Here is a 48238-nt window from a genome sequence, read left to right as displayed (position 1 = left end):
CTAATTTTCAGCGCGCCCCCCTCGTTCGGATCGCCGATCGCAGTTCGAAATATCGAACAAAGAATTCCGGGAATCGCAACGCCGCGCCCCGGAAAGGAGCCGCATGTATCCCCCGCCGCGCTCATCCCTTCTCACCCGCACAGTGATCCGCGCCCTCGCCCTGGCGACCGCGGCGACCGCAGCCCTCCTCTTCGCCCAGCCGCAGGCTGAAGAAGGAGGAAGAGCGACCACCCTCGACACCGCCCCCGTGGCCGCCTCCACCCGCCAGATCCCGGTCCCCGCCGCCCCCATGGGCTGGGCCTCCTGGAACAGTTTCGCGGCGGTGATCGACAACAACGTGATCAAGAACCAGGTCGATGCGCTCGTAGCCTCCGGGCTGCCGCAGGCCGGCTACAACTACGTCAACATCGACGAGGGCTGGTGGCAGGGCACCCGGGACGGTGCCGGGAACATCACGGTCGACGAGTCCGAGTGGCCCGGCGGTATGAAGGCCATCGCCGACTACATCCACAGCAAGGGCCTCAAGGCCGGCATCTACACCGACGCGGGCAAGGACGGCTGCGGCTTCTACTTCCCGACCGGCCGCCCCGCCGCCCCGGGCAGCGGCAGCGAGGGCCACTACGCGCAGGACATGCTCCAGTTCTCCCAATGGGGCTTCGACTTCGTCAAGGTCGACTGGTGCGGCGGCGACAAGGAGGGCCTCGACCCGAAGACGACGTACCAGGCCATCAGCAACGCCATCGCGACCGCCACGGCCACGACCGGCCGCCCGATGACCCTGTCGCTGTGCAACTGGGGCCGCATGAACCCGTGGAACTGGGCGCCGGGACAGGGGGCGATGTGGCGGACCAACGACGACATCATCCTGTTCGGCAACAAGCCGTCCATGACCAACCTGCTGACCAACTACGACCGGAACGTGCACCCCACCGCCCAGCACACCGGCTACTACAACGACCCGGACATGCTGATGATCGGCATGGACGGCTTCACCGCCGCCCAGAACCGCACCCACATGGCCCTGTGGGCCATCTCCGGCGCACCGCTCCTCGCGGGCAACAACCTCGCCACGATGACGACCGAGACGGCGGACATCCTCAAGAACCCCGAGGTCGTCGCCGTCGACCAGGACCCGCGCGGCCTCCAGGGCGCAAAGGTCGCCGAGGACACCACGGGCGCACAGGTGTACGGGAAGGTGCTGTCCGGCACCGGCAAGCGTGCCGTCGTACTCCTCAACCGCACCTCCTCCGCCCAGAACATCACCGTCCGCTGGGCCGACCTCGGTCTGACGAACGCGTCAGCGACCGTCCGTGACCTGTGGAGCCGCCAGAACGTCGGCTCGTTCGCCACCGGCTACACCACGAGCGTCCCGGCCGGCGGCTCGGTCCTGCTCACGGTCACCGGCGGTACTGAGGCCCCGAGCAGCGCGTACGAGCCCGGCCCCGGCACGAGCTACACCGGCGTGAGCGCGGCGAACACGGGTATCGCGGTCGCCGACTTCACGTACACCAACAACACGAGCGCGGCCCGTACGGCGACCCTGAAGGTCAACGGCCAGACGGCGACCACGGTGTCCTTCCCGCCGACCGGCCCGACCCCGGGCACGATCTCCGTCCAGGTCGCCCTGGCCAAGGGTGCCGCCAACACGCTCACCGTCACGAACGGCCCGGCCCTGGGCACACTGACCGTCGAGCCGGTCCCGGGCACGAACGGCAGCCTGGTCACCGGCAAGCAGTCCGGCCGCTGCCTGGACCTCTTCGACAGCACGATCACCAACGGCACCCAGGCCGAGCTGTGGGACTGCAACGGCGGCTCCAACCAGTCCTGGACGTACACCTCCCGCAAGGAACTCGTGGTGTACGGCAACAAGTGCCTGGACGCCTGGAACAGCGGCACGACCAACGGTACGAAGGTCACCATCTGGGACTGCCACGGCGGCAACAACCAGAAGTGGAACGTCAACGCCGACGGCACGATCACCAACGTCAACGCGGGCCTCTGCCTGGACGCGCTGAACGCGGCCACGGCCAACGGCACGAAGATGATCCTGTGGACCTGCGGCACGGGCGACAACCAGAAGTGGACCGTCGGCTAGCCCCACGGCCACCACTCGGCCCCGCAGCCCGGCCCGCGTCCAGGACTAGGACGCGTGCCGGGCTGCTGCCGTACCACCCCCGCCGCGCACCTCAAGGCCGTCCAGCAGTTCGGCCGTGGCCGACGCGATGACATCGACGGCGTGTTCGAAAACCTCGCGGTTGTGGGCGGCCGGCGCCCGGAAGCCGGAGACCTTGCGGACGTACTGGAGCGCGGCGGCCCTGATCTCGTCCTCGGTGGCCTCTTCGGGGATTACGGGTGGGCGAAGGGTCTTGATGCTGCGGCACATGACTCCAGTCTCGCGCGTACGGGGTGATCCGCGCCGCTCGCATGCCGAATGCCCAATACCGAATGCCGAATGCCGAAAGGCACGTGCCCCGCGCCCGTCCCGGCTGCGATCATGCTCCGCGAAGCGGCCACCTGTCAGGGGCCGACCGAGGAGAGGTTCGAACAGACATGCCGACGAATACAGCGACGGGCACACCCGCAGACCTACGCCAGGACCCGCTCACCATTGCCGTACTGGGCCCCGGCGGCGTCGGCGGCCTCCTCGCCGCCCTGCTCTCCCGCGCCGGCCACCGCGTGCTCTGCCTGGCCGGTGACGACACCGCGCGGACGCTCCGCGAGGGCGGAATCCGCGTCCGCAGCGCCCAGTTCGGCGAGTTCACGGCGACGGTGGACGCGGCACCCGAGCTGCCGGAGGCATCCGGCCCCGCCGAAGCCGTCGACGCGGTCCTTGTCACCGTCAAGCACACGAACCTCGACGCGGCCCTGGAGCGTCTCCCGGCGAAGTCGCTGGGCGACGACGCCCTGGTCGTACCGTTCCTGAACGGCGTCGAACACCCGGCCGCACTGCGCGCCCGCTACGGCGCCGACCGCGTCGCCCCGGCCGTGATCCGCGTCGAGTCGACCCGTACGGCACCCGGCGTGATCGAACACGCGAGCCCCTTCGTGGAGATCGACCTGGCCGGCGACCCGGTCCCGCGCGAGCGTCTCGACGCACTCGCCGCCGCCTTCACGGCCGCCGGACCGGCCACCCGCGTACTGCCGGACGAGGCGGCGGCGCTGTGGGCGAAGATGTCGTTCCTCGCCCCCTTCGCCCTGCTGACCACCCTGTACGGCCTCCCGCTGGGCGAGGTCCGCACCCGCCACCGCGACGAGCTGACCGCCCTGGTCGAGGAGACGGCGGCGGTGAGCCTGGCCTGCGGCGGCCCGGCGGATCCCGCCCAGGCCCTGGCCCGCTACGACACCTTCCCCCCGGCCATGCGGTCGTCGATGCAGCGCGACGCCGAGGCGGGCCGCCCGCTGGAGCTGGACGCGATCGGCGGAGCCCTGCTGCGGGCGGCCGAACGGCACGGCGTGGAGGTGCCGGTGGCCGCACGGGTGGTGCGGGAGCTGGCGGCCCGGGGCCGCTGACCGTGCGCTGTGGCCCGGCCGTCGGGGCCGGGCCACCCGTTCGTGTGAAGCGGAAGAGGAAGTACCGGAAGAACTCGCATCATAAAATCGAACAGGCGTACCATTACCGCGTGGCGACGACCTATGACTTCCCGAGTGACCTCCTGGCCGGCCAGGAGGAGCTGCATCAGGTCCGGGCCGAGCTGTCCGCACTGCTGAAGCGGCTCCCCTGGTCGGTCGAGCCGCTGGACGGATTCAGTGACACCGGCGGCTGGCGCAAGGTGGAGCGCCCCGCGTCACCTGGCTGGACGGCCGACGAACAGGCCGAGGTGGAGAAACTGCGCCGACGGGAACACGAGCTGGCTGTGTTCGTGAGCGGTCACCGCTACTGGGCCGAGGTCACCGGACCGGACCGGGTGGACGCGCGTACGCGGCTCAAACACGCGCACGGAGAAAGCGACAAGGACACAGACGAAGCCTGAAGCCCGCGCGTCCGGGGCCCGGCCTCAGGAAGTGGACGTGGGCGTGATGCGGAATCCTTCCCGCACTCGGTCGAAGACCGGCCGGAAGGTGTCCCACTGTTCATCGGGCGCCGAGAGGTAGATGTCGTACTCCCGGCCGCCCTCCTGGCCGAAGCCGAGCTCGATGCCGTGGAAGACCCGCGCCCGGCCCTTGAAGGTGAACTCCCAGATGGCGGCCTTCTGGCCCTGGTACGTCGTCCGCTGCATGTACAGCCTGCGGTACTTGTCCCCGGGGTAGTTGTCCTTCGTGTTCGTCTCGATCTGCGTGAGGTGGGTGAAGGGATCGCCCGCAGGGTCCACGATGCCGATCTCGATTCCGGCCAGCTTGGTCTCGTCGACGTAGCTGGCCGCGCCGGACGTCCGCTTGCTCAGTGTCCAGCCGTCCGGCACCGGGAAGGCGACGCCGAGCTTCCCCTCCGTGACCAGGTGGTAGCCCTCGGGGACCGGCGCGGGCGTGAACGTCGAGGTGGGGCTCGTCTCCGAGCCGGTGCTCTGGGTGCCCTTGCCCGACGAGTTCGCGTAATAGACGCTGCCCGCCGTCCCCCCGGCGATCAGTATCACCGCGACCGCGCTCCAGAGGAGCGTACGGGCGCCCTGCCCGGCTCGGGACTCCGGACGGCTTCCGCGCCTGCCTCCGGGCTGCGGAGGGACCGGGGGGACCGCCGTTTCGGCTGCGAGCCCCCGCCGGGTGCTGCCGGTGTCACCGGTCCTCTTCCGATGGCCGCCGGTTTCACCGGTACCTCTCCGGCTGCTGCCGGTGTCACCAGTGCTCCTCCGGCTGCTGCCGGTGTCGCCGGCATCCTGGAAACGCTCCGGTATCGACAGCGGAACGGACGCCGTCCACGAGCGGGGCTCGGTGTCCTCGGACACCGACCGCAGCATGAACTCCGTCTCCTGCGCCGAGGGCCGGTCGGCCGGGTCCTTGGCGAGCAGTGCCGCGATCAACTGCTCCAGGGGACCGGCCTGCTTCATCGGATCCGGCGGGGAGGTGACGATGGCGTACGCCGTCTCCATCGGTGTGAGCCTGCGGAACGGCGGCTGCCCCTCCACCGCCTGGTAGAGGGTCGCGCCGAGCGCCCAGAGGTCGGAGGCGGGGCCGGGGGTCCCGCCCTGGATGCGCTCGGGGGCCATGTAGTCGATGGAGCCGACTATCTCGCCGGTCTTGGTCAGGGTGCTGGTGCCGGTCGCGGTGGCGATGCCGAAGTCGGTGAGGACGACCCGGCCGCCCTCGGTCAGCAGGACGTTGCCCGGCTTGACGTCACGGTGGAGTACGCCGGCCTCGTGGGCGGCCTTGAGCGCGCCGACCATGCCCCGGCCGACGCGGGCGGCCTCCTCGGGGGAAACGGTTCCGCCGCTCTTGATCAGGGCGCCGAGGGTGGTGGAGGGCACGTACTCCATGACGATGCACGGCAGCCCGTCGTCCTCGACGACGTCATGGACGACGACCACGTTCGGATGGGCGATCCGGGCCGCGCTCTGCGCCTCACGGCGGGTGCGCTCGTACATCACGTCGAGTTCGGCGTCGGCGTGCCGCAGGTCCTCGTGCAGGCGCTTGAGCGCCACGCTGCGGTTGAGCATCTCGTCGGCGGCCAGCCAGACCGTGCCCATGCCACCGCGGCCGATCTGCTCGGTAAGCCGGTACCGCCCGGCGATGAGCCGTCCCTCGTCCGACACGTCCGACCTCTCTGATCCCACCGGTACGGGCACTCACGATATCCGGCATGAACACGGGGGTGATCCGAACGTCGCGCACACCACACCCCCGGCGAGGAAGTGGGGGAAATGGCCGCGATGTGGACCCGGTCATGGAAACGGCCCCCTGCCCGATCATGGGCGGGAGGCCGAACCACGTGCTCACCTGCGATCGTTCCTGGTGGGCGCGGACGGTTTCGAACCGCCGACATCCGCCTTGTAAGACGAGAGGCTTTACTCTGGCCCACTCCGGGTGGCTCCAGTCACTCCGGAGTGGGCTGGTCAGTAGGGGTGCCAGCTCCGGTCCACCCCAGCTAATCCGGCCCACTTCGGGACCTCCGCTCACGCAGCGCTCACGCAATCGTGGGGTCCCGGACCGGCCCTGAACTGGGCTGATCCATTGTCTCGCAGACGGTTCGGGGCACGCAATGGCCAAGGAGTCAGTCGTCGAAGACGCCTGCCCCTTGCAGATCCCGCAGGAGTCTCAGAGAGTTCGCGCCTTGCAAGTCGACCGTGACGGTGACCTGCCAGCCTTCACCCTCCACTGCTGTCGGCTCCAGCTTGAAGGCGTGGTTGGCGGTGACGAGCGTCGCTGTCAGAGCACCGATCTGATGCAGGTCGATGGTCCCGCTCTGGAGCTGCGCGGTACCGGAGAGGTTGATGCTGGAACCCATGGTGACCTCCTTGAGGCGGCCCCGAGTGGGGTCAGTGTGCGCCTCGCCGCAGCGGTCCGCACGTGGAGCGGCCCGCTGCTGGCCCGAAGGGATATCGATCATGGCATCCCTCCACGCCACCGGGCCTCGCTCTGCCAGCCTGATCGGGTGTCACTCACAGAGGAGCCCACCATGTCTTCGTGCCCCCGCTTGGACGGCCAGTTGGCCAACCCATCCAAGGGTGGTGGCTGGGGTGTCAGGTGACCTTGAGCAAGACCCGGAAATCATCCGAGTGGTTCGCCCCGGCGACTTCGACAAGGCGCTGGAGGCGGCCAAAGGTGCCTGGGCTCTCAACTACGGCGTACTGCTGAGGACCGTGCTCGTGCGTGACAGCCTCGAAGAGGACAGCCTCGTCGAACGGTACGAGGTTGTCGTGCTGGAGCGGCCTCCACTTGTCGAAGGCGAATCGGAGGACGACACCTGGAAGGTCGAGTGGTAGCCGAGTGAAAGCTCTGGTCGGACGTCTGGACGTGTGAGTCGCACGTCCAGCTCGCGGCAGACATGGAGCGGCCCCGGCCGGGAGACGCGCTCCGGCCGGGGCCTGGTCCCGCCCGCCCTCAGGTGTTCACGGGGTGCGGGGCGGGCGGTTCAGGGCTGGGTGTCCTTCTCCCGGTGGGCCCATATGCGGGTCATGATGCGCAGGGCGTCCGGGTCGATCCGGTCGACGAGGTCGGCATGCTCACGGTGCGCCCAGATGCTGCGGCCGGGCCCGGAGTTGCCGTGCTCGTAGGCGACCTCGACCGCGTCCTCGGGGTCCAGGATCAGACCGTCGCAGTGGCGGCACACATGCAGGGTCGCGGTCATGACCAGCTGTTGCCGGACGTGTCGGCGGGAGAGTGGCGCCCGTTGTAACTGTCGAGGTGACGGCCGCTGTGGTGCGGCGGACGGGTGCAGCGGCCGGCCCCGGCCGGATTGCCCAGCCAGCAGTAGCCGGCCGCGCGCCCGGCCTCCAGCGACTTCCGTGCGTCCTCCGGCGGCGCCTGCTGCCCGGTCATCGGTACCTCCGGGCGATCTGGTTCAGGGTGCGGCCCGTGTCGCAGCGCAGGCCGTCCGTGGCGCACTGCCCGCATCCGGGCGCGTGCTTGTGCAGGGCTTTTAGGGCGGCGGCCTGGACGTCGCGGCGGCAGGCTCGGGGGAACCACCGCAGGGGCTGTCCGCCGCGCTGCGTGGTGCGTTCGCCGAGGTCGACGGCTGTCTCCGTGTTCAGGGTCTCGCCGCCCCAGATGCAGGCGGTACCGCGGATCTGCCGCTCGGACAGTCCGCTCAAAGGTGGTAGCGGGAGCACTTCCTGCTCTTCAGCGGTTGATGGTGAGGCTGTAACTTGCCTCATGTCGACGCTCCTTCACGGTGTCGGCCGCATCCCGGGGCCGTTCGCGCGGTCGCCGGGATTTCTCATGTCTGCCGACGCTAGGAGCGCGTACACCGCCACCGCCAGGAATGTGCACGGATGTACACGTGACTTATTTGCCGTCTTGACCAGCTAAGGACTGTGCAAGACGGTGGTGTACATCTCTGAACACAAAACGTGCAGGAGGCGGTCATGGCCCTACAGTTCATCGGGATCGACCCGACCACGGGCACAGGTGAAAGCCCCACGGTGTGGGTCGACGACAGCACGAACGAACTGGTCATCCAAGGCTGGAAGCCAGGCCCTGAGCTCGAAGAAGAGTGCGCTGTTTTCGAAGTTCCCGGGCATGCGGCAGGGATCCCCGAGCATGAGGCAGTTGTCCGTATCCCGGCCCGCATGGTGCCGATCTTGAGGAAGGCGTGCGATGCCGCAGAACGTGCCCAGCTTCGATGAACTCCTGGACGGAGCCCAGCACTCCGCCGTGCACCTGGAAATGCGCGACTCTTACGGAGTTGCCGGTGAGGCCGACGACTTCGCCCGCTGGAAGAGCACCGGGGAGCGCGACACCGACCCCCACTCGCCCTACTGGGGTCCGTGGGTAGCGCTCATCCACCGCACGGTCGCCCGCGGCGTGACCGTGCGCCGCGCCCGTATCGTCTCCGAGCCGGTGAGCGACTACATCCGATACGAGCACGCGAGCACCGTCGTGAACGTGGAGGCTGGCGAACAGGTGAGGTGGCTGCCGCGCCGTCAGGCCAGCGACATCGCGCTGCCGGGCAACGACTTCTGGCTGATCGATGGCCGCCTGATCCGGTGGAACCACTTCACCGGTGAAGGCGCCTCTGGTGGCGGCGAGATCAGCGAGGAACCCGCTGCGGCCAAGCTGTGCGCCGACGCCTTCGAGGCGGTGTGGGAACGCGCCGTTCCCCACGACAAGTACAAGATCAGCTAACGCGAAAGTGACCAGGCCATCTCATGCCCCTCTCCCCGTCCTCGTCGGCACAGGCCGCCCGCGAAGCCGTCGCCGGGCGTCTAAAAGAACTACGTGCCGACGCGGGGATCACTGGGCCTGAGCTGGCTGGGCGCTGCGGCTGGTCCCACCCGAAGACGTACCGGATCGAGGGCGCCCGCACCCCGCCCTCGGCCGACGACATCCGCCGCTGGTGCGAAGCGTGTGGCGCCACCGGCCAAGCCGACGACATCATCGCCCAGTCCCGCAACGCCGAATCCATGTACATGGAGTGGCGGAGGAAGGTCCGCACCGGGCTGAAGCAGTTGCAGAACAGCTACGTCCCCCTGTTCAAGTCGACGCAGCTGTTCCGGATCTACTCGCCGACCCTCGTCCCCGGTCTGCTGCAGACCGAGGGGTACGCGGCCGGCCTGCTGTCGTCGATCGCCGAGTTCCGGGAGATCCCCGACGATGTCGCCGAGGCTGTGGCCGCCCGGCTGGAACGCTCTCGGGTCCTGCACGAGCCGGGCCACCGGTTCTCAATGGTCATCGAGGAGCCGGTGCTCTACTACCAGTTGGGCGACGCGGACGCCATGGCTGCCCAACTCGGCTACCTGCTGACCGCGGGGGCCCTGCCAGCGGTATCGCTGGGTGTCATCCCGAGTGCGACCCCACGACGGCGGATGTGGCCGCAGGAGTTGTTCCACGTATACGACGAGGCGCTCGTCTCGGTCGAGCTGCTGTCGGCGCGGGTGCAGGTAACTCAGCCGTCGGAGATCGCCATGTACGTGAAGGCGTTCGAGCAGATGCGCAGCATGGCCGTGTACGGGCCGGAAGCGAGAGCCCTGATCGTGAAGGCCATCGACGCCCTGAACTGACCCTGGACGCACGAAAGCGGCCCCGCCCTCCGAAGAGAGCGGGGCCGCAGTCATCTGGCGAACAGGGCGACAGCGCCCGTCGCGGCGCCGGCGAGTCCGGCGAGGACACCGATCGTGGGCATCGGCCAGCGGGCGCGTTCCAGGGTGCGGATCCTGAGCTCATGGTCTTGGACATCCGAGCGGATGTCCTTCGCCTCGTCGATGAAGCCGTCCACCTTGGACTCGATGCGGCCGACCGTCTGAGCCAGGTCCCTCACCTCCTGATACATCTGAGCAGTGGAGATGTACACCCCGGGGTCCGGGGTGCTCACGCCTTGCCCTGCGGGTCTCTGTTGGGCACCGCCCAGGTGAAGCCGAGTGCGGCGAGGACAGCCGCCACGGCGGTCAGTCCTTCCTGGGTGGTGATGGTGCTGTCGGCCAGGGCGGTGGCGAGCGAGGCTGCGCCCGCGGCCAGTCCGGACGTGACTGCCTTCGCGTACTTCGACACCTTCATGGTCAGTTCCCTTCGGTGAGTGCGTCGCCGAGCCGGTCCAGCGCGGCGTTGGCGCCTGCCTCGGCGGCGGCCTGGACCTGTTCGGCGGTGATCCCGCCCGCGTTGCCCACCACAGCGGCGAGCGCGGTCACCGCGCCCTGCAACGCACCGATCTGCGCGGTGGTCGCGGCATACTTCGCGTCGCCGTAGCGCAGGAACGTCCCTGCCGTCCGCGCCGGGTTCGTGCCCTCAGCTGCGGTCGGCGAGTCGAGCAGGTACGCCCAGTTCTCCTTCGCCGACGCCTTGGCGATCTTGCTGATTTCCGCATCGGTCAGCGGCACGTCGTCCTCCTCGGTGGTGCCCTTGGCCAGGGCGAGCAGTCGGTTGAAATCCAGGGCGCCGGGGTCGCCGTGGTCGTTCTCCGGGACATGCATGTGGCCGCACACGCCAGCGAACGCGTTCCACTCGGCGAACGTGAACCGCGAGTCCGTCGCCCCGTATGAACTCGGGTATGCGGGCCACGCCTTCGGGCCCGCCAGCGGTACGCCGTGCTGCGCGTTCATCCACCGCAGGAACACCACCAGCTCGGCGAGCGCCCAGTCCGGGGCCTCCGGCCAGAAGATGTGCGGCTTGGTGCCCCACTCGCGGTGCGTGACGGGATCACACGTGCCGACCAGCTCGACCTGGCAGACGTTCAGGGTGTTCGTCGCCACGCCACCCGGCTTGTTCACCAGCGCCCGCGACGACGTCTCAATGTCGAAATGCTGGAACCAGCGCAGCTTCTTCGCCGCCAGATCAGGGACCGCCGTCAGGTTCGGCGCCGACCCGCCACCCCCGTAGTCGGGCAGCGCGCGACCCTCCGTGGTGTGCAGGACAACGACGTTCACCTCCATCGCGTCGCCACCGAACGTGTCCTGATACCAGGCGGCCAGGCTCGCGCCTGGATACCGCTGAGGTCCGGTCTTCACGAGCCCTCCAGAGCATGAGAAAACCCCGGCTTGCTGGCTCCGGGGCGGAATGGGTCGAGATGGGTCAGGAGAACTCTGGCTGCGGGTCGAGCAGGGCCGCGGAGACGAGCGTCATGTGCTGTCCGCACAGGCCGCACTCGATGACGACAATGCCGCCGTTGGAGTAGCAGGGGTTCACCGTGAACTCCTGACCGTTGTTGGCGCAGGCCTCGTTGTCGTCGCGGGCGACGACGGAGTACCACAGCGCGGGCTCGAAGACAGGTGCGGGGGCGGGCGTGCTCACAGGCCGATCACCATCCAGTTCACGAAGGTTTGCGTGGTGTTGGTGCGGGTGGCCCACACGGTCAGGCCCGACGAGGTGACCGAGGTGGCGCTCGTGCCGGTGACCTGTGATCCGGGGCTGGTGGTGGTGGCCACGGCGTAGCCGAGGAATGTGGTGCCCTTGACGCTGAGGCCGGTGACGGCCACCGAGGTGGGGGTGTTCGCGGCGGACGGTGTGATGGCGGCCTGGCCGAAGGCGAAACTTCCCGCGGTCAGGATTCCGGTGACGTCGAGGCCGCACTCGCCGCCGTTCTCGCTCTGCAGGTAGGCGTAGGGCGTCTGGCCCAGGAAGACCGATTCCAGCCTGAGCAGGGCCTGGTGGTCGGTTGCGGCGACCGCGCCTGAGGTCAGGGTGAGGTCGGAGTACTGGTATGCGTCGCTGTCGTAGTAGACGCGGCCCGGCACCTGGACGAGGCCGTTCTCAACGGGCCGGAACGCGAGTTCTCCGGAGCCGAGGTAGGACGAGATGTTGAGGGGGCTCTGCAGGCCGCGGGTCCACAGGCCACCCGCGCCGCTGTCGTCGGGGGCGAGCTCGGCCAGCAGGACCGTGCCGTCCGCCGAGTACAGGCGGATGTTGCTCGCCGTCGCCGACCCGAGACGGCGGGCGGCCCTCAGCTCCTTCACCTCCCGTTCCAGGGTGACGAGGCGGCGGGCGAGGCTGGTTGCGTCGGCGGGCAGCTGGTCGAGCTGTCGGGGCATCAGCTCTCCTCCACAAGGATCGGCCGGACGCGGTCGGCGCCGGCGTCCAGTTCCCAGGACCAGCAGCGGGCCGTCATGTCGGCGCCGGCGGGGTGGCGGGGCGAGGTCTCGACGGCCAGGTGGATGCTGTCGCCCAGCCCCCAGTCCTGGCCCAGGCGCGGGGCTCGGGAAGCGACCGCCTCGACGGACCACACCTGGGCTCCCTGCGCCATCAGCGCCAGGGACCGGGCGGCGTGCGCCTCCAACTGGTCGGGGTCCGTCACGCCCGTCGCGGGGGTGAACCGGTATTCCCAGCGCGGCCAGCCGTTCGCGATCAGCACGGTCGCCACGTGCGGCGACGAGGTGAGACGCGAGATTCCCTCGCCCTCGCCGCGCGCGACGACGACGGTGGCGCCCTTGCCCGCCTCGTAGGACTCGGCGAGCGTGTAGGCGGCGACGCAGCCCGGGAAGTCGAATGTGCACGAGGTCGCCGTGTGCAGGCCGACCGAGGGCCGGACCCGCAGGGGGAATTCGAAGCCGTTGTGGGCGGCGTTCCAGGTGACGTCGATGGTCCACTCGGGGCCGCCGTCCATGCCCATGAGTTCCTGGAGGCAGGACAGGATCGTTTTGTCGTCGCCGTCCTGGGTCAGGTAGTCCAGCGTCACCCCGGTGGCGGGGGCGTCGATGACCAGCGGCGGGCCGTCGGTAAGCGCGGGGGTGACGAGCGCGGTGACGACGGCGGCCTGGTCGGCTCCGATGAGGGTCTGGGTGCCGGGGTAGCGGCCGTCCAAATACCGTTCCAGGGTGGCGGCGCCGAGCTGCACGCTCTGGCCGCTGCCTCCTTCCCTCGACACGACGGCGCCGGCCCACAGCGGGGTGTCGGTGGCGGTGTCGACGGCGACCAGCAGCGTGGCACCCGGGGCGGTAGCCTCCGCCCACCCCCTCGGGGCACCGGGCAGGGTGAGGGTCGCTTGCAGGGTGGTGAGGTCGCCGAGCCTGCGGGACAGGGCTCCGGACGGGGTGAGGGCGGGCAGGTCCTCGATGATCCCGCCGGTCTGTAGATCGCAGCCGAACCAGGCCAGGGTGACGGCGCTCATCCGGCGATCGGCTCCACGATGAGCTGTCCGTCGGACACGCGGGTCACCGAGCCGATCGTGCCGGCTGCGGACACCTGGTAGACCGGCGTGATCGTGAGGGAGGCGCCCGGAGTCAGCCCGGACAGGACGTACACCCGGCTCGCGTACGTGCGGGCTCCGATCGTGGTCACCGAGTTCTTCTCGGAGGCGCCCATGGTGGACGCGCCGGTGGCCCGCCACGATGCCCATGCCGTCGCGCTGCCGGAGACGGTGTTCGCGACGGCCGCGCCGATCGTCACCCGCACCTGTCCCGAGGGCGGCACAGTCACCGTCACGGGCGGCCACTGACCGGCGGTGAAGTCGACGAAACTACCCGTCGTGAACGAGCCCGGCATGCTGATCTGGTCGGACGCAGACACGGCCAGGGGTGACACGGTCTGCCACGCGGTGCCGTTCCAGCGGCGCAGGTTGCTGCCGTCGTCGTAGTACTGGCCGGTGTACGGGCTGGACGGGGCCGTAGTGGCGGGCAGGATGCCGCCCGGTGCAACGGTCGCCGGGCGTACAGCGGTCGACACGGAGGCGGTGCCGCCGTTCGACACGGACAGCACGGTGATCGTGGCGAGCGGCATGTAGATCTGGGTGCCCGCCGGAGTCGGCGCGACGGGCGATCCGGACGGGGTGCCGGCCAGGTAGACGATGTCCGCCTTGTTGAGGCCGGAGGCGTCGACCGCGTTGTCCCACACCCGCAGATACACCAGGTCGATGCGGTTGAGGGTGGCGTGCGCGGCGGTGTAGGTGCCGGGAGACACCGAGGAGGGGAACGCCACCCGGTAGATGCCTTGCCCGGCGTAGGCGACGGCAGCCACGCCCGCGCTGCAGTTGATGGTTGTACCGGCCAGGGTGACGGTCAGGCCCGGGTCGCCGGGGCGCACCCCGGACCGGGAGCCGAGCGCGGTCCCGTTGCCCATCACGAGCATGCTGTCCGCGTTGCGGGCCTCCAGCCCGGAGAACGTCAGGGTGTCGATGGCCCACGGGTCTACCGGCATACCGGCCTCCTCACATCCATGCCGAGCGCCAAGAGGCGGTCAGCATCGCGGTCGCGTTGTAGGTGCCGGACTGGAACTGGTAGCTGACGGACGAGCCAGCGGGGATGACGGGCCAGCCCCCGGCAACGGTCATGAACCGGCGCCTCGACACCCCGCCGCTCAGCAGGACGGTCCGCGCGTCGGTGTCGATGGTCAGGACGTCCCCGGTGACCAGGTCCAGGGAGTAGATGAGCTGGCGCACGGTGCCGTCCGGGTACAGGGCGGCGATGACAGGGGCGACGACCGGGCCGGTGATGGTGAGGACCGGCCGGGTGTCCACGGTCCCGGAGTTCACGGCGTTGATGAGTCCGGCCACGGTCGCCGCCGAGAAGGTGAGGGGGAACGCGGCGGGGAAGGCGAGGCCGCCGGTGGTGGACGGCAGCGCGGTCGTGCCGGTGGACAGGGTGGTGCTGTACCGGCGCGGATCCTGCGCGGTCACCATCACCGAGTACGTCGCCGTGGTGTCGGTGACGTACTGCATGAGCGGCTTCCCGCTGCGGCGCACCGTGGCCTGCTTCGCCACCGTCTCCCACACCGTCAGCACGGTGTCGGTGAGGGCGGCAGCTGCACGCAGCCGCTCCATCGCCGCCTCCAGGAGGTCCTGCGACGGGGCGACGATGGTGCCGGCCAGGGTGATGGGGCGTGAGCCGAGGTAGACCGGGGACGCCCAGGCGCCGTGGTCGGCCTCGCGGTCGGTGAACTCCGCGCGGACCTCGGGGCTGTCCCAGCCGTCCAGGCTCTGGAGGAACCAGGCGGTGCCGTCGGAGTCGACGGCACCCAGGTTCACGCTGCCCAGGCTCGCCCTGAGGCCGTCCAGGGCGGCGCCCGGCGTGTACGGCATACCGAACCCCTTTTCAGCTGGTGAAGGCGATGATTCGGCCGATGTCGTGGGCCTGCTCGGCCGTCGACTGCTTGGCCCCGTACAGGTTCACGGTGATCTGCCGGGACACCTCCCGGGCGACGGCCGCCGAGGAGACGCCGCCGCCTCCGTACCGTCCGGCGGGCACCATCTGGTAGCCCATGGCGGCGGCGGTCTTGGCGAGCAGCGCCCTGGAGCGGGCGCTGCCGTTCCACGGGATCCACGACTCGGGCACGCGGGCCTCGCCGCCCAGGACCATGGTGGGCCGGTTGAGGATGCCGCCGGCCGCCATCGCCTTGCCGCCCTGCGCGACCCACTGCCGGACGAACGTCGCCTTGTTCGCCTCCGGCAGGCCGCCGATCTGCTTGGTCATCTTCGGGACCAGAGCCTTGATCGTCGCCGTGTCCAGCCCGGCGGCGATCAGGTCGGCATACCCGCGCCCCGGACCGCCCCGGAGGGTGGACAGCAGCACCAGCGAGTTCGCGAGGTCCTCGCCGGTGAGCGTCGACTGCGCCTTGCCGACCTGGGCGTTGGCCGCCGCAGCCGCCTTGCTGTTGCCCACGGCCTCGGAGGCGAGGGCCATCGCGGAGGCGTCACCCTGCGCGGCGAGGGCCTGGGCGAGGTCCCCGAACCCGGCCGCCGCCAGCTTCTGGAGGTCGGCGGCGAACTTCTGGCTCTCCTTCGTCGAGCTGCCGAGCTGGCTGGTGAAGTCCTTCAAGGTCGCCTTGGCGAAGTCACCGGTCTTCTCCAGCTTGGCCACGATGGACTTGAACTGCTTGTCGGACGCCCCGGCGAGGGCGTTGACGAGTGCGTAGCCGTCCTCGCCCATGCCCTCCAGTAGCTGCTGGAGTTCCTTGCCGCCCCGCTGCCCGATCTTCGACAGGTTCTTGCGCCACGTCTCCGTCGCCGCGACGCTCTCGTTCAACTGGGTTTCGTAGGCTTTCAGGTTGAACCCGCGGGGTGCCTTCGCGCCCTTCTTCAGGCCCAGTTCGGCGTCGGCGGCGTAGACGTCGGCGCGCTCCTGGCGGACCTTGGCGTCGGCCGTGCCCTTCGCCTTGCGGGCGTCGGCCACCCTGTCCTGCGCGGCTTCCAGCTGCCGTTTCGTCGGCTTCGACTTGCGGACCCGCGCGAGGTTCCGCTCGGCGTCCTTGAGGGCGTCGGTCTTCTTCCTGGCGTCGGCCAACGCTTTGGTGAGGTCGGCCCAAGCCTTCTTGAGGTCCTCGATCTCCTGGTCGTAGCGCGACTTGGCGTCCGACGGCCCACCGAGGACCGGCCTGCCCGTCGGCGCGTACGTGAAGCCGGGGATACCGCCGTCGGCGAACCACTGCACGCTGCCGCCGAGCCGCTTCACCGTCTCGGCGGCGATCTGCCGCGACCTCGGCCGCTTGTTGGAGGCGAGCGGGATGTACGCCTCGTCCCCAGCCTCGTCCTCCGCCCACACCCGCCAGGAGCCCTTGCGCGCGATCTGCGCGACGTGGTTCTCCCGCACCCCGCCGTCCGCGTAGAAGGACAGGATCGATCCGTCGGCCTGCGCCCCGTAGTCGCGGTGCGCGGGAGCAACCTTGCTCTTGGTCCCCCTCGTGTAGAACGTCGTGGTCACGGCCACAGACTTGTCCTGCAGGGCACGGATCGCGGCGGCCAGGGCATCGACGGCTGTCTTCTGGGCACCGGTGGGCACGGTGATGGTGACCTTCTTGCCCTTGGTGGTTTTGATCTTGAAGCCGAGGTCCTCCAGGGCGGTGCGCGCTTCCTTGGTCAGCGCGGACATCGTGAACGACCTGCCCTTGGTCGAGGCGACCTTCGCCTTCACCGCCTCCAGGTCCTTCATGGCCTGCGTGGTCTTCGCTTCGACCTTCGTGGGCACCACCGGAGGCAGCCGAAGGTAGGCACCTGTGAGCCGGTCGATCGCGTCCTTGGAGAAGCCCAGCGCGGACATCTGCTCCTTGAGCAGCCGGATGTCCTTCGTCAGGACCTTCTGGCCCGCCTCCTGGCTGCCCTTCTGCTCGGCCACCGCGTTGGCGTTCTCCATCGCCGCTTTGGCCGCGTCCAGGAAGGCGCCTTTGACGGCCTGCCCCTTCTCCGTGGTCACGTCGAGGCTGTGGCCGTTGTCCTTCACTGCATCGGACAGAGACTTCAGGGACTGACGGAAGGAGATCTCGGACTCGGCCGCCGAGATGGCCCCGCCGTTCAGGTTCTTCAGCGCGTCCGAGAGCTTCTCCGCCTCGGTCCGCTGGTCCTGCAGCTCGTCGGCGGTCATGCTGGCTTCCTTCGCCAGCTTGGCCTGGGACTCGGCGGTCAGCTTGGACTGGGTGTCGGTCCCGACCAGGGCCTCGTTGTACTTCGGCAGCAGGGTGCGCAGCTTCTCCGTGCTGGTGCCCTGCGCTTCGGCTTCCGCGGCCATCCGGCCGAAGGCATCGCCTGCCACGTCGGGACTACCGGAGTCCACCAGCGCGGCGAGCGCCTCGTCGAGGGCCTCGACCCTCTTGGTCGCCTTGTCGAGGCCCGGACCGCCCTTGTCGGTGCCCGGGTCGAACGACCCGAAAAAGTCCTCGACCCGGTCCATGCCGCCCGGGTGCGCGATGCGCTTGACGGCCTCACCGAATCCGTCGAGGTTGTCGCCGAACAGGCGCGTCAGCTCGCCTGCGGCTTTCCCCTTCTGGGCCAGGTCGACGAGGCTGTTGGCCATCTTCGTGGCGTTCGGCGGGGTCGCCTCGAACTGCTGGGCAATCTTGTCGATGCTCCAGCTCACCGCGGTGAGACCGATCACCACGTTACCGAGCCGCCCCAGGGCCATCATCGCTGCGCGGGTGCGGGCGGCCGTGATGCCCATGCTGACCAGTGCCGCCCGGGTCGCCGCGATGCGCGGCAGCAGAAGCAGCAGCCCGGCTCCAAGGAGGGTCACCACCCCGCCGACCCCGGTGAACAGGGTGACGGCGTGCTGGAGCTCCGGTGACAGGCCGTTGTACAGGTTGATGAGACGGGTGACCCACTGCGTCATGTCGCGCAGGGCACCGTTCGCCGACGAGCCGCCTTCGATGAGCGCGACCTCGAACGCGCCGCGCAGCCGCTCCAGGTCGCCGATCAGGTTGTCGGTCTGGACGGCGGCCATGCGGCCCGCCGCGCCCTGGTCGTTGACGGACTTGACGTACTCGTTGATGCCCTCCGAGCCCAGCTCGTAGAGGATCGTCGCCGACCGGACGGCATCCGCACCGAAGATGGTCGCCATGGCCGAGTTCCTGGCTTCGGGCGTCAGCTTCGAGAACGACGTCTTCATCCGGCCGGCCAGCTCGGACAACCCGACGAATTTGCCAGACGCGTCGTAGGCGGAGAAGCCGATGGCGTCCATCGTGCCCTTGGCCTCTTTGGACTGCGGCACCAGCCGCTGCAGCATGACCTTGAGGCTGGTACCTGCGTCCGAGCCGATCAGGGCGTGGTCGGCGAACGCCGCCAGGGTGCCGACGGTGTCCTCGATGGACAGGCCGGTCTGGTGGGCCAGCAGGCCGCCCATACGGAGCGACATGGCCAGGCCGTGCACGTCCGCCGCGCTCTTGTTGGCGCCGGCCGCGAGCAGGTCGGCGATGTGGGTGACGTCCTTGCCCGCCAGGCCGAAGGTGTTCATCGCCTGCGCGGAGACGACGGCGGCCTCGGTGAGGTCGACCTGCCCGGAAGCGGCCAGCGCCAACGACCCCTTCAGGGCGCCGCCGATGATGTCGGCGGTCGTGACGCCGGCGCGCGCGAGCTCGGCCTCCGCGCGGGCTGCTTCCGTCGCCGTGAAGCTGGTGGTCTTCCCGGCCTCCAGCGCGGCGGCCCGGAGCTTGCCCATGTCCGCTGCCGACGCGCTCGTCACCGCGCGGACGTTGCTCAGTTCTTTGTCGAACTTGGCCGCCGCGGCGGCGGCGACCGCGAACGCCGCGACCATCGCCGTGCCGGCCTTCGCCCCGATTCCGGCCATGCGGGACGTGTTGTCGGCGGCACGCCGCATGCTGCGGGTGTACTGGTTGACGTCCGCGACCAGGCGGACGTTGACGGTACGGGTGGCCACAGCTCACCCCCGTCACGTCAGGGCGCTACGGGCGCCGTTCGATGTGGACGTGCAGCCCCTCGGACTTGCCGCCCTTGTCCTGGTAGGCCTTCACGGCCGTCGCTGACGCCGTGCAGGCGTGGCAGCGGATCAGCTCAGCCCGGTAGCTGAACTCGTTCGCCGCATCGGTGGCCTCGCCCCACGGCTGCCTGCACTCCGGGCAGGCGTCCGCCTCAACCTCCAGCAGGGCGAACGCCCATGCCCGGTCCTCGGCCAGCCACAACGGCTCGCCCGGCCCGACGGTGCGCCCCATGAACACGGAGCGGGGCACGCCCCAGGCGCGGGCGGCTTCTACTTCTCGCCGCCAACGGCCGCCAGGAGTGCGGAGGCGGCCAGCGAGAAAGGGGACGCGTCGGCTGCCGCGTCGTTGTTGACCTCCCACGCGGCATCGAACAGGCGCTTCTGCTCGCCCTTGTTGACGATCTCGAACAGGGCGTTGGCCTGCTCGGGGGTCATCTTCGGGTCGACGCACGAGGCGACAATCAGCGCCTTCGGGAACGTCCGGTCGTCGAACAGCTCGTTGGCGTTGTCCGACGGGTGCGCGGCCAGGAGGTCGCTGTAGGCCTGGTCGCCGATGAACCGCAGGACGAACGGCTCCTCGGCGGCCTTGGCCGCCGTCTGCGCGATGCGCAGCTGGGCGGCGATCGTGCGCGCGGGGTGCTCGTCCGCGATGCTGGAGGGCTCCCACTCCTGCGACACCTGCGCCAGCTCGTCCGCGAGGCGTTCCGCCTCGCTGGCCAGGTCGCCCCGGACGCACACACGGACGGTGCGTTCCCGGGGCTTCGCGGCCTTGAGGATGTCCTCGATGTTCGGCATCAGGCGACCGTCGCGGCGGTCGCCGGCGGGTTGGTGACCTTCATCGGAGAGGTGAACTTCATGACCTCGTTCGCCGCGGGAGCGTTGTTCTGCGGCTCGCCGCAGGTGATCGGGTAGACCTCGGCCTTCTGCCCGGCCGTCCAGGCGGTGGCGTAGGCGACGCCGCGGCGGATGGCGAGGTAGCCGCTGACGCCGTACTTGAGCGTCGTGTAGGGCAGGTCCTCCGGGCCGGTGGTGCCGCGCTTGAACGTCGTCTCGGTGTCGAAGCCCACGCGGCCCACGGTCTTGGTGTCGAAGGTCGACGCCAGGCTGGACGTGTCGACGTCCGCCGTGGACGGGTCGATCTTCAGGCCGTCGGGGGTGATGCGGGTCGTGAAGTCCTGGCCCGCCGTCAGCTCGGCCGCGGTCGGCGCGTTGATGTTGGCGATGCTGGCAACCCAGCTCACCTTGGTCATTCCGTCGTTGATCAGGTCGGACATGAACCCTCCTCAGGGCATGAAAAAAGCCCCGGGCAGGCGGGGCGGGCGGGGCGGACGGGACAGGCCGGGCGAGGTCAGATGACGAGGCTGGCGACGGTGACGCTGGTCGTCGACGAGTAGGTGACCGACGCGCTCACCCCGTCGACCGCGGAGGCGAACAGGTCCGCCGTGATGGGGCCGATCATCTTGTCGCCGGTCGTCGCCGGGACGGTCACGACGACGTCGGCGGCGGCCTGGCCGCGGACCTTAGCGGTCGCCGTGAGCGTGACCGTCATGCTGGAGCCGTTGGTGTTCTTGACGTGCAGGAAGCTGCGTTCGCCGCACGTCACCGTGGTGGACGCGGCAGCAGCCGAGTAGGTCGGGGTCAGGCCGCTCAGTGCGACGACCTGCTGGGCGAGAAGCGCCATGAGGGACTCTCCTGTCGGGTCAGGCGGGGGTCGAGCAGATCCGGTACTGGACCGGCACGAAATAGACGGGCGGGGCGACGTCGTCGTCCCGCTGGACGGGCGGCCCGCCGAGGTCCTCGGCCGGCCAGCAGGACCGGCCGACGACCGTGAGGGGCACGGCGAGGGCCAGGCGGACGCGGGAGGCCACCCACAGGGCGCGCTCGACGTCACTGCCCACGCAGGTGACCTGCATGGTCGAGTCGAAGTGCGTGCGGTCGTCGGCGAGCGACGCCCGTACCGCCATACCCGGGTCCGGGTACAGCACGCAGAACTTGTCCGGCGGCGTCCAGCCTTCGCCGGTGGGGGCGCCGCCCACGTAGACCGTCAGGTCGACGGCCTCCAGGGCGGCCTGGACGGCGTCCATGTGCGGCAGGACATCCGGTGGTGTGGCCATCGAGTCACCACCAGGCCAGGCCGCGCGCGGCAAGCAGTTCCATCTGGGCCAGGAACTGGGGCATCTCGGTGGCCAGTGCCCGGCCGCCGTCGTTGTGGGGCGGGTTGTGCACCGACCCGTACTCCAGGATGGCGCCCAGCGGGCCCTGGATCCCGGCCTTGTCCGGGCCGATCGTGGCCATGAACAGGTCGCGGCCGTAGGCGGCGATGTCGAAGCCCACGGTGCGCGGGTAGTGCTTGGCGTGCTTCCCGCTGGTGGCCCGGGCGTTGGCCCGCCAGTTGTTCTTGACGTTGAGGGCGCCGCGCGTGGTGACCGCGCGGGCGTCCTTACGGACCCGGGGGATGCTGCGCGCCAGGTGGCGTTCCAGGCGTCGCACGTCGCGCATGTCGAAGCGTCCCGCCGTCATGACCTGTCCTCCGTACTGATCCGCCAGGCTGTCGCCTGGTCGTGGAACTGGGCTGCGACGACCCACAGGACCAGACCCGTCATGCGGGCATCGGGCGAGACCAGGACCTCGATGCGGGTACCGGGCAGTACGCGGGTGCCGCCGGGCAGGACCGTGGCCCAGGGCAGCGACACCTCGTACTCCCGGAGCAGCACCTCGCGTTCGCCGGCGGAGGTGTCCTCGCCGCCGCTCTGCCCGATGGGCTTGACCCGCCCCTTGCCCTCGTACAGCGTCGTCTTCGCCCCGGGCACCGTGGTGCCGGTGGTCCGGTTGAAGACGTCATCTGCCTGGGTGTAGAGGCGGACGGTGTCCCGCATCCGGGACTCGGCCGCCGTCCTGCCGGCGGCGAGGACGCCGTCGACGTTCACGACTCCTCGACAGGTGCGCCAGGGACGATGCTGAACGCCGACTTCTTCGGAGGCCGCAGCTCGTCGGCCTCGTCGTCGGACAGGTACACCTCGCCCCGCGAGCGGGACGAGTCGATGGTGTACGAGTAGTCGTCCAGCGACTCCTGCCGTTTCCCGTTCGGGTTGTCCAGCTTCCGCAGCACCATGGCGCAACAGACCTTGGTGGAGATGTCCGTGGGTGCGGTCGCGTACTGCGGGAACGGCTTCAGGATGAGCGCGGTCGCGTCGGTCAGCCAGGCGGTGGCCTGACGCTCCTCCGTTGCCGTCAGGTCACGGCCGAGCCGCTCGACCAGATCCGCGAGGGTTGCCAGTGCCACCGTCCGTCTCCCCGTCTACAGGCTGGCGAGGAAGCCGGTGCCCAGGCCGTGCTTGCGCTCGTTGCCGTACTTCAGGCCGACCTCGCCGTAGAGCTGGGTGCGCTCCTTGGCGCCGGTCTTGGCGAGCGGCTCGGCGAAGAAGTGACCCTTGCCGGGCGTCTCCAGGTAGACCGGCATGCACTCTTCGAGCGACGCCACCATGATCTTGTGCTTGGGCATGTGCCGGTCGAGCATGATGTTCAGCACGCCGAAGTCGGTCTGGATCGTCTGCAGGTTGACGCCGCCGACGGAACGGCTGGTCTCCTGGTACTTGCCGTAGGCGTTCGCGTAGGCGTCGGTGACGCCCCGCTTCGAGGTCGAGCCGACGACCAGCGTCGCGGTCTCCGACTCCATGATCCCGCCGTTGTCGAAGACCGTCTGCAGCAGACCGTCGATGGCACTCTTGCTGACTGCGGCGAGCTTCGTGACGTTGGCGGTGCCGTCGCCGCCCGTCAGGTCGATGGCCGCACCGCCCTTGGTCGCGGCCAGCTTGAAGGTGTTCGTGGTCACCGTCACCACGTAGTACGGGGTGTCCGCGCTGACACCGGTCAGGGTGACGATGGTGTCCAGGGTGACCTGGTCGCCGGCCACCAGGCCGTGAGCAGAGAGCGTGAACGCGTCCGTGCTGATCGCGCCGGCCGCGGAGCCGAGCGCCGAGCCGAAGCTCTGCACGTTGGTGGTGATCGCCTGGATCATGCCGCGCGTCCTGCGGACCGTCGTGTTGTCGGACGGCTTCTGGTAGAGGCCGTTCACGAAGGACCACTCGACGTCGCGGACCATCTGCTTCAGCATCTGCTCCGTCTGCCAGTCCAGCTCGTTGCGGACCGGGTTGGTCGCCTCGATGTTCAGACCGGAGTGCGCGCCGACCGCGGCGAGCTTGGTGTAGGAGACGCCGACAGTCTCGTGGTGGATCTGCGTGATGTTGTCGACCGACCCGCGCACCCGCTCCTGGTCCGTGGGCGCGTCCTGCCCCTCAAGGGCGGTGTTCTGGCCTGCGTTGCGCAGGTCGAAGGTCTGCCACTCGAACTCCTTCGCGGTGCTCTGGCCGCCGCCGGTCAGGCCGCCGATCGCGGAGAAGAACGGGGTGTCGTCGGGGGTGAGCTGGTGGAGGATGCCGGTGTAGTTGGGCAGGTTGTACGTCGTGCCCAGGGCAGTGATGCTCCCAGCCATGGGGGCTCCTTAGGGTGCGGGGCGCGGCGTCCTGCCTGCCCGGATGATCAGTTCTTGACGTTGGCGAGCTTGGCGTTTTCCAGGGACAGCACCGTTCGCCAGTCGCCCTTGGCCTTCGCCGCAGCGATCTGGTCCTCGACGCCGCCCGCAGTGCCGCCGGGGCGCGGCCCCTGAGACGGGTCCGGGCGCGGTGTGAGCGGACCGGACGGCGCCCAGTGCGGTTTCTGGGTCAGGAGGTTGTCCAGCGCGGCCGTGATGGCGGCCCGGTCGACCGTGCCGTCCGCCGTGACGAAGGTGCCGCTCTGGAGGGCGGTCACCGCGTCCTGAGGGTCCTGGAAGCGGCCCGCAGCGAGGGCCTCGACCTGAGAGCTGACCGCGAGCCGGGTGGCCTGCTCCGCGCGCTCGGTGGCCGCCTTCAGGGCGTCCGCCTGCTTCTCCGCTTCGGTCTTGTCGCGGTCCTCGAACTCCTTGAGGCGGGCCGCCTGGTCCTTCTCCCGCTGCTCAGCTTCCTTGGCCCGCTTCTTCCACTCGGTGAGGGCCTTCTCTCCCTCCGGGCCGAGCGCCGGGTCACCGTCACCCGCCGGAGGTGCGCCCGGGGCGGGCGCCGGCGGCGTTGCGGGTACCGCAGGGGCGGGGGGTGCTGCCGGGGCCGGTCCGGGGGTCGGCGGGTTGCCCGCCGGGTCGGTGGCCGGCGCTGGAGGTGTGCTCATTGCTGCTCCCGTTGCAGGAGGTGGTGACCGTCGGCGTTGCGCCGGGGTCAGGTCAGGTAGCCGAAGCGCCGCAGCATGGCGAGCGCCTCGTCCCGGCTCTGCGCGAGCCGGTAGATCTCTTCGGGCATCAGGCGTGGCGTCAGCAGCCGGAAGTTCGCGGCCGTCGTCTGCCCGGCCGCGACCGCGCGTGCTCGTTCCTGCCGGTAGAAGGCGCCGCGCCGGGTCGTGCCCTCGGTGGTCGCCTGCACGCGGCGGCCGTAGGCGGTCATCGTCGACATGCCGCGCCGGGCGTTGACGACCTGTGCCATGTCCGCTCCCTCCCGGATCGCCTGCGCGCCGGCCTGGGTGAAGACGCGGTCCTGCTCGGCGCGGGACAGGCCGTTGAAGTAGGCGCGCGGGCTGATGAACCCGCGCTCCGCGCTGCCCGGCCGCGTCGTCGGCGAGAAGCTGTCGCCGCGCAGGCCGCCCCGGTGCTGGTTGCGGGCGATCAGCGTCGTCGGCAGATGGATGCAGTCACACCGGGGATGCCGCTGGAAGCCCTTGTTCCAGCCCCACTCGGTGCCCGCCAGGATCACGCACCGTCCGCAGGCGGGCGGCTGCACCACACGCACGTAGCCCTGAATGGTCCGGCGGCCGGCCATGGCCACGCTGGTCGCCCCGCGCCCGGCATCCGCAACCTGTGTGGAGGTGATCCGCAGGGCGCTTGCCAGGGACCCGCGGAACGCATCGTCGGGGGACTGCCCGGCGAGCATCCGCACCTTCCAGTCGATGACCGGCTGGTACAGCAGCGACAGCAGCGGGCGCCCGTCGGAGGCGATCCCCGCGAACGCGGACGGCACGACCCTCCCAGCGGCGGCAGGGTCGGCGTCCTCGGCGGCCAGGACCGCGTCCAGGTACGGATCGGCGAGCCGTGCGGCCTCGGTCTGCGCCTCGGTCACCGCGGCCACCAGCAGCGGCGACAACTGGGCCCACGAACCACTGATGTCCCGCTGGCTGATCTGCCCCCACACCGCCTGAACCCGGTTCACCGCACGCCGTACCAGGAACTGCTGATGCCTGTACTGCTCCAGGGCGACGGCCCGCGTCATCGTGTCGACCACGGGCTACCCCACCGGAACCGGACCGGCAGGCCCAGGCACGGCCGGTATGGCCGGGTCGCCCGGCTTGGGCCCGTACCCGGCGGCGAAGTCGTCGCCCAGCGCGCGGGTGAAGGCGTCGCGGTCCATCTCCGCCATACGGGCGCGCTGCAAGGCCGAGTAGCCCAGATCCTCGCGGGCCTGCGGGATCGGAATGATTTTGGCCTGCACCAGCTTCACCGTGGCGTCGGCCTTCTGCGCGAACGTCGGGGTGGCCGGGTCCCGCCACAGGGTCTCCAGGCGCTGAAGCCTCGGGTCCCAGGACCCGTCGATGATCCGCATGATCAGCCGGTTCATCCGCTCGTAGCCGCCGCCGAACGGCTTCTGCTTGCGCTCGCACCGCTTGATGAGCCGGGTCTCGCGCGAGCGGATCGCGTCCGCCGAGGCGGCGTCGTCGGCGACCAGGCCCATGTAGTTGGGCGGCAGCGCGGCCAGCGCGGACGTGATGCGGGCGAGCAGCTCGATGGTGTCGTGGAAGTTGGACAGGTCGGCGGCGGGGAACTGGATGACGTCGGCGCCGTCCTCTTTCCTCGTCTTGGACGTCGACCAGATCCGCCCGGTCAGACGGGACCACACCGACAGCTGCTTGCCGTTGACGTCCACGAAGTCTTCCTCGTCGAAGCCGAACGCGGCCCTTCGGGGCAGGGCGTGGAACTCGGCGCCGACCATCAGGTCAGTGGCGATCTTGCAGGCAGCGTCCGAGACGGGCAGAACGGCTTTCATCTCCGACTGACCGCCAGGAACCAGCAGACGGCCCCGGTTCGGCATGACCGCTACCAGCGGCTCACCCACCTTGTGGTCGTCCCGGTCGATGACCGTCCACGTGCCCGGGCCACCGGACTTGAAGTGCACGGTGGCGTCGGGCCGGTACAGGGTGGCGTACCGGTCGCGGACGGCTGCGGTGAGCGGGTCGATCTCGTTGTACCGCTTCAGCGCGGCCCGGATCTCTCGCGTCGCCGGGTCGAAGTCGGCGTACATCTGCAGCGCCGATTCGGCCGTGACCAGCGGGGTGGCGGCATCCTTCGGGTTCGACCCGACTACCAGGAACGACCGCTTCATGGCGAGGGCGTCGACGTGGGCCTGCTGGCTCTTCTCGTCCATGCCGTTGGCCTGCCACAACTTCCACAGGTCGTCGTCCGCCGAGTCGGAGTCCGGGTACCGGAACCCCTCAACGTCCAGGCGCTCCTCGACGGCGTCGACGACCAGCTGCGGCCAGTTGATGACGACCTGGCGGATCTGGTCGCCGATCTCCTTCAGCAGCTCCGGGTGCATGTACGACAGGGGCTGGTCGCCCTCGTAGTAGGCGTTCAGCGACTGGAGTTCCTGCAGCTCGAAGTCGTGGCTGCGGGAGAGGTAGGTGGCCCATTCCTCCTCGGTCAGGTTGTTCAGGTCCACAGCCGCCTCCCTCTCACATCACGACCATGGCGGCCTTCTTCTTCGGCTTGTTCTGACCCGCCTTGATAGCGTCGCGGTAGGCCTCCCACGACAGGCAGCCGGCCATCGAGCCGTCCATGGACAGCGGCGACTGGTGGCGTTCCTTCTCGATGACCCACAGCGGCTGTCCCTGCTCGTCGAGCATCTTGAGCATCTTCCGGCGGGCGTTGGCGATGTGCCGGGCGTAGACGGGGTCACCGGAGTGGGTGAGGGCGCCGGACTTCATGGCGCCCTGGTAGGCCTTCAGCGAGTACGCCATGGCCTTGAGCCGGTTGGTCCACCACTCGGTGACCCGCTTGTCACCCCACCGGCCCTTCCAGCGGCTGATCATGCCCTCCCAGTACGGCGGGTCCGCGTACAGGCGGACCACGTCCCACTTGCCGAACGCCTCGACCAGGACGGCGTCGACCTCGTCCTCGGGGCACTCCCAGGCCTCACCACCGTCGTCGTTGGCGCCGGGCGGGCACTCCCAGATGCCCAGCGACCACTGGAAGCCGGTCGCGAGGTGCGTCGCGATCAGGGCGGTGGCGTCACGGAACTGGGCGCCGTCGAACCCGATCACGATCTTCTCGCCCTTGGGCGGAAGCGGCTGGCCGGGCCGGGCCAGTTCGGACCAGCGCTCGACCGAGAACGCCTGACGGCCTGCCTGCACGCGCCGGTTGAGCCACACGCGCTCCCAGTACGCCCGGTCCGTGTCCGGCGCGTTGTACAGCGAGACGATCGCGTCGACCTGGCCCTCGAAGTCCGGCCAGGCCGCGATGGACGGCCCCGACGCTTCCCGGACCGCGGCCCGGATCTGCCGGTCGTCCGAGAGGTCCTCGTCCGGCTTCGGCGTGGCTTCCCGGTGGAAGAAGCACAGCGTCCGGTCCTTCGACTTGCCCGCCGCGATCAGCTCGGCGAACTCGTGCGTGCCCTGCGCGACGCTGTCCTCGCCCGGCGTGTAGGTGGTCGTCGTCTCCAGCGACCACGGGTCGAACATCATGATCTTCGGAATGTTCGCCAGCATGGTCTGGTGGGCGCCCCGGTGGCGGGGCAGCGTGAAGCGGTGCGTCTCGTCGAAGTGCTGGAACGTCGTGCGGGCGCCGTCGCGGGAGTCGGGCGAGGATGCCAGCGGAACGGCCTTGCCGGAGCCGCCCCAGCGCATGATGCGGTCCAGCCCCGGGTCGAACAGGTCACCGTCCGGGCCCTCCGTGACCATCACGTACAGGGCCGCGTAAGCCAGCTCCTCCGTCTGCTCCTCGGTGTACGCCACCATCGGGATGAACGGGTCCGACACCGGGACGCCGACGGGTTCGCCGTCCGCGTCGAACCCGTCGCAGCGCACCGGCCCGTCCGGGTGCAGCTCGGCGAACGCCACCGCGGCGGCCAGCTCGGTCTTCGCCGTCCCCTTCCGGACGGACAGGCCGACGCGCTTGAAGCGACGCTTCCCCGCACGCGGGTGGTCCTGCGGATACACCTCGTACCAGCGGTAGATCAGCCCGCGCTTCTCCGGGTCCAGCACGTACGGCCGACCGCGCAGGGCGCCGGGCCCGTGGACGGCCCGCTCCTCGATGAGGTCGCACACCTGCGGTCCCAGCGTCGGCCACGGTTCGGCGTCCGGCGCGGGGACCATCAGGACGCCCACGGCTCACTCCACCACGTGCAGAGTGGCCCGCGGATCGTCCGGACGTCGGCCAGTGGTCGCCGCCCGTCGACGAGGACGCGCGGAACGCTCCTCGTCGTCCGCCGAAACCTTCCAGCGCAGCCGCAGCATCGCCAGCGGCGACAGGCCGAGCCGGTCCGCCATCTGCCGGGCCTCCCTCGACGCGTCCAGGTCGCCCTGTTCCGCGCGGGCCTTCCAGCGGACGTACTGCGCGACCTCGCGCGTCCAGCTGGCACGCTCCCACTCCACAGCCTGAGGCAGCGCCCACAGCTGCTCCCACAGCTCGGCTTCCACCCGCTCCTGGGCACCGAGCTGGGCGGTGAGGATGGCTGCCGCTTCCCGGGCCGCGTCAGCCTTGCGCTGCACGGTGGTGCGCTGGCGGCCGGTCAGGTTCGGCTCGGCCAGGGACAGTTCCAGTTCATCGGCCGCTCGCTGTGCTGTGTCCCGCTGCGTCGACAGGACGATGTCGGCGAGTAGAGGCCACGGTGGCGTTGCGCCCTCGCGGCCGGCGGCGGGCAGTTCGACCGTGGCCACGGTGGCGTTGCGCCGCCGGGCGTTCGGCTTCGGGGCAGGGCCCATTCCGGCCATGCCGATCACCCCCACAGTGCCGTTGCGGCACCTCGGAAGGGGTCCGGCCGTTGCGGCCGAACCTGGTTACGGTGCGTGGCGCTTGGGCGCTGCCTGCGGGCCTCCCAGACCCGTACAGACAGGGAGCGCCCTCCCCGGCGGTCCCCCAGACGATCTTGATTGGGGGTCACCCCCCGGGGTGATCATGGTCTGGGGTCACTCTTTGTGACGTCGCGCGTCGTCCGGAAGGTCCAGGTCGACGGCCAGCGGTGACACGCGCTCGATGGTCCAGGCTCGGTCGCCGTCGCGAGGGTCGCGCAGTCGCCGGCCGTCCTTCGTCAGACGGTAGGCCGCGTAGCGGATGAGGCGCAGGCCTGCGCTCTCCTCGACGCTGAGCCAGTCGTCGGCGACCAGGTCTGGGTCGATGTCGTTCGCCTTCAGCCACGCGGCGAGCGTCTCGCGGTGCGCAGCCACTGCCTCACGGCCGAAGAGCCTGAGCACCACAGCGTCAGGTACCGGCGCGAGCGGCGCGACCGCTGCCGTGTCGATGTCCGCTTCGAACAGGAGGACGTCGGCCAGGCGGAGGGCGGAGCGGAGGCGGGCGGCGCCCTCGTGCAGTGCGTCGAGTGCGTCCTCGCTCGTCTGTCCGAGGTTGCCGATCAGCAGCGTGTCGCCGGGCTTGAGTACGACGGTGCGTGTGGTGTCGGTCATCGGTGCCAGCCTCCTGGCTGCTCGCGTGCGGTGTGGCTGCTGTGGCACGGGCCGCACAGGCCGCGCCCGTACTCCGGGTCGTTGGGGTCGAGGCCCAAGGCCTGTAGTTCGCGGCGGGAGTGGGGGTGGTGGTCGGCGTGCCGGGATGGCTGGCCGCACGGGCCGCAGTGCCCGTGGCCCTCGGCGGTGCACACGCACTTCGGGTCGCGTGCGATGACGGGCTTACGGAACAGCACCTCGTGGTCTCGGTCGTAGCCGCGCTGTCGTGCGCTGCCTCGCCGCTGCTCGGCCTCGGCCCGGTGTGCGTCGCACTTGCCGTGCTGGGTGAACTCGGGGCACTCAGGTGTGGAGCAGACGCGCCAGCGCTGAGACTTGGGCATGGCCGTCTGCCTCCGTATCGTGCTGCGCCTACAACTGGAGGGGGTTGCTGTGGCTGGAGAGGGACGTTCGGACTGGGCGCTCGGGGTGTTCGCTGTCGGCCTGGTCCTGGTGCTCGCGGCCGTCATCACGCAGTGGTGGCTGCTCTTGCTGCCCGCCGCGTGCCTGATGGTGGGCGCGGTAGCGGGCACGACGAGGGCGCGCCGGTCGGGGCAGGTGCCGGAGGTGACGGTGCGGCCCGGCGGCGATGGCCGGCCGTGGAGGCGGGGCCGCGGGTAGGTCTGCTGACGGGGGCGTAGTGGTCAGGCGGGTGCGGGGCCCATGTTCGCGATGAAGAAGGCGCCGCTGTAGCCGGAGGGGTCGCCGCCGAAGTACAGCTTCTGGCTTGTGCCGTCGGCGCTGTTTCCCCTGTAGGCGAGCACGATCTTCACGTTGCCGGATCCGTCGACTTCGCCGGGTTGCACGATGAATTCACGGATACCGGCGACGCCAGCGAACGCGGCCTGCGGGTACATCGGGGCGTACCCGTCGGTCTCGGGGGTGCTGGTGCCGGAGCTGGTGTACCGAGAGACGCCACTCGCCCCTCGGATACCGGTGTCTACGACGATGCCGTACGTACGCAGGAATGACGGCGAGTACCAGATGCGGTCGCCGACGGCTCCGGGGATGGTGTTGCCGATCTCGACGCCGCCCGTGGTGGTGACGATGGCCCATCCGGCGACGACGGGCGGGGTGATGATCTGGAGGTTGATCCGGCCGTCGCTGCTGCGGATCGCGGCGCCGGCTCCTGCTGGTCCTTGTGGGCCTGTGGCGCCTGCTGGCCCCTGTATGCCCTGCGCTCCGGCGGCTCCGGTCGCGCCAGTCGTGCCGGTGGGTCCGGTCGGGCCGGTGGCTCCTGCTGGTCCGGGTGGGCCCTGGACGAGGAGGTAGTTGCCGTCGTCTGCGGTGACGGGGGTGAGTGCGGCGATCTTGAGGTTGGGGGTGGCCTTGAGGAGCCGCACGGGGAAGGTGACGGTGTCGGCGTCGTAGAACGACAGGGTGAGCTGGTAGGTGCCGCCTGTGGGGTTGATGCCGTCGGCGTCGTTGGCGACCACGGTGATGGACACGTGGCCGTTGGCGTCGAAGTTGGCTCGGGCGGGGCCTTGGACGGTGGTGCCGCTGGCGGTGTGGATGAGGCGGCCGGCGGTGGGTTCGAGGCGGACGTGTCCGACCATCGGGATGCCGTCGGGGTGCGGGTAGTCGCCGGTGAGGGTGACGGTGGCCATGCCGTCGGGCAGAGGCATACGACACCTCCTCCGGGTACGGCAAAGGCCCCGCTGGCGGGCGGGGCCTCGTGTGTTTGTGGTGCCGTCTGAGGGCACAGTTGTACACCGCGATCGTGGCTCATGGATCGTCGCACGTCAAGCGGCTGTGACTCCGCGTTGTCCGGGGCGGCTGGGCTTGGCCGCGAGCATGGCTTCGGTGACGTCGGTGACGCGGTAGTACGGGCGTTTGGGTGAGCCTCCGGCGCGGGTGAGGATGCCGCGGCGTACCCAGTCGCGGATGGTGGCCGGCTTCACCCCGCAGGCACGGGCGGCCATGGAGGCGGTGAGCAGTCCTGGGGGCAGGGAGAGGTACTCCATGCCCCCAGTCTCTCTCAGCTGTTGTGACGTACGGGGAGCGCGGGATCCGGTTCACCGTGGAGAGCACGGAGGGACAGGACGTGTTCCTGCAGCAGCGGCCCAGCGTGGAACCACTCGACTTTGCCGGGGACGCGGAGCTTGCGGAACTGGCGGTGCCGCTGGGCTTCGAGGCGGTAGCTGCCGGGCTCGGTGGCGAGGACCTCGTCGGGGAGGATCTCGGCCATGCGGGCGTGCATGTTGGTCGTGGTACCGATCTTGATGATCGAGCCGGTGCGGGCGTAGTAGACGACTCCGCCCTCCTGGTCGCGCTTGACGCCGTGCGCGGACTCGTCGGCTTCCTGGAGGATGCGGTGCTGGTGCCGTCCGACCTTGACGGCGGTCTCGACCGCGTGCGCGGACAGTTCGACGCCGCTGGCCGCGAAGAGCAGGAGCGTCTGCTCGATCGCCACGTGGGCCGGGTCGTTCTCGTCGAGGAGTGCGGACAGCTCAACTGCTCGGTCGGTGTCCTTGATGCGAGCGATGCCGTCGTCGCTCCAGATGTGGCGTTCGTTGCCCTCGTACATGTCTGGATCCTCCTACTGGGCACTGACAGTTGGCGTTGCTGTGGGGCAGTGGTGTCGGTCTGCGTGGGTCTCAGCGAGGCCGTTTCAGGGCCGATACGCCCCCTCGCGACGCGGGCCCGAAACTCGAAACTGTGCAGGTGGGGTCCGATATCGGGGTCGAAACCGGTTTCGGGGTGGGGTGAAACCACAGCCCCTTGCCGAAACCGGCTCGGCGGCCTCTAGTCGCCGTCCTCGGCGGTCGGGATGTCGGCCCAGCGAAGCCCCTTGGCGCCGCCGCAGCACTCCCGGATGGTGAGCTGCTTCGTGGCGACCTTGAAGGGCTTGAGGGCGACGCTGAGGGCGGTGGATGAGCCTGCGGCGTCCATCTCCGTCCATGGCCGGTACAGGTCGGCCCGGTAGGCGGCGAGGGCTTCGACGAGGCGGTGGGAGTGGACTGCCTCGACGCCATCGGGCCAGACGGCGCGCAGGTGGTCGAGGACCGTCTCGACGTCCTGCTCCTCGACGGCCGCGCCGACGGCCTGTCCGGTGAGAGTGCCGGCGGCGGTACGGAGCGCGAGGGCGCGCTTGCCGATCTCCTCGGCCTCGGTCTGCTTGATGAACGCGGCCCGCACGGTGATGCCTTCGCGGCCCCGGGCGAGGATGCCGGTTCCCTGCTCGTCGACGGAGATGTCGGTGGCGCGCATACCCCGGTCGTAGGCGCCGGTGCCGAGGACGTTGTTGTTCGCCCTCCAGTCCATGACGGCGAGGCACAGGCGGGTGCCGACCGACGAGGAGACCCCGGTGGGCAGCGAGGGCGCGTCGGGGTTCTGGGTGAGGAGGATGAGGATGATGCCGTATGCGCGCCCCTTCTTGATGAGGCGGGTGGCCAGCGCGGCGGCCTCGTCCTTGTAGTCGGCGTGCGTGAACAGCTCTTGGACCTCGTCGACGACGATGACGCGCGGGCCGAGCTGCTGCTCGGGGTACTTCTCGGCGAGGGCGCGGGTGACCTTGCGGCCCTCGGGGACCTCGGACGCGGGCAGGGACTTGATGAACTTGGCGCGGCGCTGGTACTCGGCGATCCCGGAGCGCATGCCGCCGAGGGCGGCCTCCAGGTCTTCGTCCTCGTCGCCGGACACGTAGCGGTGGCAGACGGGCTTGACGGAGTCGAGGTCGCCGGACCCCTTGAGTTCGAAGATCCACAGTTCGGCGGTGGGGTCGAGGGCGACACCGAGGACGATGGCGAGCGCGCAGGACGTCTTGCCGGAGCCGGGGATGCCTCCGACCAGCAGGTTGGAGTACATGAGGGTGATCTCGACGAGGTTGCCGCGCGGGTCGAAGCCGTAGGGCAGCGGCTGGTAGACGTCGGCCTGGCCGTCCTTCATCAGCGGCCACAGCTTGCGGGCGGCCTTGGCAGGGTCGCGCTGGGCGACCCACAAGACGAGGCGGCCGGGGTGGGCGGTGCGATCGCCCTCGGGCCACACGGTGCTGATGGGCCGGCGCATGGCTGCGGCCAGCTCCTCGCGCTTCTCCAGGACGACGGTGGCCTTGATACCGGGCGGGAGGTCGACCTCGGCGCGCCAGCCGGGCCCGTCGCGCATGACCTCGGCCGCGAACTCGACTCCCTTGCGGCCCTTCTTGCCTTCGATGCCGATCGCGGCGAGGGCGTCGAACACCTCGGTGGAGTCGAGGCGGCGCAGGATGTTGGTGGCAACGTAGCGCGTGATCAGGCGCTTGTCGCCTTTCCGGCCGTTCAGGCCTGCGAGGGCAGCGGCCGTGAGGGCGGCGGTCACCGTCCACCCGGGCACGAGGAAGCCACTGACGAGGGTGGTGATGCCGGTGACCGTGGCGACGGCCGCCGACGCGATGCGGCGGGGGCGGACGCGGCGGGACTTCTCGCGGGACAGGGACAGCCAGGCCTCGATGTCTGCGGACGCGGCGGCCTTGGCTTCGACGGGGCGCGCTTCGGTGTCGGCGACCCATTTGCCCCAGCGGACGATGAGTCGGCCGGTGCCGCGCGGGGAGCGCAGCAGGAGGCGTCCCAGGTAGACGGGGACGCGCAGGGTGTGGAAGGCGGTGACGTGTCCGTAGTAGGACGCGGTCCAGCGGACGGTGTGCTTGAAGGCGTCCCAGCGGCGGAAGGCCGGGGGTACGACGGGCGGCGCGTCGGCGAGGTAGGCCTGCTTTTCGGCGAGCCAGGTGCCTTCGATGGCGGTGTCGGGCGGGTCGACGGGACGCGGTTCGGCGTTCTGGACGACGTCGATGATGGTCTGGCGGGCGGCGGCGTCCTGCGCGTCCTCGGCGTCCTGGGGTGCGTCCTTGTGGAGCTGGACCACGTTGTTCGTCATGCTGGCTCTCCGGTCGTTCTGTTGGGCGGTCCGGGGCCCGGGGACGGCGACGGCTTGGTGGCAGGACGCCGTCCCCGGGGCGGTGCTACTTCTTGCGGTTGGCGCGTTCCTCGCGCTTGCGGGCGCGCTCCTTGATCCGCTCGATACCGCGGTCGATGTCGGGCTGGTCCTGGATGTTGGCGATGGCGCGGCGGGCGCCCCGGAGTTCGAGGCGGACGATGCCGAGCTTGTCGGCGAGGGTGAGCTTCGGGTCAGGCACGGTTGCTCCCGTTGGTGATGGTGTGGATGGGGATGCTGCGCTTGAAGCCGTCGGCGCGGCTGACGGTGGCGTAGCCGCCCTGGAGGCCGACGACGGTGCAGTTGTGGCCTTCGTACCGGACGGCGGTGCCCATGAGCTGGGCTTCGGGGTGGTTGTGGTCGACCTCTTTGCGCATCGCTTCCTCCTGGTCGCGGGCCGGGCTGTCCGGCCCCACCGCGCCCCCGCAGTTGTGGTCAGGACGGTCACAACTGACGGAGGACGGTGGGGCCGTCAGCTCTTGCGGCTGCTGCGCCAGACGTCGCGCAGGATGAGCAGGCAGATCACGAGGGCGACGACGACCACGGCAAGGACGGCGGCGAGGATCGCGAACCCGAACACGAGGAACGCGACCAGGACGACGACGACCGTGAGGGCCAGCAGGCCGAGGCATCCGCCCGCGAGGTATGCGCCCCACGGATGGACCTTGATGGGCTGGAGTGGAGCCGTTGCCTGCTGGGCAACGGTTGCCGGGCCGTACTGGACGGGCGCCGCGTACATGGGGTTGCCCGCGAGGTCGTAGCCGATCTGCTGCCGCTGTACGGGCTCGGTCATGCCGTCCACCCCCGCATGCGGCGGGTGATGCGCGGCCAGAGCAGGACGCCGGCGGCGAACGCGAGGACGGCGGGCTGAGCGACGGCCGCGGCGACTGCGGCCAGGACGATGGCGAGCAGGGCGGGGTAAGCGACGAGGAGTCCGAGGACGGCTCCGAACAGGACGCGCATCATGCGGGCACCACCGATCCGGAGATGACGGGCAGCTCGTCCGGGTGGAACAGGTTGCGTCCTCGGGCGTCCTTGCAGTGGACGGTGAGGCGTCCGAGGTGGACCCAGCTGCGGACGGTGGAGGGGTCGATGCCGTAGTGCCGGGCTACGTCGTTGGACGTCATGAGGGGTGGCTCGGGCGGCGGCCCGTCCTCGGCGTCCTGGTCCGTCCCGGGCGGGAGTTCGGGCGTCCCGTCGGCGTCCTGCTGCTCGGCTCGTTCGAGGGTGACGGTGTGCTTCGGGCGGCACTGCACCGGCAGCAGCCGGACGCCCGGCGGGACGACGGGGACGCTCGGGACGGTGCGGGACGCGGTCGCGTCCTCGGCGTCCGGGGGTGCGTCCGGGGTGTCCTGCGCGAGGCGCTCGTGGAGCTGCCGCATGAGGGCGCCGAATGCGACGAGCGCCGCGGACGGCGGTACGGCGGCGACGACGTACTCCATCGGGTCGGCCCCGTATCCGACGCCGAACACGTTCAGGGCGATCGAGCCGAGCGATCCGAACGCGGCGAGGGCGACGGCCCACCAGTCCATGCCGCGGCAGGAGAGTGATGCCCGGAGCATGAGGAGTTCTCCGGCGACGATGAACAGGTCGACGGTGGCGGGCCAGGCCCAGGCGCGGGCGCCGTCGAGGCCGTTGCCTCCGGCGATGTCGTGGAGGTGTTCGTAGGACAGCCAGAATGCGGCGGCGGTGAGCAGGACGGTGACGGTGGCGGCGCCGATGGCGAGGCCGTCGCGGGCGTTGAGGCGGCTCACTGGTCGCCCCCGCGGTATCGCAGGGCCTGGGCGGCGAGTTCGTCGAGTTCGTCGGCGCGGGCTCGGAGTACGGCGGTGAGCCGGTGTACGTCGTTCACGTCGAAGTCGTAGCTGCCGCTGTCGAGTTCGACGGAGACGACCGGGTGCAGCTCGGGGGTGCTCTCCAGATACGGGGCCTGCGAGATCCATGCGGCCAGGAGGCGGACCTTGCCGTTCCTGGTGTCGATGGTGGCTGCGGTTTCGCGGCCGTTGTGGGTGAGGTCGGTGAAGTACTGCGCACCGTCGTGCGGGTCGACGCACCAGTCCGGTTCGGGGATGGGGACGATCCGCGTCTCGATGACGGTCACGTCGACCATGCGGGGCTCGGTGCTCACGGGCGCGCACCTCGCTCGTCGGCGAGGAAGGCGGTCACCTCGGGGAAGTGCCTGGCGACGAAGCGACGGGCGGCCTCTTCCTCGTCGACCGGCTCGGCGTCGAGGGCGCGCAGCAGGAGGCGCAGGGCCTCGCGGAGGGAAAGGATCTGGTCGCTGTCGAGCAGCTGCTGGCCGACGCGGATGGCAACGTCGAGGTCGCTGGGCTCGGGGGCGTGGACGCCGGCCGCGTAGGACGGGAGCAGGTTGGGGACGGCGGCGCGTTCCTGCTGGCCCTTGGCGTAGTCCTGGCGGGCGAGCCGGTGCAGCTCGGCGACGCGGGTGTTCTCGTTCATCGGGCGCCGCCCGTCTGGCGGGCGCGGCGCAGGGCCTCGTCCATGTCAGGGTCGGAGTCGCCGGGGCGGGGCGCGATGGTGGCGGTGCGGAAGCCGGTGGCGGCGGGGGTGTAGTAGCCGGCGCCGGGCTCCATCTCGCGGTTGGCGAACGAGTAGTGGCCGGTGTCGGCGGGCTTCTCGTGGGTGTGCCGCATGACGCGGAAGTGGTGGCTGATGGACTGGCGGGCCATGACGCGGAGGAGGCCGCCGAAGTCGCGGCCGGTGTCGAGGCGGCCGAGGTAGGTGTAGAACGCGAGGAACGTGTTCTGCGCGAGGTCGTCGACGAGGTGCTTCTGGCTGGTGTCGAGACGGCCGCTGATGGTCGCGCGGACCATCGGGAGGTACTGGGTGTAGGCGGCGGTGAAGCGCTCGTTGAGCTGCTCCGCCGGGGTGCCGCGGCGTGCCGCAGGCATGGCAAGATCGGTCATGCCGACTCCTGGTCTAGTCAGGATGTTCGGTAGAGGGTCGGGCGACGCGCGCGCCTCTCGGGCGTTCCAGCGCCTGAGAGAGCTGTCGTCCGGCCCTCGTGGTCTATTCGGTTGTGTACTTCTTGATCGCGTTTGAGATCGCGGTCTCGCTGAGCTCCAGGTGCTTCGCCAGCGCGTAGACGCTGCCGTGTTCCTGGACCCCGTCTTTCAGGGCTTGCGCCCTTCGTCTGCGGGCTTGTTCCGCGCGTTCGTCGAGCTGTTCCAGCAGCTCATCTTCGGCGCGGAGACGGTCCCGCCAAGGAGACGTTTCCACCTCCAGAAGAGTAGCACACCCCCCGTGTGCTATGGAACTGTTCACGCCGCTCCCTTCGGCTGGTAGTGCCGGAGCAGCAACAGGTCTGTCTCGCCCTTGTACTCGCAGCCGCACCACCGGCAGCGCACCGGCCCGTCCGGCAGTCGCGACAGAACCGCGCCGCACACCGTGCCCTGGTCGTCCGTCACCGCGACGCACAGCCCGAGCCGCTGCCGCCGGGGCACCGGATCCCCGACGATGGACCGGAGTTCGGACTCCAGGCCGCGCACCTCGCGCGCCAGGTCCCCGGCCGCCGGGTAGTGGGCGACGATCCACTCCAGCTCCATGCCGAGCCACCTGCAGTCCGCCGCCAGCCCGGCCGGGGGCGGCGCCCCGTGGTCCGGCCAGCGCTCGCGCTGTACGTCGACGCGCCACGAGTGCACGACCTCGCCGACGTGGTTGCTCTGCATCAGGTCGAGGACGTCCTCGTTGATCGGCGAGCGCGGGCCGGCCGTGCGCGCCGTCACCAGCTCGCCGAACCCGGAGCGGGGCGGCACCAGGAAGTCGACCAGCTCGTTGGCCAGGTCGGGCAGCCTTTCGAGGCGCTCGGCCAGCCGTACCGCGTCCCTCGTGCACAGGTATCCGGCCTCGACCTGGTCCTCGCACAGACCGCACGATGCCGTCACCGCTGCACTCCCGCACGCCGCTGGATCCGGTACAGGCGGAGGCTGTAGAGGTACTGGTCGCCCGCGGAGTGCTTGGCGGCGGCCTGGGCGCGTCGCGCGTCACGGCGGGCGTCCCGCGCGTTCCAGAAGACGTGCAGCAGGGTCATGCCCTGCGCGCCGAGGGCGGCGCCCACGAACAGCGCCTGGATCTCGTTGTCGGTCACGTCGACCTCCTAGAAGGGGGGCTCGTCGGAGTACCCGGCGCCCTGCGCGGCGGGCTGCTGCTGGCCACCACCCCAGCCGCCGCCCTGGGTCTGGCCGCCCTGGGCCTGGCCGTTGGCGGGCTGGGCGGTGGACCACGGGTCAGGTGTTCCATTTGAAACACCTGACTGCCGCTGACCTCCGCCCGCCGGGTTCTTCTCGACCTTCGCCGTCGCCCGCGCGAGGGTCGGCCCGACCTCGTCGACGTCCAGCTCGTACACGGTCCGCTTCTCGCCCTGCGTGGTCTCGTACGACCGCTGCTTCAGCCGGCCCTGCACGATGACGCGGGTGCCGCGGGTGAGGGACTCGGCGACGTTCTCGGCGGCCTTGCGCCACACCGAGCAGGTGAGGAACAGGGCGTCGCCGTCCTTCCACTCGTTGGTCTGCTTGCCGAAGACGCGCGGGGTGGACGCGATACGGAACTTGGCGACGGCGACGCCGGACGGGGTGAAGCGCAGCTCGGGGTCGTCGACCAGGTTGCCGACGACGGTGATGACGGTCTCTCCGGACATCAGGGGGTCTCCTTCTGATCGGTGTGGGTCGTCTGGTTGCGGCAGTCGTTGCCCCAGCAGTGGCGCGGGTCGTTCCCGTTGGTCTGCCAGCAGGACACGCAAAGCCCGGCGGCTTCGGCAGCGCGGACCATCTCCTGGCCGAGGCCCGCGCCTTCCTCGATCACGGTCCAGTCGTCTCCGTCGCCCCGGGCGGGATCCGCTGTGGTGCTGATGAGCCGCAGGTGTGCGCTCACTGGCTCTCCTCGGTGTCGGGTGCGGCCGAGCCGGACTCGGCCGCAAGGCGGCGGAGCTTGGCGGCGTGCCGGTGGGCGAGGCCGCGTTGCCGGGCGGCGGCGAGGGCTGCGCGCCGGCGCTTGGCGTTCTCGGCGCGGGCGCGGGCGGCGGCGATCTTCTCGGCCACGACGTCGTCGACGTTCACGGCACGGTGGGGGTGGTGGTGAGAACGGGCATTGGCACGGCTCCTGTTGCGGTTGTGGTGACCTCGTCCTCGTCCCGGGCTGATGAGACAACCCCTCCTGTGTGACCTCGTCCTCGTCCCACCTAAAGAAGTGGGACGAGGGACGAGGTCTCACTCACCGCGTCCGGACGAGGTGGGGACGAGGTGGGGACGAGGTCAAGCGGCAGGCTCTTCAGGGACGGATTCAGAGGGGTTGGGGATGGAGTGGAGGGTGGCGTTCCGGGGGCCGGGCTGAGCGACGATCTGCCCGCTGTCGATCAGCCCCGCGACCGCCCGGCGGATGTCCGCGGCCTTGCCCGTGACGCGGTCCTCGATGCCCTTGCCGGTGAGCGCGGAAGGCGCCTTGCGGACGGCGTCCAGCACCTGGCGCTTGAGGCCGTTGATGCGCTTCTCGTCCTCGTCGGCCTCGCGGTCCGCCTCGTCGCGCTGGATGGGCGCGTACAGGTGGGCCTCGGCGAACTCGGCGGACTCGGACTTGACGACGAGGTCGGCGTACCAGTGCATGCCGCTGGAGTGCGGCAGGCCGTTCTTACGGATCTGTCCGGGGCGGTCCTTGGCGACGCGGATGCGGGACTTGCCGGTGACGCCGACGCCGAAAGGACGGATGTTCTCCAGCATGTACATCACGCCGTTGAGGCCGTTGAGCTTGTGGACGCCGCCGATGCTGTACCGGCCGCGGTTCTCGGCGGACTTGACGACGTGGTCGAGGGTGACGACCGCGGCCCCTGCGTTGGCCAGCGGCCGGAGCAGGGTGCGGCCGAACTTGGCGACGTCGGTGTTGTCCTTGAGCTCCAGGCCGAAGAGGCTCATGCCCTCGGTGACGCCGTCGACGATGGCGAGGGTCGGCCCGTAGTCCACGACGGCGGCCAGGTCGACCAGGTCGACGGGGCCGGGGCTGTTCTCGGGGCGGACGTAGTGGAAGTACTCCAGGATGTCGGCCGGGTTGGCGCCGAGGCACAGGAGCCGGCCGACGACGCCGCCCGCGTCGTCCTCGAAGTCGAGGTAGAGGACGTGGTTCCCGTTGTTGATCTCCTGCAGAGAGGCGACCAGGGCGAGCCAGGTCTTGCCCGCCTCGGACTCGCTGGCGACGCTGTTCATACGGCCCGGATAGAACAGGCCGACTCCGTCGTCCCGCCGTCCCACGCTGGGCTGCGGCGGCTTGTACGAGCCGTCGAGGACGCTCCGCAGATCCTGCGCCGCCCAGGTGCGCGGTGCTGGCTCGCGGGCGGCGTCGGCAGGCGCGTCGCCTTCCGGGTCCTCGGGCGGCTCCTCGCCGTCCGGACCGAAGTAGGCGTCCATCGCCTGGTCGATGTCGGTCGTCACGCCACCCATCCCTTGTCGCTGGGCCGGGTGGCCGCGCTGTCGAAGGAGGCGCGGGCCTCGGAGTCGGTCAGCCCGACCGCCCCCGCGGCGGACAGGAGACCGTCCTCGGCGTCGCGCAGGTCGATGAGCCCCTGCGCTGCGAGCTCGTGGGCACGACACGCCGCGAAGTAGAAGCTGCGGTTGCGGCCTCCCTCGTGGGAGTCCATGACCTGCTGAACGAGATCGTCGACGGTCCACAGCTTCCCGCCGCCGGGACGCTGCGCAGAGTTGGCGACGGACGGGAAGCGATGGCGGGGCGCCGGCCGCTGGGCAGGTACGGGACGCCGTTCCTTGCGCGGCAGGAGCGTGTCCGGCCACGGGGTGGCGGGGGTGCGGAACAGCCCGTCGCCCGCCCACCGGTACCGGCCGCCAGAGGCGTGTACGGACGGGGCGAGCAGGATGTAGCCGTTGTGCTTGAAGTCGATCCCAGGGAAGGGCTCGCCGGGCAGGTCGTACCCGGGGGACAGGTACGGCATGTGGAGGCCGCCGCCACCGGTGAGCTGCATGACCGTGCCGGGCAGCACGCCGACCCGTACTTCCAGGGCACGGAACGACTTGTCGCCGCCGTTGCGCGGGTCGATGTCGATGACGGCCCAGCCGTTCTGCTTGCAAGGTGCGCCGATGTTCGCGTCAGGCTCCTCGGTCCACCACTTTCGGATGAGGCTGGCGTCGGTGGTGGCTGCCCAGAAGCCGTGGCAGGTGGGCACGCCGCAACGGCACTCCTCGGGACGGTGCTTCACGTACAGGCTGCTCTGCTTGTCGCAGCGCGCGCAGTTCGCGTAGGGGGTCTTGTTCCGGCGGACGCGGAAGACCTTGACGCCGAGGGCGGCATAGGCCAGTGCTGCATCGCCGAGTTCGGCGGGGATGATGCTGCCGACGTTCACGAACTGCTCTCTTCTACGAGCTGGATCGGTGGTTCGTGTGGCGGGGCGGGCGCCGGAAGGGGGAAGCCGGCGCCCGCCCCACGGGTCAGGCCGTTCGCTTCTTGGCGCGGGCGACGTCTTCGCCGAGGGAGGTGAGGTCGCTGATCCAGTGCCGCAGGGCCGCGTATACGGCGGTGGCCGTGGGCTGCTCTTCGAGGTGGGCGCGGATCGATCCGAGGACGATCTCGTGCCGTCCTCGTTCGGCGGCCCGCTTCAGGTACTGCTCTGCGTCGTCTCCGGTGCTTGCGACCGCGTCGGGGTCGACGCGCCTGACCGGCCACTGGCCCGGGCGTTCGGTCATCGGGCACCTCCCACGACCTGGGCGACGGACGCGACGATGTCGGTGGTGTGCCGTTCGCAGGCCGGGAAGTCGTATCGCAGGTTGGGCCCCGTGAAGGTGCTGACGACGTTCTTCGCCGTGGCCTTACAGCCGGGGCAGCGGTAGCCGCGCTGGTTGTGCGGCGAGTTCGGCCCGTCGGGGCAGTCGCACCAGGTGCACTGTTCGCCGTTGGCTGCGGTGATCGCGACCGGTACGAGGCTGGGGTCGGTGGCGGCGTCCCGTGCGGCGGCCAGGGTCTGGTCGGAGCGGAACGTGTCCTGCGGGGCCCGGGTCACAGCTGCGCCTCCGACCGGTAGGTGTGGACCGGCTTCCCTCCGTGGGCGATCCAGGCAAGTTCCTGCCCGTCGGTCCGCTCGGGCAGGTCGAGCCAGTTACGGGCCCAGTTCCCGTCGGGCAGCCGGACGGGCGGCGGATACTCCCACCTGCGGGCGAGTTCGGTGACGGGCGTCATGACGGCGTTCCACCGACCCCGGGTGTCGGTGAACACCCACAGATCCCGGGCCTCGGCTGCGTCGATAGCCAACTGCCGGTACATCTCCAGATGGCCGGGGCTCGTCTGGCCGATGCCGGAGAGGGATTCGACGGCGAGGTAGGCGTCGACCCAGTGGCGTCTCTGGACGTCGACGAAGAACGCCTTCACGCGGATGTCGCCGAAGAGGTAGGCGGGTCCGTCGAGACCGAGCCACCGGGTGTCGGTGTCGAGCATGAACTCGGCGCGCTCGGCCTGGTTGAAGGCGAGGATCGCCGCGTCCAGCGGCTCCCTGTAGTTGTTCATGCGCCACCGTCCACGTGCGTGTTGATGAAGCTGGTGAGGTCCTGGAAGGTCTCGGCCGGCTTGCCGGTGCTGAGTCCGTAGAGGGCGCGGAACTTGACCTCGAACTCGGCGGCGTTGCGGGTGGCGGCCGTCGGGGAGGCTCCTCGGGCTGCGAGGTACCGCTCGGCGGCGAACGGGTCCGATTCGGACCAGGGCGCGGGGATGCGGGACTCGATGTCGACCATCAGGTCGAAGGAGGCTTCGGCGATCTCGTCGCCCTCGCCCATGGTCTTGACGGTGGCGAGGAACTCCGCGCGTTCCAGGTAGGACAGGGGCTTGTTCACGCCGCCTCCCTGATCGCTGCGGGCGCATGGAACTGGGCGCGAAGGATCGCTTTCTGCCGGTCGGTGAGGGGCGGGGCGGCAGCAACGTTCGCGATCACCCGCGCCCAGTACGCGTCGTTGAGGGCGTCGTCGTCGAAGCGGCGCGGCCGGTCGGGCCGGGCCGGGCGGCCGGGGACGCCACGAGCGCCCCCGACCGTCACGGTGTTGGTGTCGGCGCTCACGCAGTCGCCCCAGTCGGCTCCGTACGGGAGAACAGGGTCATGACCTGGTCCACGACCCCGCCGGGATCCTGGGAGCGGTCGATCTGGTCGATGAGGAGCGCCCAGATCTTGCGCCCGTTCTCGACCTCGTCGTTGTAGTGGTTCTCCCGGACGCGTTCGAGGATCGGGTCCTCGCTGAAGTGGGCATAGATGCCGAGGAACTGGCGCACCGTGAGCCCACTGATCTGGCGGCGGTCGTAGGTGATGTGGTGGCCGTCGGCGTCGAGCCGGTGGACGAAGAACGTGTCCGGGGCGAGTTCGGCCTGTGTGACGTGGAGCGGCTGCTTGCCGAGCTCATCGGGCAGGGCGGCGAAGTAGTCGCACATGCGGTCGCGGAAGGCGTCGAAGCCGGCCTGGGTGGCGATCGGTGTCATGCCGTCACCTCGGTCTGCTCGTCGGTCGTACGGGCGACCTGGGCGAGGACACGGATCCGGTCGGCGAACACAGTGAGGCTGTCGGCGAACCTGTCGGCCTGGTCGGGGGTGAGCGACCATTCCTCGCCGCCGCCGTCCTCGACCCGGATGTGCGCGGCTCGCGTCTTCGGGTCCGTGGAGTACAGGAACTGGTCGAGGTGGGCGTACGCGAACAACTCGTCGTCGCCCGTCTGGAAGTTGGGCACGTACACGTCGACGTGGGCTCCCGCATGACCGACGTCGACAAGGTGCTTGGTGTCCTCGCCGGTGTGGTTCTCGACGCAGAAGCGGGTCGGGCAGACGGTGGCGACGAGGGTTCCGTCGACGAGGGCGGGCACGACGTGCAGGCCGGCGAGCGGGCTGGTGTCCGGTGCGGCCGTCATACCGGCATCACGCCCTGGTGGTTGAGGAGGGTGTGGAGGGCGGCGAGGCGTACGGCGGGGTCCTGGCCGAGCGGGACGACGAAGAGGCGGGTGCCGTCCTGCTCCAGGTAGTGCGCGAGGAGCTTGTCGCGGAGGGGCTCATCGAGGGTGGAGGTGTCCCACTCCTCGACCTGAAGGCCGTACTCGGCGACGAGGGCGTTGAAGGCCTCGATCGGGTCGGGGTGAAGCGCAGTGGGGGATGCGCTGAGCGTCGGGGCGGCTGGTGCCGCCTGTGTCAAGATGTTCATAGAGCTGTCCTGTTCTTACTTGCTGGTGAGTGCGGATCTGCTCGACTGAGGCGGCCCGGCTGGTACCCGGGCCGCTTCGTCGTTTCCGGCAGGCGCTCCGGCCTGGTACGTCGGAGCGGTGCCGTTCTCCTGCGGGATGAGCCCGAGGAATTTCCATGCGTCGACCGTGCGCACGTAGCGCCTGCGGCCGAGCGGGATCACTTCGAGGGGCAGGTTCCCCTCGGCAGCGACCTGGTAGCCGGTGGACTGGGCCATGCCGCACGCCTTGAAGAACGTGGGCAGGTCCATAAGTGCCGGTTCGTGGCCGAGGATCTCGGCGATGGACAGGGCCGGGGCGGTCACGCGACGGCCCGCGGCAGGAGCGGCTTCAGGTGGCTGGCGAGTTCGTCGAGATCGACGACCACAGCCAGCCGGTATAGCGCCTCGATGGAGAGCTGCTTCTCGCCGCGCTCCACCTTGGACAGGTGGCCGGGGTCGATTCCGGACTGGTGAGCTGCCGCCCGCAGTGACATCCCCTTCGCCTCGCGTGCAGCACGCAGCGACGGAGAGTTCAGCGCGGACGCTGAATTAATCTGCATACCGTTGACCATAGGCCACCGAAGTCACAGGGTCAACGAGATGCAGAGTGAATCTGGCGAGACGTTGACCCCTGGTCTACGGTGGGGGCATGAGTGATGACGAGACCATGCCGTGGGAACGAGACGACCTTCCGGAACATCTGCGCCGTCCTGAGGATCCAGTGCTGTCGATCAATCAGATCGTTTCCTACAACCTCATGCGCGCCAGGCGGACCCATGGCTGGACACAGCAGGACGTCGCCGAGTTGCTGGAGCGCTATACCGGCCGGTCCTGGTCAAACGCCAGCGTCAGCGCCGCCGAACGCGCCTACCACGGAGGCCGCCCACGACGATTCGACGCGAGCGAGATCGTCGCGATGTGCAAGATCTTCGACGAGCCCATCTCCTACTTCTTCATGCCGCCGGAAGACCAGTACCGAAACAAGTCCGTGGGCATGAGGGAGTTCCCTCAGGACGGCCCAGGAGCTACCGCCGACGACCTCATGGCACTGATCCCTACGGCCACGCTGGTCGAAAAGCTAGGCATGCACAAAGCGTCCGCCGAATTCACGGACCGTCTCCGGCGCCTGGCACTCCAGTGGCTGGGGCTGTCGTGGAAGGGGTCGGAGTTCGCCTTCCCCTTCCGCGAGGTCACGCTGGAGGACATGGGTCTGGAAGACCTGAAGCCGCAGGAGGAGACGTCGCGGTCCGGGGTGGATATTGAGGTGGTGGAAGCGAGGGAACTTGCCCAGATCGTGGAGCAACAAGTGACGGATTCACTTCGTGCTCTCCATCCTGAACTGGTGCGCAGCATCGCTCAGGCTCTGATTCAGGCCAATCTCACTGTGGTCAAACCGAAGAATGAGGGGGAAAAGCTGCTGTGAAGGGTTCCACATACCGCCGTTGTTACTGCCGTGACGGAGATGGCAAGGCGCTGAGCAAGGCGTGCCCGCAGTTGTCGTCCCGGCGGCATGGGGTGTGGGCAGTGCGGCAGGAGCTTCCGGCCCGCGGGGACGGCACCCGGCGGTCGTTCTCCCGCTCCGGGTACGAGACCGCCAAGGACGCTCAGGAAGTCCTCGACACGGTGCGGGCCCTGCTCGCCGTCGCGGACAGCGACGACACCGAGGGACAGGTCAGGGTCGGTGATCTGCTGGAGCTGGTGTCGAAGGACAAGAAGGCGCCCCTGCCCGAGCTCGACGACGTGCGTCGGCGGTACGCCACAGGGCAGTCGCTGACCGCGCAGACGACCGTTGGCGCATGGCTCGACGAGTGGCTCGCAGGACGGCGCGGCCGGCGCACAGGGATCAGCCGGGACGAGTCCAACATCCGCGTCCACCTCAAGCCCCGCATCGGGCACCTGCGCCTGGACCGGCTCCGCGTCTCACACCTCGGGGAGATGTTCGACGCGATCGCCGACGACAACGAGACCATCGTCACGGAGAACGCGGACCGCCGTGAGCAGATGGCCCGCTGCAAGTGGGGCAAGCCCGGAGTCCCGCCGGCTACCGAGCGGCCACGCCTCGCAGCGGAGAAGGCGAAGCTGGACGAGATGCCACCCTTCCGGCAGGTGGTGGGGCCGGCCACACGGCAGCGGATCCGCTCGACACTGCGCGCCGCCCTGAACGACGCCATCGCACAGCAGCGGTTCGGCATCACGTTCAACCCGGCCTCGCACGTGGAGATGGATTCCGGCAGGCGGCCCAAGGGCCTGCTGTGGATCGACGAGCACGTGAGGCGCTGGCAGGAGACGGGCGAGAAGCCGTCGGCGGTGATGGTGTGGACGCCCGAGCAGATGGGGTCCTTCTTGCAGCACGCCGTCGATGACCGGCTGTACGCCTTGTTCCACCTGGTCACGTTCCGCGGGCTGCGGCGCGGTGAGGCGTGCGGGCAGCGGTGGACGGACGTCGACCTGGACAAGGGGCTGCTCACCGTTGCGCGGCAGATCGTGCAGGACGGATGGACGGTGTACGAGGACGTGCCGAAGACGAACTCGGGCGCCCGCACCATCGCCCTCGACACGGGCACCATCCAGGTCCTGAGGGAGCACCGGGAGCAGCAGGAGAAGGAACGTGCGAAGCTCGGCGCCGCATGGGTGGACACCGGCCGGATCTTCACCCGGGAGGACGGCAGCTGGCTGCGGCCGTCGCATGTGACGGACCGGTTCGCGGAGCTGTACGGCCAGGCGGAGTTGCCGCCGGTGCGGCTGCACGATCTGCGGCACGGGGCGGCCACGCTGATTCACGCCGGGGGCGGGGATCTCCACGCGATCAAAGAGACGCTCGGGCATGCGGGCATCGCGATCACATCCGACACGTATGCGCACATGCTGCCGCAGGTGGACCGGGCGATCGCCGAGGCGGCGGCCAAGGTGGTTCCGATGCCGCGAAGGGGCCAGCCCGTCAAGATCAACGGCACTGCCGCTCACGCAGCGCTCACGCAACCGGCCCCGGACGGGGAGTCCGAGGCCGGTTCTGACAGGGAAGCCGAGGCTTCTCCTGCTGGTCAGGCATCCTGACCATCCTGGTGGGCGCGGACGGTTTCGAACCGCCGACATCCGCCTTGTAAGGGCGGCGCTCTACCACTGAGCTACGCGCCCAGGACGAGTCGTCAGCCTACATTGCCCAGGGCGGTGCCTCGCAAACCCGTATGCGCCCCGGAGATACCGGGGTCCTGATTCGGGGGTTTTCCCCACCTTGTTCTCGCCCCCGCCGCCC

71 protein-coding genes and 1 tRNA gene are annotated in these 48238 nt (G+C 69.8%); 10 read left to right on the top strand and 62 right to left on the bottom strand.

The genetic code is table 11. The features are described from left to right. Window positions 1–103: 103 nt before the first annotated feature. Window positions 104–2095, top strand: coding sequence for an RICIN domain-containing protein (locus tag AOK08_RS19000; RefSeq protein WP_055527289.1), 1992 nt, complete (start codon window positions 104–106; stop codon window positions 2093–2095). 45 nt (window positions 2096–2140) lie between these two features. Here the strand turns inward: AOK08_RS19000 and AOK08_RS18995 are convergent, their stop codons facing one another. After that, entirely contained in the window at window positions 2141–2383 is a 243-nt protein-coding gene (locus AOK08_RS18995) for a DUF2277 domain-containing protein (RefSeq protein ID WP_055527287.1), read from the bottom strand. A 167-nt stretch (window positions 2384–2550) separates the two neighbouring features. Between AOK08_RS18995 and AOK08_RS18990 the strand changes: the two genes are divergently transcribed. Together AOK08_RS18990 and AOK08_RS18985 are read left to right on the top strand one after the other, a co-directional pair. After that, window positions 2551–3510 carry a ketopantoate reductase family protein gene (locus tag AOK08_RS18990; RefSeq protein WP_055527274.1) on the top strand — a complete coding sequence of 320 codons (960 nt, stop codon included), beginning with the start codon at window positions 2551–2553 and terminating at the stop codon, window positions 3508–3510. 110 nt (window positions 3511–3620) lie between these two features. Then, window positions 3621–3971, top strand: coding sequence for a hypothetical protein (locus AOK08_RS18985; RefSeq protein WP_055527270.1), 351 nt, complete (start codon window positions 3621–3623; stop codon window positions 3969–3971). Between the two features lie 24 nt (window positions 3972–3995). On the opposite strand, the gene AOK08_RS18980 is transcribed toward AOK08_RS18985, so the two are convergent. Both AOK08_RS18980 and AOK08_RS18975 read right to left on the bottom strand, forming a co-directional pair. Continuing rightward, window positions 3996–5684, bottom strand: coding sequence for a serine/threonine-protein kinase (locus AOK08_RS18980; RefSeq protein ID WP_055527267.1), 1689 nt, complete (start codon window positions 5682–5684; stop codon window positions 3996–3998). A gap of 458 nt (window positions 5685–6142) precedes the next feature. Further along, window positions 6143–6478, bottom strand: a complete 336-nt coding sequence (locus tag AOK08_RS18975) for a hypothetical protein (RefSeq protein ID WP_157876722.1) — start codon at window positions 6476–6478, stop codon at window positions 6143–6145. 169 nt (window positions 6479–6647) lie between these two features. Here AOK08_RS18975 and AOK08_RS18970 point away from each other — a divergent pair, with 169 nt between their 5' ends. After that, window positions 6648–6854, top strand: coding sequence for a hypothetical protein (locus AOK08_RS18970; RefSeq protein WP_055527261.1), 207 nt, complete (start codon window positions 6648–6650; stop codon window positions 6852–6854). 149 nt (window positions 6855–7003) lie between these two features. Here the strand turns inward: AOK08_RS18970 and AOK08_RS18965 are convergent, their stop codons facing one another. From AOK08_RS18965 to AOK08_RS18955, 3 genes are read right to left on the bottom strand one after another with little or no spacing between them, the layout of a single operon-like run. Further along, window positions 7004–7219 carry a hypothetical protein gene (locus tag AOK08_RS18965; protein ID WP_055527259.1) on the bottom strand — a complete coding sequence of 72 codons (216 nt, stop codon included), beginning with the start codon at window positions 7217–7219 and terminating at the stop codon, window positions 7004–7006. Continuing rightward, window positions 7216–7410: a hypothetical protein gene (locus tag AOK08_RS18960; RefSeq protein WP_055527257.1), complete on the bottom strand. Its 195-nt coding sequence runs from the start codon at window positions 7408–7410 to the stop codon at window positions 7216–7218. Before AOK08_RS18960 ends, AOK08_RS18965 begins: the two co-directional genes overlap by 4 nt. After that, window positions 7407–7682: a hypothetical protein gene (locus tag AOK08_RS18955; protein ID WP_241827002.1), complete on the bottom strand. Its 276-nt coding sequence runs from the start codon at window positions 7680–7682 to the stop codon at window positions 7407–7409. The genes AOK08_RS18960 and AOK08_RS18955 overlap by 4 nt, the downstream gene beginning before the upstream one ends. A 273-nt stretch (window positions 7683–7955) precedes the next feature. Here AOK08_RS18955 and AOK08_RS43320 point away from each other — a divergent pair, with 273 nt between their 5' ends. From AOK08_RS43320 to AOK08_RS18945, 3 genes are read left to right on the top strand one after another with little or no spacing between them, the layout of a single operon-like run. Continuing rightward, window positions 7956–8216, top strand: a complete 261-nt coding sequence (locus tag AOK08_RS43320) for a hypothetical protein (protein ID WP_079054123.1) — start codon at window positions 7956–7958, stop codon at window positions 8214–8216. Beyond that, window positions 8188–8715: a DUF6879 family protein gene (locus tag AOK08_RS18950; RefSeq protein WP_055527247.1), complete on the top strand. Its 528-nt coding sequence runs from the start codon at window positions 8188–8190 to the stop codon at window positions 8713–8715. Before AOK08_RS43320 ends, AOK08_RS18950 begins: the two co-directional genes overlap by 29 nt. Window positions 8716–8738: 23 nt before the next feature. Next, the gene (locus AOK08_RS18945; RefSeq protein ID WP_055527245.1) at window positions 8739–9590 is read left to right on the top strand and encodes a helix-turn-helix domain-containing protein; all 852 of its coding nucleotides are present in this window, start codon (window positions 8739–8741) and stop codon (window positions 9588–9590) included. Between the two features lie 50 nt (window positions 9591–9640). On the opposite strand, the gene AOK08_RS18940 is transcribed toward AOK08_RS18945, so the two are convergent. From AOK08_RS18940 to AOK08_RS18820, 25 genes are all read right to left on the bottom strand, one after another. Beyond that, on the bottom strand, window positions 9641–9901 hold the full coding sequence (locus AOK08_RS18940) for a hypothetical protein (RefSeq protein WP_055527242.1): 261 nt from the start codon (window positions 9899–9901) through the stop codon (window positions 9641–9643). Next, window positions 9898–10083 (bottom strand): hypothetical protein, encoded by a 186-nt coding sequence (locus AOK08_RS18935; RefSeq protein WP_055527238.1) that lies wholly within the window; start codon window positions 10081–10083, stop codon window positions 9898–9900. The genes AOK08_RS18940 and AOK08_RS18935 overlap by 4 nt, the downstream gene beginning before the upstream one ends. 2 nt (window positions 10084–10085) lie before the next feature. Beyond that, the gene (locus AOK08_RS47410) at window positions 10086–11030 is read right to left on the bottom strand and encodes a hypothetical protein (protein WP_241827001.1); all 945 of its coding nucleotides are present in this window, start codon (window positions 11028–11030) and stop codon (window positions 10086–10088) included. Between the two features lie 64 nt (window positions 11031–11094). Continuing rightward, entirely contained in the window at window positions 11095–11313 is a 219-nt protein-coding gene (locus AOK08_RS18925; RefSeq protein ID WP_055527236.1) for a hypothetical protein, read from the bottom strand. Continuing rightward, the gene (locus AOK08_RS18920) at window positions 11310–12050 is read right to left on the bottom strand and encodes a hypothetical protein (RefSeq protein ID WP_055527232.1); all 741 of its coding nucleotides are present in this window, start codon (window positions 12048–12050) and stop codon (window positions 11310–11312) included. The genes AOK08_RS18925 and AOK08_RS18920 overlap by 4 nt, the downstream gene beginning before the upstream one ends. After that, window positions 12050–13126, bottom strand: coding sequence for a hypothetical protein (locus AOK08_RS18915; RefSeq protein WP_055527230.1), 1077 nt, complete (start codon window positions 13124–13126; stop codon window positions 12050–12052). Before AOK08_RS18915 ends, AOK08_RS18920 begins: the two co-directional genes overlap by 1 nt. Further along, entirely contained in the window at window positions 13123–14151 is a 1029-nt protein-coding gene (locus AOK08_RS18910) for a hypothetical protein (protein ID WP_055527228.1), read from the bottom strand. The genes AOK08_RS18915 and AOK08_RS18910 overlap by 4 nt, the downstream gene beginning before the upstream one ends. A gap of 10 nt (window positions 14152–14161) precedes the next feature. Further along, complete coding sequence (locus AOK08_RS18905; RefSeq protein ID WP_055527225.1) at window positions 14162–15031, bottom strand: phage tail family protein; 870 nt, start codon at window positions 15029–15031, stop codon at window positions 14162–14164. Between the two features lie 13 nt (window positions 15032–15044). After that, window positions 15045–19091, bottom strand: a complete 4047-nt coding sequence (locus AOK08_RS18900; protein ID WP_055527223.1) for a phage tail tape measure protein — start codon at window positions 19089–19091, stop codon at window positions 15045–15047. Window positions 19092–19116: 25 nt separating this feature from the next. Continuing rightward, window positions 19117–19383 (bottom strand): hypothetical protein, encoded by a 267-nt coding sequence (locus AOK08_RS18895; RefSeq protein ID WP_055527302.1) that lies wholly within the window; start codon window positions 19381–19383, stop codon window positions 19117–19119. 38 nt (window positions 19384–19421) lie between these two features. Next, on the bottom strand, window positions 19422–19946 hold the full coding sequence (locus AOK08_RS18890; protein ID WP_055527221.1) for a hypothetical protein: 525 nt from the start codon (window positions 19944–19946) through the stop codon (window positions 19422–19424). Continuing rightward, window positions 19946–20425, bottom strand: coding sequence for a phage tail tube protein (locus AOK08_RS18885; RefSeq protein WP_055527219.1), 480 nt, complete (start codon window positions 20423–20425; stop codon window positions 19946–19948). The genes AOK08_RS18890 and AOK08_RS18885 overlap by 1 nt, the downstream gene beginning before the upstream one ends. Window positions 20426–20499: 74 nt before the next feature. Continuing rightward, window positions 20500–20832 carry a hypothetical protein gene (locus tag AOK08_RS18880; protein WP_055527216.1) on the bottom strand — a complete coding sequence of 111 codons (333 nt, stop codon included), beginning with the start codon at window positions 20830–20832 and terminating at the stop codon, window positions 20500–20502. 19 nt (window positions 20833–20851) lie between these two features. Then, complete coding sequence (locus tag AOK08_RS18875) at window positions 20852–21265, bottom strand: hypothetical protein (RefSeq protein ID WP_055527214.1); 414 nt, start codon at window positions 21263–21265, stop codon at window positions 20852–20854. 4 nt (window positions 21266–21269) lie between these two features. Continuing rightward, window positions 21270–21671, bottom strand: coding sequence for a hypothetical protein (locus AOK08_RS18870; protein WP_055527211.1), 402 nt, complete (start codon window positions 21669–21671; stop codon window positions 21270–21272). Then, a complete protein-coding gene (locus AOK08_RS18865) occupies window positions 21668–22078 on the bottom strand; it encodes a DUF6093 family protein (RefSeq protein ID WP_241827000.1) in 411 nt (136 codons plus the stop codon). Before AOK08_RS18865 ends, AOK08_RS18870 begins: the two co-directional genes overlap by 4 nt. Further along, window positions 22075–22434 (bottom strand): hypothetical protein, encoded by a 360-nt coding sequence (locus tag AOK08_RS18860; protein WP_055527202.1) that lies wholly within the window; start codon window positions 22432–22434, stop codon window positions 22075–22077. Before AOK08_RS18860 ends, AOK08_RS18865 begins: the two co-directional genes overlap by 4 nt. Before the next feature lie 15 nt (window positions 22435–22449). Next, window positions 22450–23643: an SU10 major capsid protein gene (locus AOK08_RS18855; RefSeq protein WP_055527200.1), complete on the bottom strand. Its 1194-nt coding sequence runs from the start codon at window positions 23641–23643 to the stop codon at window positions 22450–22452. Window positions 23644–23690: 47 nt separating this feature from the next. Continuing rightward, window positions 23691–24353: a hypothetical protein gene (locus AOK08_RS18850; RefSeq protein ID WP_055527198.1), complete on the bottom strand. Its 663-nt coding sequence runs from the start codon at window positions 24351–24353 to the stop codon at window positions 23691–23693. 47 nt (window positions 24354–24400) lie between these two features. Beyond that, window positions 24401–25453: a VG15 protein gene (locus tag AOK08_RS18845; RefSeq protein WP_241826999.1), complete on the bottom strand. Its 1053-nt coding sequence runs from the start codon at window positions 25451–25453 to the stop codon at window positions 24401–24403. 3 nt (window positions 25454–25456) lie between these two features. Continuing rightward, window positions 25457–26884 (bottom strand): phage portal protein, encoded by a 1428-nt coding sequence (locus AOK08_RS18840; protein ID WP_055527197.1) that lies wholly within the window; start codon window positions 26882–26884, stop codon window positions 25457–25459. A gap of 13 nt (window positions 26885–26897) precedes the next feature. Continuing rightward, the gene (locus AOK08_RS18835; RefSeq protein ID WP_055527193.1) at window positions 26898–28547 is read right to left on the bottom strand and encodes a hypothetical protein; all 1650 of its coding nucleotides are present in this window, start codon (window positions 28545–28547) and stop codon (window positions 26898–26900) included. Between the two features lie 3 nt (window positions 28548–28550). Continuing rightward, window positions 28551–29153, bottom strand: coding sequence for a hypothetical protein (locus AOK08_RS18830; RefSeq protein ID WP_157876721.1), 603 nt, complete (start codon window positions 29151–29153; stop codon window positions 28551–28553). A gap of 195 nt (window positions 29154–29348) precedes the next feature. Beyond that, window positions 29349–29843 (bottom strand): hypothetical protein, encoded by a 495-nt coding sequence (locus AOK08_RS18825; protein ID WP_055527189.1) that lies wholly within the window; start codon window positions 29841–29843, stop codon window positions 29349–29351. Continuing rightward, entirely contained in the window at window positions 29840–30223 is a 384-nt protein-coding gene (locus AOK08_RS18820; protein WP_055527188.1) for a hypothetical protein, read from the bottom strand. Before AOK08_RS18820 ends, AOK08_RS18825 begins: the two co-directional genes overlap by 4 nt. 49 nt (window positions 30224–30272) lie before the next feature. Between AOK08_RS18820 and AOK08_RS18815 the strand changes: the two genes are divergently transcribed. Next, window positions 30273–30500 (top strand): hypothetical protein, encoded by a 228-nt coding sequence (locus AOK08_RS18815; RefSeq protein WP_157876720.1) that lies wholly within the window; start codon window positions 30273–30275, stop codon window positions 30498–30500. A gap of 23 nt (window positions 30501–30523) precedes the next feature. On the opposite strand, the gene AOK08_RS46590 is transcribed toward AOK08_RS18815, so the two are convergent. From AOK08_RS46590 to AOK08_RS43290, 30 genes are all read right to left on the bottom strand, one after another. Continuing rightward, window positions 30524–31504 (bottom strand): hypothetical protein, encoded by a 981-nt coding sequence (locus tag AOK08_RS46590; protein ID WP_055527184.1) that lies wholly within the window; start codon window positions 31502–31504, stop codon window positions 30524–30526. A gap of 117 nt (window positions 31505–31621) precedes the next feature. Further along, window positions 31622–31843, bottom strand: coding sequence for a MerR family transcriptional regulator (locus AOK08_RS18805; protein ID WP_055527181.1), 222 nt, complete (start codon window positions 31841–31843; stop codon window positions 31622–31624). 14 nt (window positions 31844–31857) lie between these two features. Further along, complete coding sequence (locus AOK08_RS43300) at window positions 31858–32406, bottom strand: GIY-YIG nuclease family protein (protein WP_055527178.1); 549 nt, start codon at window positions 32404–32406, stop codon at window positions 31858–31860. A 218-nt stretch (window positions 32407–32624) separates the two neighbouring features. Next, a complete protein-coding gene (locus AOK08_RS18795; protein ID WP_055527176.1) occupies window positions 32625–34730 on the bottom strand; it encodes an FtsK/SpoIIIE domain-containing protein in 2106 nt (701 codons plus the stop codon). An 85-nt stretch (window positions 34731–34815) separates the two neighbouring features. Next, window positions 34816–34989, bottom strand: a complete 174-nt coding sequence (locus tag AOK08_RS45805) for a DUF6257 family protein (RefSeq protein WP_157876719.1) — start codon at window positions 34987–34989, stop codon at window positions 34816–34818. Next, window positions 34982–35164, bottom strand: coding sequence for a hypothetical protein (locus AOK08_RS18790; protein WP_055527174.1), 183 nt, complete (start codon window positions 35162–35164; stop codon window positions 34982–34984). Before AOK08_RS18790 ends, AOK08_RS45805 begins: the two co-directional genes overlap by 8 nt. Window positions 35165–35259: 95 nt before the next feature. Then, complete coding sequence (locus AOK08_RS18785) at window positions 35260–35580, bottom strand: hypothetical protein (protein ID WP_055527171.1); 321 nt, start codon at window positions 35578–35580, stop codon at window positions 35260–35262. Beyond that, on the bottom strand, window positions 35577–35753 hold the full coding sequence (locus AOK08_RS46585; RefSeq protein ID WP_198539308.1) for a hypothetical protein: 177 nt from the start codon (window positions 35751–35753) through the stop codon (window positions 35577–35579). Before AOK08_RS46585 ends, AOK08_RS18785 begins: the two co-directional genes overlap by 4 nt. After that, window positions 35750–36541 (bottom strand): DUF2637 domain-containing protein, encoded by a 792-nt coding sequence (locus AOK08_RS43295; RefSeq protein ID WP_241826998.1) that lies wholly within the window; start codon window positions 36539–36541, stop codon window positions 35750–35752. The genes AOK08_RS46585 and AOK08_RS43295 overlap by 4 nt, the downstream gene beginning before the upstream one ends. Beyond that, window positions 36538–36915 (bottom strand): DUF6907 domain-containing protein, encoded by a 378-nt coding sequence (locus tag AOK08_RS47405; RefSeq protein ID WP_055527169.1) that lies wholly within the window; start codon window positions 36913–36915, stop codon window positions 36538–36540. Before AOK08_RS47405 ends, AOK08_RS43295 begins: the two co-directional genes overlap by 4 nt. Beyond that, a complete protein-coding gene (locus tag AOK08_RS18770; protein ID WP_055527168.1) occupies window positions 36912–37247 on the bottom strand; it encodes a hypothetical protein in 336 nt (111 codons plus the stop codon). The genes AOK08_RS47405 and AOK08_RS18770 overlap by 4 nt, the downstream gene beginning before the upstream one ends. Continuing rightward, entirely contained in the window at window positions 37244–37714 is a 471-nt protein-coding gene (locus AOK08_RS18765; protein ID WP_055527166.1) for a sigma factor, read from the bottom strand. Before AOK08_RS18765 ends, AOK08_RS18770 begins: the two co-directional genes overlap by 4 nt. 103 nt (window positions 37715–37817) lie before the next feature. Next, the gene (locus tag AOK08_RS18760; RefSeq protein ID WP_055527164.1) at window positions 37818–38027 is read right to left on the bottom strand and encodes a hypothetical protein; all 210 of its coding nucleotides are present in this window, start codon (window positions 38025–38027) and stop codon (window positions 37818–37820) included. Window positions 38028–38068: 41 nt separating this feature from the next. After that, complete coding sequence (locus AOK08_RS18755; protein ID WP_055527161.1) at window positions 38069–38692, bottom strand: hypothetical protein; 624 nt, start codon at window positions 38690–38692, stop codon at window positions 38069–38071. Further along, a complete protein-coding gene (locus AOK08_RS18750; protein WP_055527158.1) occupies window positions 38689–38895 on the bottom strand; it encodes a hypothetical protein in 207 nt (68 codons plus the stop codon). Before AOK08_RS18750 ends, AOK08_RS18755 begins: the two co-directional genes overlap by 4 nt. Window positions 38896–38904: 9 nt before the next feature. Next, window positions 38905–39444, bottom strand: coding sequence for a single-stranded DNA-binding protein (locus AOK08_RS18745; protein ID WP_055527156.1), 540 nt, complete (start codon window positions 39442–39444; stop codon window positions 38905–38907). Continuing rightward, the gene (locus AOK08_RS18740; protein WP_055527146.1) at window positions 39444–39677 is read right to left on the bottom strand and encodes a hypothetical protein; all 234 of its coding nucleotides are present in this window, start codon (window positions 39675–39677) and stop codon (window positions 39444–39446) included. Before AOK08_RS18740 ends, AOK08_RS18745 begins: the two co-directional genes overlap by 1 nt. Then, on the bottom strand, window positions 39674–39862 hold the full coding sequence (locus tag AOK08_RS18735; protein WP_055527144.1) for a hypothetical protein: 189 nt from the start codon (window positions 39860–39862) through the stop codon (window positions 39674–39676). The genes AOK08_RS18740 and AOK08_RS18735 overlap by 4 nt, the downstream gene beginning before the upstream one ends. 195 nt (window positions 39863–40057) lie before the next feature. After that, complete coding sequence (locus AOK08_RS18730; RefSeq protein WP_241826997.1) at window positions 40058–41233, bottom strand: AAA family ATPase; 1176 nt, start codon at window positions 41231–41233, stop codon at window positions 40058–40060. Next, window positions 41221–42147, bottom strand: a complete 927-nt coding sequence (locus AOK08_RS18725; RefSeq protein WP_055527140.1) for a bifunctional DNA primase/polymerase — start codon at window positions 42145–42147, stop codon at window positions 41221–41223. Before AOK08_RS18725 ends, AOK08_RS18730 begins: the two co-directional genes overlap by 13 nt. 85 nt (window positions 42148–42232) lie before the next feature. Continuing rightward, window positions 42233–42487, bottom strand: coding sequence for a hypothetical protein (locus AOK08_RS18720; RefSeq protein WP_055527137.1), 255 nt, complete (start codon window positions 42485–42487; stop codon window positions 42233–42235). Next, window positions 42484–42801 (bottom strand): hypothetical protein, encoded by a 318-nt coding sequence (locus AOK08_RS18715; protein ID WP_055527135.1) that lies wholly within the window; start codon window positions 42799–42801, stop codon window positions 42484–42486. The genes AOK08_RS18720 and AOK08_RS18715 overlap by 4 nt, the downstream gene beginning before the upstream one ends. Then, window positions 42798–43301 (bottom strand): hypothetical protein, encoded by a 504-nt coding sequence (locus tag AOK08_RS18710; RefSeq protein WP_055527133.1) that lies wholly within the window; start codon window positions 43299–43301, stop codon window positions 42798–42800. Before AOK08_RS18710 ends, AOK08_RS18715 begins: the two co-directional genes overlap by 4 nt. After that, window positions 43298–43624, bottom strand: coding sequence for a hypothetical protein (locus tag AOK08_RS18705; RefSeq protein ID WP_055527131.1), 327 nt, complete (start codon window positions 43622–43624; stop codon window positions 43298–43300). Before AOK08_RS18705 ends, AOK08_RS18710 begins: the two co-directional genes overlap by 4 nt. Continuing rightward, window positions 43621–43845 carry a hypothetical protein gene (locus AOK08_RS18700; protein ID WP_055527129.1) on the bottom strand — a complete coding sequence of 75 codons (225 nt, stop codon included), beginning with the start codon at window positions 43843–43845 and terminating at the stop codon, window positions 43621–43623. The genes AOK08_RS18705 and AOK08_RS18700 overlap by 4 nt, the downstream gene beginning before the upstream one ends. Then, window positions 43842–44258 carry a hypothetical protein gene (locus AOK08_RS18695; RefSeq protein ID WP_055527127.1) on the bottom strand — a complete coding sequence of 139 codons (417 nt, stop codon included), beginning with the start codon at window positions 44256–44258 and terminating at the stop codon, window positions 43842–43844. Before AOK08_RS18695 ends, AOK08_RS18700 begins: the two co-directional genes overlap by 4 nt. Further along, on the bottom strand, window positions 44255–44680 hold the full coding sequence (locus tag AOK08_RS18690) for a DUF6907 domain-containing protein (protein ID WP_055527125.1): 426 nt from the start codon (window positions 44678–44680) through the stop codon (window positions 44255–44257). The genes AOK08_RS18695 and AOK08_RS18690 overlap by 4 nt, the downstream gene beginning before the upstream one ends. Further along, complete coding sequence (locus tag AOK08_RS18685; protein WP_055527123.1) at window positions 44677–44967, bottom strand: hypothetical protein; 291 nt, start codon at window positions 44965–44967, stop codon at window positions 44677–44679. Before AOK08_RS18685 ends, AOK08_RS18690 begins: the two co-directional genes overlap by 4 nt. Before the next feature lie 15 nt (window positions 44968–44982). Further along, window positions 44983–45309, bottom strand: a complete 327-nt coding sequence (locus AOK08_RS18680; protein ID WP_055527120.1) for a hypothetical protein — start codon at window positions 45307–45309, stop codon at window positions 44983–44985. Further along, window positions 45306–45545 carry a helix-turn-helix domain-containing protein gene (locus AOK08_RS43290; protein ID WP_157876718.1) on the bottom strand — a complete coding sequence of 80 codons (240 nt, stop codon included), beginning with the start codon at window positions 45543–45545 and terminating at the stop codon, window positions 45306–45308. Before AOK08_RS43290 ends, AOK08_RS18680 begins: the two co-directional genes overlap by 4 nt. An 89-nt stretch (window positions 45546–45634) precedes the next feature. On the opposite strand from AOK08_RS43290, the gene AOK08_RS18675 reads away from it, so the two are divergent. Then, complete coding sequence (locus AOK08_RS18675) at window positions 45635–46408, top strand: helix-turn-helix domain-containing protein (RefSeq protein WP_157876717.1); 774 nt, start codon at window positions 45635–45637, stop codon at window positions 46406–46408. Further along, window positions 46405–48039: a site-specific integrase gene (locus AOK08_RS18670; RefSeq protein WP_055527116.1), complete on the top strand. Its 1635-nt coding sequence runs from the start codon at window positions 46405–46407 to the stop codon at window positions 48037–48039. The genes AOK08_RS18675 and AOK08_RS18670 overlap by 4 nt, the downstream gene beginning before the upstream one ends. Before the next feature lie 6 nt (window positions 48040–48045). On the opposite strand, the gene AOK08_RS18665 is transcribed toward AOK08_RS18670, so the two are convergent. Further along, window positions 48046–48120 (bottom strand) — tRNA-Val (locus tag AOK08_RS18665). Between the last annotated feature and the right edge of the window lie 118 nt (window positions 48121–48238).

The sequence above is a fragment of the Streptomyces graminilatus genome (genome assembly GCF_001418565.1).
In the GTDB taxonomy this organism is placed as follows: domain Bacteria; phylum Actinomycetota; class Actinomycetes; order Streptomycetales; family Streptomycetaceae; genus Streptomyces; species Streptomyces graminilatus.
This window is presented reverse-complemented; position numbering and strand designations above follow the sequence as displayed.

Bases quoted from the DNA above. Each gene is read 5' to 3' on its own strand.
- AOK08_RS18965 (WP_055527259.1), bottom strand. From the start codon at position 7,219: ATGACCGCGACCCTGCATGTGTGCCGCCACTGCGACGGTCTGATCCTG.
- AOK08_RS18950 (WP_055527247.1), top strand. From the start codon at position 8,188: ATGCCGCAGAACGTGCCCAGCTTCGATGAACTCCTGGACGGAGCCCAG.
- AOK08_RS18825 (WP_055527189.1), bottom strand. From the start codon at position 29,843: ATGACCGACACCACACGCACCGTCGTACTCAAGCCCGGCGACACGCTG.
- AOK08_RS18790 (WP_055527174.1), bottom strand. From the start codon at position 35,164: ATGCGCAAAGAGGTCGACCACAACCACCCCGAAGCCCAGCTCATGGGC.
- AOK08_RS18745 (WP_055527156.1), bottom strand. From the start codon at position 39,444: ATGTCCGGAGAGACCGTCATCACCGTCGTCGGCAACCTGGTCGACGAC.
- AOK08_RS18805 (WP_055527181.1), bottom strand. From the start codon at position 31,843: ATGGAGTACCTCTCCCTGCCCCCAGGACTGCTCACCGCCTCCATGGCC.
- AOK08_RS18880 (WP_055527216.1), bottom strand. From the start codon at position 20,832: ATGGCGCTTCTCGCCCAGCAGGTCGTCGCACTGAGCGGCCTGACCCCG.
- AOK08_RS18765 (WP_055527166.1), bottom strand. From the start codon at position 37,714: ATGACCGATCTTGCCATGCCTGCGGCACGCCGCGGCACCCCGGCGGAG.
- AOK08_RS18830 (WP_157876721.1), bottom strand. From the start codon at position 29,153: ATGGCCGGAATGGGCCCTGCCCCGAAGCCGAACGCCCGGCGGCGCAAC.
- AOK08_RS18995 (WP_055527287.1), bottom strand. From the start codon at position 2,383: ATGTGCCGCAGCATCAAGACCCTTCGCCCACCCGTAATCCCCGAAGAG.
- AOK08_RS18935 (WP_055527238.1), bottom strand. From the start codon at position 10,083: ATGAAGGTGTCGAAGTACGCGAAGGCAGTCACGTCCGGACTGGCCGCG.
- AOK08_RS18675 (WP_157876717.1), top strand. From the start codon at position 45,635: ATGAGTGATGACGAGACCATGCCGTGGGAACGAGACGACCTTCCGGAA.
- AOK08_RS18730 (WP_241826997.1), bottom strand. From the start codon at position 41,233: ATGGGTGGCGTGACGACCGACATCGACCAGGCGATGGACGCCTACTTC.
- AOK08_RS18960 (WP_055527257.1), bottom strand. From the start codon at position 7,410: ATGACCGGGCAGCAGGCGCCGCCGGAGGACGCACGGAAGTCGCTGGAG.
- AOK08_RS18910 (WP_055527228.1), bottom strand. From the start codon at position 14,151: ATGCCGGTAGACCCGTGGGCCATCGACACCCTGACGTTCTCCGGGCTG.
- AOK08_RS18685 (WP_055527123.1), bottom strand. From the start codon at position 44,967: ATGAACATCTTGACACAGGCGGCACCAGCCGCCCCGACGCTCAGCGCA.
- AOK08_RS18855 (WP_055527200.1), bottom strand. From the start codon at position 23,643: ATGGCTGGGAGCATCACTGCCCTGGGCACGACGTACAACCTGCCCAAC.
- AOK08_RS18820 (WP_055527188.1), bottom strand. From the start codon at position 30,223: ATGCCCAAGTCTCAGCGCTGGCGCGTCTGCTCCACACCTGAGTGCCCC.
- AOK08_RS18990 (WP_055527274.1), top strand. From the start codon at position 2,551: ATGCCGACGAATACAGCGACGGGCACACCCGCAGACCTACGCCAGGAC.
- AOK08_RS18720 (WP_055527137.1), bottom strand. From the start codon at position 42,487: ATGACCGAACGCCCGGGCCAGTGGCCGGTCAGGCGCGTCGACCCCGAC.
- AOK08_RS43300 (WP_055527178.1), bottom strand. From the start codon at position 32,406: ATGTACGAGGGCAACGAACGCCACATCTGGAGCGACGACGGCATCGCT.
- AOK08_RS19000 (WP_055527289.1), top strand. From the start codon at position 104: ATGTATCCCCCGCCGCGCTCATCCCTTCTCACCCGCACAGTGATCCGC.
- AOK08_RS18710 (WP_055527133.1), bottom strand. From the start codon at position 43,301: ATGAACAACTACAGGGAGCCGCTGGACGCGGCGATCCTCGCCTTCAAC.
- AOK08_RS18695 (WP_055527127.1), bottom strand. From the start codon at position 44,258: ATGACACCGATCGCCACCCAGGCCGGCTTCGACGCCTTCCGCGACCGC.
- AOK08_RS46590 (WP_055527184.1), bottom strand. From the start codon at position 31,504: ATGCCTCTGCCCGACGGCATGGCCACCGTCACCCTCACCGGCGACTAC.
- AOK08_RS43290 (WP_157876718.1), bottom strand. From the start codon at position 45,545: ATGCAGATTAATTCAGCGTCCGCGCTGAACTCTCCGTCGCTGCGTGCT.
- AOK08_RS18915 (WP_055527230.1), bottom strand. From the start codon at position 13,126: ATGAGCGCCGTCACCCTGGCCTGGTTCGGCTGCGATCTACAGACCGGC.
- AOK08_RS46585 (WP_198539308.1), bottom strand. From the start codon at position 35,753: ATGATGCGCGTCCTGTTCGGAGCCGTCCTCGGACTCCTCGTCGCTTAC.
- AOK08_RS18850 (WP_055527198.1), bottom strand. From the start codon at position 24,353: ATGAGCACACCTCCAGCGCCGGCCACCGACCCGGCGGGCAACCCGCCG.
- AOK08_RS18875 (WP_055527214.1), bottom strand. From the start codon at position 21,265: ATGGCCACACCACCGGATGTCCTGCCGCACATGGACGCCGTCCAGGCC.
- AOK08_RS18890 (WP_055527221.1), bottom strand. From the start codon at position 19,946: ATGCCGAACATCGAGGACATCCTCAAGGCCGCGAAGCCCCGGGAACGC.
- AOK08_RS18795 (WP_055527176.1), bottom strand. From the start codon at position 34,730: ATGACGAACAACGTGGTCCAGCTCCACAAGGACGCACCCCAGGACGCC.
- AOK08_RS18945 (WP_055527245.1), top strand. From the start codon at position 8,739: ATGCCCCTCTCCCCGTCCTCGTCGGCACAGGCCGCCCGCGAAGCCGTC.
- AOK08_RS18905 (WP_055527225.1), bottom strand. From the start codon at position 15,031: ATGCCGTACACGCCGGGCGCCGCCCTGGACGGCCTCAGGGCGAGCCTG.
- AOK08_RS18975 (WP_157876722.1), bottom strand. From the start codon at position 6,478: ATGATCGATATCCCTTCGGGCCAGCAGCGGGCCGCTCCACGTGCGGAC.
- AOK08_RS18690 (WP_055527125.1), bottom strand. From the start codon at position 44,680: ATGACGGCCGCACCGGACACCAGCCCGCTCGCCGGCCTGCACGTCGTG.
- AOK08_RS18870 (WP_055527211.1), bottom strand. From the start codon at position 21,671: ATGACGGCGGGACGCTTCGACATGCGCGACGTGCGACGCCTGGAACGC.
- AOK08_RS18770 (WP_055527168.1), bottom strand. From the start codon at position 37,247: ATGAACGAGAACACCCGCGTCGCCGAGCTGCACCGGCTCGCCCGCCAG.
- AOK08_RS18785 (WP_055527171.1), bottom strand. From the start codon at position 35,580: ATGACCGAGCCCGTACAGCGGCAGCAGATCGGCTACGACCTCGCGGGC.
- AOK08_RS43320 (WP_079054123.1), top strand. From the start codon at position 7,956: ATGGCCCTACAGTTCATCGGGATCGACCCGACCACGGGCACAGGTGAA.
- AOK08_RS18920 (WP_055527232.1), bottom strand. From the start codon at position 12,050: ATGCCCCGACAGCTCGACCAGCTGCCCGCCGACGCAACCAGCCTCGCC.
- AOK08_RS18895 (WP_055527302.1), bottom strand. From the start codon at position 19,383: ATGGGGCGCACCGTCGGGCCGGGCGAGCCGTTGTGGCTGGCCGAGGAC.
- AOK08_RS18885 (WP_055527219.1), bottom strand. From the start codon at position 20,425: ATGTCCGACCTGATCAACGACGGAATGACCAAGGTGAGCTGGGTTGCC.